Here is a 57,671-nt window from a genome sequence, read left to right on the forward strand (position 1 = left end):
TTCTGGTTTTGTAGGGGCAACTGCCTTTAACAAATACTACAATTTCCGTAAACTTCCTGATGCACTTTCTTTCTTTAACGGAAAACGATTTGTACCGTTTGTTGTTATCCTTCGTTCAGCAATCGCTGCAATTCTTCTTTCAATTTTCTGGCCACTTGTTCAAACAGGTATTAACAGCTTTGGTATCTGGATTGCCAACTCTCAAGAAACAGCTCCAGTTCTAGCACCATTCTTGTATGGTACTTTGGAACGTTTGCTCTTGCCATTCGGACTTCACCATATGTTGACTATCCCAATGAACTATACAGCTCTTGGTGGTACTTATGATGTCATGACTGGTGCAGCAAAAGGTACTCAAGTATTTGGTCAAGATCCACTTTGGCTTGCATGGGTAACTGACCTTGTAAACCTTAAAGGTACTGACGCAGCTCAATACCAACACTTGTTAGATACAGTACATCCAGCTCGTTTCAAAGTTGGACAAATGATTGGTTCGTTTGGTATCTTGATGGGTGTAATTGTGGCTATCTACCGTAACGTTGATCCAGATAAGAAACACCAATACAAAGGTATGATGATCGCAACTGCTCTTGCAACATTCTTGACAGGGGTAACTGAACCAATTGAGTACATGTTCATGTTCATCGCAACACCTCTTTACCTTGTTTACGCTCTTGTTCAAGGTGCTGCCTTTGCAATGGCTGATATTGTGAACCTTCGTGTACACTCATTCGGTTCAATCGAATTCTTGACTCGTACTCCCCTAGCTATCAACGCTGGTATTGGTATGGATATTGTTAACTTTATCTGGGTGACAGTGCTCTTTGGATTTATCATGTACTTTATCGCTAACTTCATGATTAAGAAATTCAACTATGCAACTCCAGGACGTAACGGTAACTACGAAAATGCAGATGGTTCTTCTGAATCTTCAGCTGCCGGTGAAACTAAAGTTGCAGAAGCTTCTCAAGCAGTTAACATCATCAACCTTCTTGGTGGACGTGCGAACATCGTTGATGTCGACGCATGTATGACTCGTCTTCGCGTTACTGTAAAAGATGCAGAAAAAGTTGGAACAGAAGAACAATGGAAATCTGAAGGAGCTATGGGACTTGTCATGAAAGGACAAGGTGTCCAAGCTATCTACGGACCTAAAGCTGACGTTTTGAAATCAGATATCCAAGATATCCTTGATTCTGGAGAAGTGATTCCTGAAACTCTTCCAAGTCAAATGGCAGCAGCTCAAAAAGATACTGTTGTCTACAAAGGTGTAACTGAAGAAGTTTATTCAGTTGCTGACGGTCAAGTCATTGAATTGGAACAAGTTAAGGATCCAGTCTTTTCACAAAAAATGATGGGTGATGGATTTGCAGTAGAACCAGCAAACGGAAACATTGTATCTCCAGTTTCTGGTACTGTATCAAGCGTCTTCCCAACTAAACATGCTCTTGGTCTTGTAACTGAAGCAGGTCTTGAAGTTCTTGTTCACATTGGTCTTGATACTGTAAGTCTTGAAGGAAAACCATTTGAAGTGGTAGTTTCAGAAGGTCAAACAGTAGCTGCTGGTGATCTCTTGGTCAAAGCTGACCTCGGAGCTATTCAGGCTGCTGAGCGTGAAACTACAACTGTAGTAGTCTTTACAAATGGAGATGCCATCAAGTCAGTTAAACTAGAACAAACCGGTTCTCTTGCAGCTAAAACAGCAGTTGCAAAAGTAGAATTGTAATACACTAAGGGGTTGGAAGCTGTTTTCCAACCTCTTGTTTATAGGAGAAAAACATGAAGTTTTTAACACTCAATACTCATAGTTGGATGGAAAAAAATCCTGAAGAAAAATTTCAGCTCTTGTTTCAAGATATACTTGAAAACAGTTATGATTTGATTTGTTTTCAAGAAATCAACCAAGAAATTACATCAACTCAAGTAGAGTCTGGACCACTTTACAATCCGTTACCTTCAGCAGAACCCATTCACCAAGACCACTATGTTCGTCTTTTGGTAGAAAAGTTGTCTGAAAAAGGACTGGACTATTATTGGACATGGGCTTATAATCATATCGGCTATGACCATTATCATGAGGGAGTTTCAATTCTATCTAAAACACCGATTGAGGCGCGTGAGATTTTGGTTTCAGATGTAGATGATCCAACTGATTATCACACTCGTCGAGTTGCACTAGTAGAAACAGTAGTAGAAGGTAAAGAGCTTGCAGTTGCGAGTGTGCATCTCTCTTGGTGGGATAAAGGATTCCAAGAGGAATGGGCAAGATTTGAAGCAGTTTTAAAAGAGTTGAATAAACCTCTATTACTAGCAGGAGATTTTAATAACCCTGCAGGTCAGGAAGGATATCAAGCTATCCTAGCTAGTCCGCTAGGCTTACAGGATGCCTATGAAGTTGCAAAAGAGAGAAGTGGAAGCTACACTGTTCCTCCAGAAATCGATGGTTGGAAAGGGAATTCAGAACCTCTTCGAATTGATTACGTCTTTACGACAAAAGATCTTCAGGTAGAAAAGTTACAGGTAGTTTTTGATGGCCAAGCAAGTCCGCAGGTCAGTGATCACTACGGTCTTCAAGCAGAACTTTCTTGGAAGAATTGATATAACTAGTTTACTAAATACAATAGGCTCCCTTCTAATTTAGAAGGGAGTTTCATGTGCTAAAAAGGTTAATATAGTCAAAGTTTTCAGTTGAATAACTTGTAAAATGAAATAAAATCCTTTAAAATAAAAAGTGTTGGAGGAATTTATGAATGTAAATCAAATTGTGCGTATGATCCCGACGCTAAAGATAAATAATAGAAGATTAAATGAATTGTTTTATATCCAAACCTTGGGAATGAAACCCTTGCTTGAAGAGTCGGCTTTCTTATCGCTAGGAGACCAGTCAGGCATTGAAAAATTGGTTTTAGAAGAATCGCCAAGTATGAGAAGCCGTAAGGTTGAAGGGATCAAAAAATTAGCTAGATTGATTGTAAAAGTAGCGAATCCATCCGAGGTTGAAGCACTGCTAGCTAGAATGGAAAAACTTCCTCAACTCTATAAAGGAAATAAGGGATATGCTTTTGAAATCCTTTCACCAGAAGGGGATCTTGTCCTAATCCATGCGGAAGATGACATCAAAGATTTGAGAAAGTTTGATGAAACTGTTACTTTCACAAAAGATGAGGAAGTGCAATATTTGACAGCGTTTGAAATTTCAGCAGAAATTAACTTGCCTGCTGAAACGACGAGCCTGCTTGAAAAAGAGGAAATCGAAACTAGCATAACTTTTAAACAAGCCCAAGGTAGTGATTTGCTTGTTGAAAATAATGTAACTTGGGATTTGTCTATGTTGAAATTCCAAGTAAAAGAACTTGAATTGGCTAGTCTGCGTCAACTTTTTGAAACTGCAGGTTACTTTATTCCTAAGTCTGAGAAGTTTTTCCTAACCAAGGATGCCAACAATATCGAATTGTGGTTTGAAGAAGTATGAAACAAAAAATCATTCAAAAAATAGAGCAACAAATTGAGGCAGGGATTTATCCTGGTGCCTCTTTTGCGTATTATCGGGATGGTGAATGGTCTGATTGCTACCTCGGAGAAGCAAATCCAGAAATTGGAGAGCAGACTTGTCAAGGTTTAGTCTATGATTTGGCAAGTGTGAGCAAAGTCGTCGGAGTTGGAACTGTCTTAACTTTTTTGTGGCATCAAGGGGAATTAGATATAGAAAAGTCAGTGACAGAATTTTTACCTGACTCTGATTATCTAGATATCACCATTCGTCAACTCCTCACACATTCTACGGACTTGGACCCGTTTATTATCAATAGAGACCAGTTGAGTGCAGAAGAATTAAAAGAAGCCATGTTTCATTTGAATCGACGAGAGAAGAGGGCTTTTCTATACTCGGATGTGCACTTTCTCTTACTCGGTTTTCTCCTAGAGAACTACTTTGAAAAAGACTTAGACCAGATTCTACAAGAGCAAGTTTTGGATCCATGGAAGATGAAGGAAACTCAGTTTGGACCAGTTAGAAGTGCTGTTCCTACAGTTCGGGGACAGAAAGCAGGAGTGGTGCATGATCCTAAGGCACGTTTACTAGGTAAACATGCTGGAAGTGCAGGCTTATTTTCAACTGTGAAGGATTTAAAAATCTTCCTTGAGCATTATTTACAGGATGATTTTGCTGACGGATTAAGCCAAAATTTTTCAGATTTGAGTGATAAGGAACGCTCTTTGGCCTGGAATCTTGAAGGCGATTGGCTAGACCATACAGGCTATACTGGAACCTTTATCATGTGGAATCGTAAGAAGCAGGAAGCTGCGATTTTCTTGTCCAATAGAACCTACGAAAAAGACGAGCGTGCGCAGTGGATCATAGACCGTAATCAGGTCATGGACCTAATTCGTGAAGCAGACTAGGGAGGAAGTATGTCAAAAGCTCTTAAAGGAACTCTTTTTACAGTGATTGCTGGTATTGCTTGGGGCTTGTCTGGGACCAGTGGTCAGTACCTAATGGTTCATGGGATATCGGCTCTAGTCCTAACAAATATTCGTTTAATTGTTGCAGGTTTGCTCTTAGTTCTCTTGTCCTATATAAAGTCTAAGGAACAATTTTGGGCTTTTCTAAAAGATAAATCAAGTCTGTTTTCTCTCTTACTATTTTCATTATTAGGTCTCTTTCTGAATCAATTGGCTTATTTAACGGCTATTCACGAGACAAATGCAGGTACAGCGACGGTGCTTCAGTATGTCTGTCCTGTTGGAATCTTGGCTTACACATGTATAAAGGATAAGGTAGCACCTACTATAGCCGAAATCCTTTCTATGATTTTAGCAATAGGTGGAACCTTTTTAATTGCGACTCACGGTCAAATGGATCAGCTCTCTATGACACCAGCAGGTCTCTTTTGGGGCTTGTTCTCTGCTTTAACCTATGCTCTTTATATTATTTTACCCATTAAACTCATTCAAAAATGGGGGAGCATTCTGGTTATTGGTGTCGGTATGACCATCTCTGGGTTGGTAGCAGTGCCATTTACAGGGATTATCGGTGCTAGTCTACCTATGTCTTTTGATATTTTCTTAGCATTTGCTGGAATTATTCTCATCGGGACTGTTTTTGCCTACACGGCCTTTCTTAAGGGGGCAAGTATGGTTGGACCAGTCAAATCTAGTCTCTTGGCCTCTATTGAGCCAATCTCTGCGGTATTTTTTGCCTTCATGATTATGGGAGATATCTTTTATCCTGTAGATTTTCTTGGTATGGCAATGATTTTATTGGCTGTGACTATTATTTCTTTAAAAGATTTAATGCTAGAAAAGAAACACAAGTCCATTTAAGAACAGAACAACCCTATAAAGAGGTTGTTTTTTTATGCCCTAGTATCAATTTAATTAATTTTAAGATTGAAAGTTTATAATAAAGTTACAAAAATAAGCTAAACGGAGGAAATATGAATTTTATACAAAGTATTCATCCTGCTAAACCTTTAAGATACTTAAAATGGTTCGACATCTTCATCATTACTGTTTTAATGTTTGGAGAGTTTATCATCCGTTCTACTCAACAATTTATGGAGAGTCTATCACCTTCAACTGTTGCTAGTGTTGCGGAAACTACAACAAATGTAGCAAGTGATGGCGCAGCTTATTCTAGTAATTTTACTTTTCAATTGATGATGTTAGGGATTACTTTCCTTTATCTCTTGATTCGAAATTATGATTTTAAACAACTTCCTATACGCTTTTCCTGGTCTGTTTTCATCTGGGTTCCCCTTATCTTTGCTATTGTTGGTATTTTTGGTGATATTGTAACAACCCTTAGTGGTGAGTACAATTATTTTAATCCTCAGTTGATTCCTTTTATAGACCCAATGGAAATCATTAGAAAATTCATGGCCTTAACGCCAATGGCTATTGGCTATGCGCTTTTAAATGGTTTTTACGAAGAATTTTTCTTCTTGGGATTACTGACTTCAGTAAAAGAAAAGCATCAGTGGCTGGTTCTGGTATACTCGGTAATCATACGGATTTCTTTCCATACCTACCAAGGATTACTCTGGGCCTTAGTTATTGGGTTTGTATATGGACTATTCTATTATTTCTTGTACAAGTATGTAGTCAAGAATTTACTGCCATTCTTTCTTATGCATGCTCTTGCAGATATGTTTGGTTCAAGTCTCTTGTACCTCTTGATTACTTGGAGAACTTAAGCAAAAAATCCACTCATTCGAGTGGATTTTTTTATGAATGCTTTTAGTCTTTATTTTCGTATGGCAAGATCAAGTTCAAAAGGATACCTGTCATTGCTGATAGGGCAGTACCTGAAAGTGTAACTGGACCAAGTTTAAGGATTGCTCCACCAAGTCCAAGTACCAACATTGCACTTGCAATGATAAGGTTACGCATTTGTCCAAAGTCTACACGTTCCTTGATCAAAACTTTCAAACCGTTGCTGGCGATAACCCCGTAAAGAAGGATAGACATTCCACCAAGTACGGCGCTAGGGATTGTGGAAATCAAAGCAGTGAATTTACCAAGGAAGCTAAGGGCAATTGCGATAAAGGCTGCGTTACGGATAACTGAGACAGAAGCGATACGAGTCATACCGATCACCCCTGTATTTTCACCGTAGGTAGTATTAGCAGGTCCACCAAGGAAGGCAGATACAGATGTTGCGATACCGTCACCAAGAAGGGTACGGTGAAGACCTGGTTCTTTCAAGAATTGACGGCCACAGATTTGGCTCAAGACCGTGTGGTCTCCAATGTGTTCTGAGATTGTTACGATCGCGATTGGTAAGATTGCGATTGTCTCTGGACCGAAGTAAAGGTTGTATTCTTTGAAGGCACCACCTGTGCTAAATGGTAGGTAGAAACCTGGAATTTCGAACCAGTTAGCTTGAAGAACAGGTGTGAAGTCTACTAGACCAAGAAAGACTGCAAAGATATATCCACCGATAATGGCAAACAAGAAAGGAATGATACGAAGGAATCCTTTTCCTTTTGTATTGATAAAGGCAGCGATGAGGAAGGTAACCACAGCTACAAGAGCATTTTTCCAGTTGCCATCAGCAACAAGACCAGCATTTGTTACAGCTGAACCTGCAAGACCCAGACCAATTACGATAATCATAGGTCCGATAACGATTGGTGGTAAAAGTTTATCAATCCATTTTGTACCAGCAAAGCGGATGCTAGTTGAAACAAGAACGTAGATTAAACCAGTTAAGATAACCCCTGTTTGAGCAGCAGAAACATCGCCACCCATTTCCTTCATAGCAAGTGACATTGCAGTGATGAAGGCAAAAGAAGAACCGAGATAGACCGGAACTTTAAAGCCAGTACATACCATGTAAATCAGTGTTCCGACACCTGATGCAAACAGGGCAACAGATACAGGCATTCCCAAAATCAGTGGCACCAAGATGGTAGCACCAAACATTGCAAACACGTGCTGGAAGCTGAGTAGAATTCCCTTACCAAAAGAAGGACGTTGGTCAACGTCGAGTAACAAATCAACAGTTGATTCTTGTTTCATAAATACCTCACTTTTTGGGCATCAAAAAAGAGCCCATTATTTTACAGCAATAGGCTCTCAGAGTAAGACATCTTTAAAACATGGTTATCCCAATATTTAAAAAATTTCATATATATCTGCGTCTTCGTCACCTCACGGGATGACATTAAAAACCTTTGCTTGTGATAGTATAGCAGAAAAAAATGATTTTGTAAATCATTTTTTCCCGAGCCAAGAAACAAGAGAGCGAGGCATGATTTTGTAAATCATTTTTTCCCGAGCTGAGAAATAAAGACGCGAGGTATAATCTTGTGAGTATCTATTTAAAATATCCTAAAGTGGTCGTTTATTTGGCATACCAGCCTTACGTGGGTATTTATTTGGAGTTTCTTTTTTCTTTTCTACAATGGTGATGTAGCGAGGATCTCCATTAGGAAGTGTGTAGCTGATGTTATCTTCAACCTTACTAAAGAGAAGGTTGAGAGCATTTTTGGCTTCTGTCAATTCCTCAGGAGCATTACTGGCCTTAAGTGCCAAAAGTTTTCCACCAACTTTAAGGTAAGGAATGGTTAACTCTGAGAGAACTTGCATGCGAGCAACTGCACGAGCTGTCACAATGTCGAATTGGGCACGGAAGTTCTTGTCTTGGGCAAAGTCTTCGGCTCGTCCATGGTAGAAATGAATCCCTTCTAAATCAAGCTCCTCAGCTAGAAGCTGAAGGAAGTTAATGCGCTTGTTCAGAGAATCAATGATGGTCACATCTAGCTGAGGGTAGAGAATCTTCATAGGAAGACTTGGGAATCCTGCACCAGCGCCAATATCCAGTAACTTAATTTCTTGGTTTTCTATCAACCCTTGTAGAATAGGAGCGATAGAATCATAAAAGTGCTTAAGGTAAACCTCTTCCTTTTCAGTAATGGCAGTCAGGTTGATTTTTTCGTTCCATTCAACTAAGAGTTCGAAATAGCGCTCAAATTGTGCTTTTTGCTGGTCAGTAAGATTAATATTCTGTTGGTCAAGTAGTGAGTAAAAAGTTTCTGGTTTCATAGTTATATCCTTCTTGTATATCATCTTATTTTACCACAAAAACATGGAAATTTGATATACTTGTACTAATCTAAAAGCAGAAAGGAGCTTTATGATGCAATGGATGTTTTTTGGAGTTCTTGCTCTAATTATTTTCTTGGTGATTGACTGCTATAATAAATTGGTGAGAAATCGTATGCAGACCAAGGAAGCTTGGAGTCAGATCGATGTTCAGTTGAAGCGTCGAAATGATCTCTTACCAAACTTAATTGAAACGGTTAAAGGTTATGCGAAATATGAAAGTTCTACTCTTGAAAAGGTGACTGAACTCCGTAGACAAGTAGCTGCAGCAACTACACCTGCAGAAGCCATGAAAGCTAGTGATGCACTGACTCGTCAGATATCTGGTATCTTTGCGGTTGCAGAGAACTATCCTGACTTGAAGGCTAGTGGCAACTTTGCTCACTTACAAGAAGAACTGACTAACACAGAAAACAAAATATCATATTCTCGCCAACTTTATAATAGTGTCGTTAGCAACTACAATGTTAAATTAGAAACTTTCCCAAGTAATCTAGTTGCGGCTATCTTTGGCTTCAAGGCAGCGGATTTCCTTCAGACTCCAGAAGAAGAAAAGGCTGTTCCTAGATTTGATTTTAGTGGTTTAGGTGACTAAGATGCTGTACAAACAAATCGCTAGTAATAAACGTAAAACTTGGGTTTTATTAATTGTTTTCTTTCTTTTGTTAGCCATAGTCGGATATGCGGTTGGATATCTTTTCATGAACTCAGGTATCTGGGGCGTGACCGTAGCCATGATTATCGGTTTCATCTATGCCTTGACCATGATTTTTCAATCTACAGAGATTGTCATGAGTATGAATGGTGCGCGTGAAGTTGATAGGAATGAAGAACCTGTTCTCTATCATGTTGTTGAGGATATGGCTATGGTGGCGCAAATTCCTATGCCACGAGTTTATGTAATTGATGACTCGGGTTTGAATGCTTTCGCCACAGGTTCGAATCCTCAAAATGCTGCTGTAGCAGCAACTTCAGGACTTCTAGAAATCATGAATCGTGAGGAGTTAGAAGCTGTAATCGGGCATGAAGTTAGTCATATTCGCAACTTAGATATTCGAATCTCTACCATTGCTGTTGCTCTTGCCAGTGCCATTACCCTTTTATCGAGTATGGCTGGTCGTATGATGTGGTGGGGTGGAGCATCACGTAGTAGAAGAAATAGTGACCGTGACAGTGGAGGACTTGAAGTGATTATGTTAGTCATTTCTCTCTTAGCCATAGTTCTGGCACCTCTTGCAGCAACTTTAGTGCAATTAGCTATTTCTCGCCAACGAGAATTTTTAGCGGATGCTTCAAGTGTGGAATTAACACGCAATCCGCAAGGGATGATCAATGCTTTACAAAAATTAGAAAATAGTCAACCCATGAGTCATCATGTGGATGATGCTAGTAGTGCACTTTATATCAATGATCCTCAAAAACCAGGTTTCTTGAAAAAACTATTTTACACGCATCCACCTATTTCAGAACGGATTGAGCGTTTGAAACATATGTAAAAAACATCCAGAGGTTTTTCTTTGGATGTTTTATTTCTAAAAGTTAAAGATCTTGTAAATCAACTACTTCTAAACCATGCTCTGTCAGACTATAGATACTCGTACAGACTTCTTTTAAGAAACGTCGATCATGCGAAACAGTGACCAGACCACCAGAATAATTGGCAAAGAGTTTTCTGATTTCTGGTTGAGAAGTTGGAGAAAAATTTCGTGTGGGTTCATCCAGAAGGAGAAAGTTTGGTTTTCGCAGAACTAAATTCAAAAGAAGGAGTTTCCCTTGTTGACCTCCAGATAAGGAGTGGATTTGGTGGTGCATCTCTGGATAGCTGAAATTAAGACTGGCTAAGTGAGATTGGATTTTCTGTATTTCCTCTTTGTGTCCAGTTTGGCTGAGAAATTCTACTGGGGATAGATCCAATTGCAGAGTTTCTTGGTAATCTTGTGGCATAAAACCAAGCGAAATCTCTCTTTTGCCGCTTAGTAGTTGATGTAACTTTGCTAAAAGAGTGGATTTGCCAACGCCATTGGGACCGATAATGCCGATTTTATCTTGACCACGGACAGTTAATTGTAGCCCTTGAGACAGAATTCGTTGGCCAATGGATAAAGTATCATTTTCTAGTCGAACTAAGACTTTTGAAGCCGCTAATGGCTCTATATCTGAAAAGAAAAGTTGGATTTGTTCCTCTTCAAGTGGCTTTTGGGTCATGGACTGAGCTGCTTTTTCGTAACGTTTTTCTTGAGAAAGAACATTTTTCATCTTTTTAGCTAATAGGCGACCGGCAGTACTGTCTTTGGTAGCTCGAAGTGCAGTTTCTACATTTTGCTTGACGCGACGATGCTTCTCCATGGTTTTGTCATAGGCTCTCTGGTCGTTAGCAGCTTGCTGGCTTTGTCTGGCAAAATTAGCCTTTCTCTGGTCACTATAGCTATCGTAGTCTAAATGCTCTACTAGCGTTTCCGCTTCTTTCCGGTGCTTGATCAGTCGCAAGTGGATAATGGTGTTTGCTGTTTGAGAGAGAAAGTCTTCATCATGAGAAATGAAAATAACGGTTTGCCTGGTTTTATGAATCTGTTTTTTTAGCCAATCAACCATCTCTATATCCAGGTCATTTGAAGGTTCATCTAAAAATAAAATCTCAAAGGGTTTGGCAAATTCATGGATGAGCTGAATTTTCAAAGCTTCACCACCCGAGAGACTACCAATTTCTTGATCACTTGTAAAACGACTGCTGTCAAAGTGTAATTCATCAGACAAGCGATAGAGAATGCTGTAGTCTAAATCAGCAGAATCCAAAAAGAAGTAGTCCTGTAGAGATTTTTTCTTCAGTTCTTCAGGGAGATGTTGGGGAATGTAGGCAAGGGACTGAAGGTCAGATTGGATTTCGCCCCTGATAGTGAAACCAGCTAATCTTTCTCCCATTAAGGTTCGAAGTAAGGTTGATTTTCCATTTCCTTCTTCGCCTATAATAGCGACCTTTTCTCCATCTTGGATGGTAATGTTTAAATCGGAAACAAGGTCTCTTAAATCTTTGTTTTGTGTAATGGTCAGATGATTGATTTTTATCATATTATTGCCCTTTCTAGAATGTTCATATTGCATAACAAAAAGCTCTACTTTACCTAGTAGAGCTAATCGTCTATGTCAAAAAAACTCTTTTAAAAGGGCTGAAAATCCAGCAGAAAAAGAGCACACAAAAAAGAGACAGAAACAAGATCTACTAAATAAAGGTTCCTTATTTGATAGACTTAGTTGTTCATGTCTCCCTTACCTCCGAATATTGTTGCAATCATCATACTCTTTTTGAGAAAATTTGTCAAGATTAAGCCAGAAAATCCTCTATTTTTAAAACCCAAAAACAGGTCCATAGAGTGTCAAAACGTGCTTAACTTGAGCGTAGTGGAACTTGTCATAGTTTCGCCAAGCAGTGCGGGCTTGGTCATTTAGTTTTAGACTACCAAGTCCAATAAAAAGACTAGTCCGTTGGTAAAAACTTTCCAGTTCAATTAAGATGGCGTTGTCTAGTTTGTCAGCTTTTTTAAGTGCTCTGAGAATTTCGTCTATATTTTGTTGTAAGCGTAGGTCATCTGGCAATCCCTGTTTACAACTTTGTATTGTTTGGTTTAATTTTGAAACGAGTTGATAGGCTTCTGTTAAAAGAGCTTTGTCTTCCATATGAGCGTCCTCCTTTGCTCATGTATTGATGCCTATAGTATAGCACAAAAAATAAATTTGTCATAATAAATATATCAAAAAACACAGAAAGATGTTTTAAAAGTTTAGAGGCTTTACTTGACCTCCTTTCATGGTATAATCAAGGAAGTAAATCTTTATGGAGGAAGTATGAAATTAAATATTCAAGAAGTTCGTAAGCAGCCTGAAGGCTTGCATTTTGAAGTATCCTTAGACTTAGCAGCCGACTTACGTGAGCGTAACCAAGAAATTTTAGACGTAAAAGATATTGTCGCAGTTGGGAAGGTTCAGTATGAAGACCGTATGTTTTTCCTAGATTACCAACTGTCTTATACCATCGTACTTGCTTCTAGTCGTAGTATGGAACCTGTTGAGTTAGCAGAGTCTTATCCGGTGACAGAAGTCTTTATGGAAGGTGCTACCAATCAACTGGACCAAGAAGTTCTTGATGATGACTTGGTTTTACCTATCGAAAATGGTGAAATCGACCTGGCTGAAAGTGTTTCGGATAATATCTTGCTAAACATTCCAATCAAGGTCTTAACAGCAGAAGAAGAAGCTGGTCAGGGATTTGTTTCTGGAAATGACTGGCAAATCATGACTGAGGAAGAATATCAAGCTCAACAAGCAGTCAAAAAAGAAGAAAATAGTCCTTTTGCAGGTTTACAAGGGCTGTTTGATGGAGACGAATAGATGGTTTTATCCAAGAAACGTGCCCGTCATGTCATTGAGGAAATCATAGCTCTTTTTCCAGATGCAAAACCTAGTCTAGATTTTCGCAATCATTTTGAACTCTTAGTTGCAGTTATGTTGTCTGCTCAGACGACAGATGCGGCAGTAAACAAAGCGACTCCAGCTCTTTTTGAAGCCTTCCCTACGCCTCAAGCCATGGCGGACGCAAGTGAGAGTGAAATTGCAAAACATATTTCTCGTTTAGGTCTGTATCGAAATAAAGCAAAATTTCTTAAAAAATGTGCGCAACAGTTATTAGAAGATTTTGATGGTCAAGTTCCTCAGACTAGAGAGGAATTAGAAAGTCTAGCAGGAGTTGGTCGCAAGACAGCCAATGTTGTCATGAGTGTGGGCTTTGGAATTCCAGCTTTTGCAGTGGACACTCATGTGGAGCGCATTTGCAAACACCATGATATTGTTAAAAAATCAGCTACACCATTAGAAGTTGAAAAACGTGTCATGGATGTCTTGCCACCAGAAAAGTGGTTGGCGGCGCATCAGGCCATGATTTACTTTGGTCGTGCTATCTGTCATCCGAAAAATCCAGAATGCGAACACTATCCACAATTGTATGATTTTAGTTCATTATAAGGTCAAACATTGAATGTTTTTACTTGCTTTGAACTGGGCTTTGTGATATAGTAAGAACAATAAAATATTCCTTTAAACCTGTCCCGTGAGGCAGGCAAGGAGCTCGATAAAGTAGAAGGGTAAGTCTATGCTGTTTCCAGTATGGCTCGCTTAATGATACATTCTCAAGTCTCCTTGTCTAAGGAGACTTTTCTTTTTGGAGGTTTGTCATGAAGACAAAAGAAGTTGTAGACGAATTAACCGTCAAGCGAGCAATTACGCGTATCACTTATGAAATTATCGAACGCAACAAAGATTTGAACAAAATCATTTTAGCGGGAATTAAAACACGTGGTGTCTTTATCGCTCACCGCATCCAAGAGCGCTTGGAACAATTGGAAAACATCTCTGTTCCCGTTGTAGAATTAGATACCAAACCTTACCGTGACGATGTCAAAAGTGGTGAAGATACATCCTTGATTTCTGTGGATGTGACAGACCGCGAAGTTATCTTGGTGGATGATGTTCTTTACACAGGACGTACAATTCGTGCCGCTATCGATAACATTGTCGGACATGGTCGCCCTGCCCGTGTAAGTCTTGCAGTATTAGTTGACCGTGGACACAGAGAATTGCCAATTCGTCCAGATTACGTTGGGAAAAATATTCCAACTAGTCGTTCTGAAGAAATCATCGTTGAGATGACAGAACTTGATGGCCAAGATAGAGTTTTGATTACTGAAGAAGCTTAAAAGCTAAAGGAGTAGCCATGTCAGAAAATCAACAAGCACTCAAACATGTGGTGTCCATGGAAGATCTCACTGTAGATCAGGTTATAAAATTGATTAAACGAGGGATTGAGTTTAAAAATGGAGCCCAGTTGCCCTACGAAGACCATCCCATTGTTTCCAACCTTTTCTTTGAAAATTCGACAAGAACGCATAAATCCTTCGAAGTTGCAGAGATTAAACTGGGATTGGAACGACTTGACTTTGATGTGAATACAAGCTCGGTAAACAAGGGTGAAACACTCTATGATACAATCTTGACCTTGTCTGCGCTTGGTGTAGATATCTGTGTTATTCGGCACCCAGAGGTTGATTACTACAGGGAATTGATTGCGAGCCCAACCATTACGACATCGATTATCAATGGTGGTGATGGCTCAGGGCAACATCCTAGTCAGAGTCTGCTTGATTTGATGACAATTTACGAAGAATTTGGCCGTTTTGAAGGGCTCAAGGTTGCCATTGCAGGTGACTTGGACCATTCACGTGTTGCCAAGTCCAATATGCAGATTTTGAAACGTTTAGGTGCTGAACTTTACTTTGCAGGACCTGAGGAATGGAGAAGTCAAGAATTTGCAGATTATGGTCAGTTTGTAACTATTGACGAGATTGTTGACCAGGTGGATGTTCTGATGTTGCTTCGAGTTCAACATGAACGCCACGAAAGTGGAGCAGTCTTCTCAAAAGAAGAGTATCACGCTCAACATGGCTTGAACCAAGAACGCTATAATTGCTTAAAAGAAGAAGCAATCATTATGCATCCGGCTCCTGTGAATAGGGATGTGGAAATTGCCGATCATCTTGTTGAAGCAACAAAATCACGCATTGTCCAACAAATGACCAATGGAGTATTTGTTCGAATGGCAATCTTAGAATCCGTATTGGCAAGTAGAAAAGCCAAATAAGACACAAAACGTTAAAAGACGCCAGTGAGCGTCCACGAGAGGTGAAAATATGACAAAAAGACTTCTAGTTTTAGAAGATGGCACAGTTTTTGAAGGTAAGGCCTTCGGTGCAGATATTGATGTAACAGGGGAAATAGTCTTTAACACAGGGATGACAGGATATCAAGAATCCATCACAGACCAATCTTATAATGGACAAATCTTGACCTTCACATATCCACTAGTAGGGAATTATGGAGTTAACCGTGACGACTACGAGTCTATCAGTCCTACTTGTAAGGGAGTTGTGGTTTTTGAAGAGGCTCGTAGAGCCAGCAACTGGCGTAACCAAATGACGCTGGACGAATTCTTGAAGGCTAAGAAAATTCCTGGAATTTCAGGCATTGACACTCGAGCTCTTACAAAGATTATTCGTAAACATGGTACCATGAGAGCGACTCTAACACATGCTGGCGATAGTATGGATCACATTGCAGATCAACTTCAAGCAACTGTCTTACCGACTGATAATATCAGACAAGTTTCTACAAAGACTGCTTATCCGGCTCCAGGAGTTGGCTTGAGCGTTGTTTTAGTAGACTTCGGCCTTAAACACTCTATTTTACGAGAGCTATCTAAACGTGATTGTAACGTGACTGTAGTTCCATACACAACTACGGCTGAGGAAATCTTGCATTTAAACCCTGACGGAGTTATGTTGTCAAATGGTCCTGGGAATCCAGAAGATGTACCAGAAGCTCTTGAGATGATCCGTGGTATTCTAGGGAAAATTCCAATCTTTGGTATCTGTATGGGGCACCAGCTCTTTGCGATGGCAAATGGTGCTAAGACCTATAAAATGAAGTTTGGTCACCGTGGCTTTAACCACGCAGTACGAGAAATTGCAACTGGGCGCGTGGACTTCACAAGTCAAAATCATGGTTATGCAGTTAGCCGTGAAGATTTACCAGAGCACTTAATCATCACCCACGAAGAAATCAATGACAAGTCAGTTGAAGGCGTACGTCACAGATATCTACCAGGTTTCTCTGTACAATTCCATCCAGACGCAGCTCCTGGGCCACATGATGCAAGTTATCTATTTGATGAATTCATCGAGATGATGGAAGCTTTCAAACAAGCAAACTAAAGACGAGTAAGAAATCGTCGGAGAATTTATTTAATGGCAATCAGAGAGTTGCCGAATAGAAAGGAGAAGGGTAGTTCGTATTTGCTGAACTGAATACGGGCTACGGACGGTGCTAAAAAGATAGTTATTCCTAGAACTAACAGTTCTTCGTCATAACTCCTATTTTAGCTTTGCCCGCTTGACGCCCTTAATATCTTATAAATGCCTAAACGTACTGATATTCAAAAAATTATGGTGATTGGTTCTGGTCCGATTATTATTGGTCAGGCTGCTGAGTTTGACTATGCTGGAACCCAGGCCTGCTTGTCTTTGAAAGAGGAAGGGTATGAGGTTGTCTTGGTAAACTCAAACCCTGCGACTATCATGACGGACAAGGAAATTGCAGACAAGGTTTACATTGAGCCAATCACACTTGAGTTTGTGACACGTATTCTTCGTAAGGAACGTCCAGATGCCTTGCTTCCAACACTTGGAGGTCAAACAGGGCTTAATATGGCAATGGAGTTGTCTAAAAATGGTATCTTAGATGAGCTTGGTGTTGAACTTCTCGGGACTAAATTGTCAGCCATCGACCAAGCAGAGGACCGCGATCTCTTTAAACAATTGATGGAAGAACTCAAGCAACCGATTCCAGAATCAGAAATTGTAAACACAGTTGAGGGAGCAGTTGCCTTTGCAGCAACTATTGGCTATCCAGTTATCGTCCGCCCAGCCTTTACTCTAGGTGGTACTGGTGGTGGTATGTGTGCCAATGAGGAAGAATTGCGTGAAATTGCTGAGAATGGTTTGAAGTTGTCACCTGTTACCCAGTGTTTGATTGAACGTTCCATTGCCGGTTTCAAGGAAATTGAGTATGAAGTCATGCGTGACTCAGCTGATAATGCCCTTGTTGTTTGTAACATGGAAAACTTTGACCCTGTCGGAATTCACACAGGGGACTCTATCGTATTTGCCCCTGCGCAAACCATGTCCGACTATGAAAACCAAATGCTTCGTGATGCTAGTTTGAGCATTATCCGCGCTCTCAAGATTGAAGGTGGATGTAACGTTCAGCTTGCGCTTGATCCACACAGCTTTAAGTACTATGTTATCGAAGTAAATCCTCGTGTATCTCGTTCTTCAGCTCTTGCCTCTAAGGCAACAGGTTACCCAATCGCCAAATTGGCTGCCAAGATTGCGGTAGGGTTGACCTTGGATGAAGTTATTAACCCAGTTACAGGTTCAACCTATGCTATGTTTGAACCAGCCCTTGACTATGTGGTGGCTAAGATTCCACGTTTCCCATTTGACAAGTTTGAAAAAGGGGAACGTCGTCTTGGTACCCAGATGAAGGCAACTGGAGAAGTTATGGCCATTGGTCGAAACATCGAGGAATCTCTCCTTAAAGCTTGTCGCTCTCTAGAAATTGGTGTCCATCACAATGAAATGCCAGAGCTTGCAGATGTTTCAGATGATGCCTTGATTGAAAAAGTTGTCAAGGCTCAAGATGACCGTCTCTTCTACGTATCAGAAGCTATTCGTCGTGGTTATACACCAGAAGAGATTGCTGACTTAACTAAGATTGATATCTTCTATCTTGATAAACTCTTGCATATCTTTGAGATTGAGCAAGAATTGGGCGCACATCCTCAGGATGTCGATGTCCTAAAAACAGCAAAACTCAATGGTTTCTCAGATCGTAAAATCGCAGAACTTTGGGGAACTACGGCTGATCAAGTTCGCCAACTTCGTTTAGAAAACAAGATTGTCCCAGTTTACAAGATGGTAGATACTTGTGCCGCAGAATTTGAATCAGAAACTCCGTACTTCTACTCAACATATGGATGGGAAAATGAGTCTATCAAGTCTGATAAGGAATCTGTACTTGTCCTAGGTTCTGGTCCAATCCGTATCGGTCAAGGGGTAGAGTTTGACTATGCGACAGTTCACTCTGTTAAGGCAATCCAAGCTGCTGGCTACGAAGCCATCATTATGAACTCAAACCCAGAGACAGTTTCAACAGACTTCTCTGTATCAGACAAACTTTACTTTGAACCATTGACTTTTGAAGATGTCATGAATGTCATCGATTTGGAGCAACCAAAAGGTGTTATCGTTCAATTTGGTGGTCAAACAGCTATCAACCTTGCGGAGCCATTAGCAAAAGCTGGTGTGACTATCCTTGGTACTCAAGTTGCTGACTTGGACCGTGCAGAAGACCGTGACCTCTTCGAACAAGCCCTCAAAGACTTGGATATTCCACAACCTCCTGGACAAACAGCAACCAATGAAGAAGAAGCAGTGCTTGCTGCACGTAAAATTGGTTTCCCAGTTCTCGTTCGCCCTTCATATGTTTTGGGTGGACGTGCTATGGAAATCGTTGAGAATGAAGATGATCTTCGTTCTTACATGCGTACTGCGGTTAAGGCAAGTCCAGACCACCCTGTTCTTGTTGACTCTTATATCGTCGGACAAGAGTGTGAAGTTGATGCCATTTCAGACGGACAAAATGTCCTCATCCCAGGTATCATGGAGCATATTGAACGCGCTGGTGTCCACTCAGGTGACTCCATGGCGGTTTATCCTCCTCAAACCTTGTCGCAAAAAGTTCAAGAAACGATCGCAGACTACACCAAACGTCTTGCAATTGGCCTCAACTGTCTTGGGATGATGAATATTCAGTTTGTTATCAAGGATGAGAAAGTCTACGTTATTGAAGTTAACCCTCGTGCCAGTCGGACTGTTCCATTCCTTTCTAAAGTAACCAATATCCCAATGGCTCAGGTAGCGACTAAGTTAATTCTTGGTCAAAGTCTTGAAGAACTTGGTTACCAAGATGGACTTTACCCAGAAAGCACTCGCGTTCATATCAAGGCACCAGTCTTCTCCTTTACCAAGCTAGCTAAGGTAGACAGCCTGCTTGGCCCTGAAATGAAGTCGACAGGGGAAGTCATGGGTTCTGATACCACTCTTGAAAAAGCTCTATACAAGGCCTTTGAAGCTTCTTATCTTCACTTGCCAACCTTTGGTAATGTTGTTTTCACTATCGCAGATGATGCAAAAGAAGAAGCTTTGGATTTGGCTCGTCGTTTCCAAAATATTGGCTACGGAATCCTTGCAACTGATGGAACAGCAGAGTTCTTTGCAAGTCATGGATTGCAGGCACAAGTCGTTGGAAAGATTGGTGATAATGAGCACGATATCCCAAGCTACGTCCGCAAAGGAAAAATTCAAGCTATCATCAACACAGTTGGTACCAAACGGACAGCTGATGAAGATGGTGAACAAATCAGACGTTCAGCAATTGAACATGGAGTTCCTCTCTTTACAGCTCTAGACACAGCAGATGCCATGCTAAAAGTACTAGAAAGCAGAAGTTTTGTCACAGAAGCGATTTAAATAAAAAAATGATTCTCGTAAGGGAATCATTTTTTATTTTATGAAAATGATAATATTCTTACGATTTTCATATCCATTATTATGTAATTGAGATTTTAAAAAATGTTATTTTCTTATCCTATAAAATTTAAAATATTAAACCGTTTACACTTGACAAAAATTGGTCTATACCATATAATAAAATAAAGAATATGGAGGACAAAATTATGAAAGTTATTCAAGTGGAAAATCCAATTGAGGGTGGAAAAGTTGCTTTTGATATCTTAAAAGAAAAATTAGCAAATGGTGCTAAAACACTGGGTCTTGCGACAGGAAGCAGCCCTCTCGAGTTTTATCAACAAATCGTTGAGAGTGACCTTGATTTTTCAAGCCTAACAAGTGTGAACCTAGATGAATACGTAGGGCTAGATGGAGATAACCCTCAATCTTACCGTTACTTCATGCAAGAACATCTATTTAATAAAAAGCCATTTAAGGAAAGCTTTTTACCTCGTGGTGTCAAAGATAATGCAGAAGAAGAAGTAGAACGCTATAATCAAATTCTTGCTGCTCATCCAGTTGATTTGCAAATTTTGGGAATTGGTCGAAATGGTCACATCGGCTTTAATGAACCAGGAACTCCATTTGATAGTCAAACCCATCTTGTAAATCTTGATCAGTCTACTATTGAAGCAAATGCTCGCTTCTTTGATAAGATTGAAGATGTCCCAACACAGGCTATCTCAATGGGCATTAAGAATATTTTAGACGCTAAGTCTATCCTTCTATTTGCTTATGGAGAGTCAAAAGCAGAAGCTATCGCAGGTACTGTTGAAGGTCCAGTAACTGAAAACCTTCCAGCAAGTAGTTTGCAAAACCATCCAGATGTAACTATTATTGCGGATGCTGAAGCGTTAAGCCTATTAAAAAATTAAAAGGTATCATTCTATCATTTGAGCTATTCAAACAATTAGTTTGGATGGCTTTTTTTAAATACTAGTAAGTAAAAAGAAAAAAATTATAGGACATGACAGGAAATAAAAAGTATAAATAACACAAAAACGTTTTTAGGATACAATAAATATATAAAACAATTATTTTGTAATTATATTTCAAATTATTTTATGATTAAAACTAGACTTTGATAAAAAATACTGGTATACTGAATTCGTTTACTGTTAAACAATTAAATTTAAGGAGAATATTTAAGGTGAATAAGAAAAAAATTACATTTTTTTCGTTTATGATTTTCGTATTTACTGTTATATTTTCTCTTAGCTTGAGCAAAGCTTTTGCAGAAAATACAACCAGTGGCAAGACTGTTGACACAATTACTTCACTCAATATTACGAATGAAAAAGGTGGTAATCTTGATAAAGATTTGCAGCAGTGGGTTACATTTAAGCTAAATGCAAATTATGACTTAACAGATAAAGATGTTAAAGCTGGGGACACAACTGTTGTAGATTTATCAGAATTACTTTATATAGAATCAGATAATTTCGAGATTCGTGATGAAAATACAAACGAAGTAATCGCAAATGCTAAAATTGATGAAACAAAAAAACATATCGTCTTAACCTATACTGATTATGTTGAAAAACACTCTGATACCAAAGGTTCTTTCTATGTCTATACTCGAGTAGATTTCCAAAAACACCCTGAAGAAGGAGAAATCACTGTCGAGGTAACGATTAATGGGAAAACACAAGTAGTTGGAAAAGTTAACTTCACCGGTGTTGGAGATGGAAATCCTGTGTTGTTTTCTAAAACAGGATGGGTAAGTAGTGAAGATCAAAAGACTCTTTCATATACCATTTCAATCAACCGTACTAAGGAAAGTCTTCAAAATGCTACAGTAGAAGATACATTGAAGTTTTCTAATGCAACTTATATCAAAGATAGCATTCGAGTAATCAAAGGTAAGTTTGAGTATGTCAATGGTCTTTGGGAATTTACGGATAGAACAGATGTAACAGACCAACATACTGTTACAGTAAGTGAAGATGGCCAGTCATTTGTTATTGAACTTGGTGATATCACAGAAAATGACCAATACCGCATTGAATATAATGTTCAAGCAAATTATTCACCGGCAGACGGAGAAGTATTAAATAATGATGCTGTCCTAAAAGGTAAAGGAAAGGCCGTTAAATATGTTGAGCAATCCACTGTCGTTCAAGTAGCAGGTGGTTCTGGGGTTGGATACGTATTTACGATTAATATTCATAAAGTTGATGATGAAAATCAACCAGTAGCTGGTGCTAAGTTTAAAGTCGTACGACAAGCTAATAATCAAGTTATTGGAGAGTACGTTACAGATGCTGAAGGAAAAATTACAGTAACTGGTCTTTTAAAAGATAAGTATATTCTCACAGAGGTTGAAGCGCCAAAAGGTTATGTTATGAATGCTGCAGATACAGAAGTAAATGCAACGGATTTTGGAGCAGATAAGTCAGTTACCAAAACAATTGTCAATCCAAAAGAACAAACCACAACAACTTCAACAACAACAACGACAGAAGGGCCAACGACTACTTCAACAACAACGACAGAAGAGCCAACGACTACTTCAACAACAACGACAGAAGAGCCAACGACTACTTCAACAACGACAACGACAGAAGAGCCAACGACTACTTCAACAACGACAACAACAGGAGAGCCAACGACTACTTCAACAACGACAACAACAGAAGAGCCAACGACTACTTCAACAACGACAACAACAGAAGAGCCAACGACTACTTCAACAACGACAACAACAGAAGAGTCAACAACTACTTCAACGACAACAACAACTTCAAAACCAGATGTTCCTGGTACGACTACAACAGAGGAAAAAACAAAACTTCCAAATACTGGGGAGTCTACTAGTTTAGCACTAGTTATTGCAGGTGTTGTGATGTTTGCAAGTGCTCTAGTTCTGAAAAAGAATTCTTCTAAATAATCGATTTAGAACAACAATAATTTTTAAAAGAGGGCTCTAATGTCCTCTTTTTTTATGAATAAAATGAATAGATTACACTATTTTTTCTTGACAATTTATATCATTCCATGTAAAATAGAATAGATCTTGAACTTGAAGGGAGTGAAAAAAATGTCTAAAACAGTAGTACGTAAGAATGAATCTCTTGACGATGCACTTCGTCGTTTCAAACGTGCGGTTACTAAAGCTGGTACTCTTCAAGAAACACGCAAACGTGAATTCTATGAAAAACCTTCTGTAAAACGTAAACGTAAATCAGAAGCAGCTCGTAAACGTAAAAAATTCTAATTGAAATGAAAGGCTAGGCTTGTCTAGTCTTTTTTTTGCACACTGTTTAGAGATAGGATGAACTTATGAAAGAGTATATAAAAGAATATCAAAAGATGCGCGAAAAACGCTTTAAGGATTGTGGTTATTATTCAACTCCTATAAACTGGCAGGAATTTGAAGAGTCTAATCAGAGGATTTTTCAAAAGTATTTGAAGGATTCGAAAGTATTGTCCGATGATGTTTTAAGGACAAAGTTGTACAGTAGCTTATTGCTAGATGATATCAAGTATTTTGCATACTATATAGCTTTTTTAGACGGAGATTACAAACAATTAAATAATGCTCTGTGGCAAACAGGAAGAGAAGAATTGATTAGAGGTGGTTTGCTTGCAAGTGGAACAATCTATACTGATGGTATTTTAAGGGGCTTATTTACCTCTTTTGCATGTAACGATTTTTCAGTCATTTCATCCTATATACCCAAAGACTTGCCTTTACTGAAAGGAACCTATTATCCCCAAAATGTCATCAATCTTTTGCACGCTCTTTATTATCAGGATGAAGACAGATTATCAGAGTCTATCATATTGGCACAACAGTTTCTCGAGAAGAAAAAACGAACAGGTATGGAAGAATGTTCTGTTCGTTACTTTATAAACTTGGCAAGAAAAGACGTAGCTGGGATAAGCCAAAACTTACAAAACTTATGCCTAGCTTATCAGAGACGGGGTTATCCCTTTGAGAAGATAGATAAATGCTTCGCTGATGAAGTTCATGGTCTTTATCGCTTGGTGAAATATTTTGATGATTCCATGTTTGAAGAAGTTCGTATGCCGTCTCATAAGACTTTTCTGCAGGAATTTGAAAAATGGCAAGTTCACAATCAGTTTCCACAAGGACAACAGTTCTATATCTATCCACAAGATATGGCTGATGCAAACAAAATACTAAAAAATGAACTTCCGAGAATTCACATAGAAAAATCAGGAAGGAATTTGGTAATAGATGTTGATCGATTTGCCGTTGATTTGGCTAAGGTATTGAATTGATGATTGTCTTATTTTCTAAATAAATCACTTGCTTACTAAGAAATAGATGTTCACCTACAATTATCAAATATAGATCTGTCTAAATTGATTCGTTGGTCAAAAAATTGTAGAAGTTATTCAATAATTTATTTGAAATATAAAAACAATCATGCATTTCAATTGAATTTTAAAGACAAATGTAGTAAAATTGTAATAAAATAGTGTAATTTTACACGGAGGTAAATAGGGATGAAAAACCAGAAAAGGTTTGGAAAATTATTAATCACTTTATTGTCTACAGGTGTGCTTTTGGCCGCTCTTCAAAGTCAAGAAATCATCACTGCTGAAGAAACAACGACTGCAGCACCTGCTACGACTGAACAGGTGGCAGATACTACTACTGCAGAAGCTGTAACAACTACAGAAACTCCTGCACGTGAAGCTAAAGAAGTAGCTGCAGAAGTGACTGGTACTATTAAAAACCATGATATTAAATATTATGAATACTATACAGATGTAGACCTTTCTTTTTCACTTACAGAAGATGATGTGAAAGAAGGAGACTATGTTACAGTTACATTAGAAAACGTCGCTATCTTAAATCAATTAAATGGCAAGGACGTCACTTACGAAGGTAAGACAATTGGTAAAATTTCAATTGTTTCGTTTGAAAACGTCAATAAAGCACGTCAAGGTTCAAACGATACAGCTCAAATGCGACAAGCTGAATTGGAATCAACACGCGCCACATTAAAAATTACATTTACGAAAGCTATTGAAACTGAAAAACCAGATGTATTGAAACAAGTCAAGTTCCAAATTACATCAGATAACGCTTATAATGGAGCTGTAATCGCAAATAAAGACTACACTTTAAACCAAGTGATAAAAGTGGGATCTTCTTCTGTGACAAGTACAGTAGATATTCCGAAAGTAGAACAATTTGCTACTGAGACAAATTCAATCAACTTCACACCTTCTGGAAATACGATTAAATTCAAGGCTGATGGATCATATGAAACGACTACACAATTCCAAGTTCGTGGAAGTGAAGGTATGAAAGTTGGTTCAACTGTTGAGTTAGAATTCAATGATGCTTCAGGTATCGAGTGGAAAACAAGTGGAGATGATGCAATTAAAGTGGGCGACACACACCAAGCTTACTTTATCTTACCTGTATACAGTTCATATGAAGTGAACGAATATGGAGCATATGTATTCCCAACAGGTGTAGCACCTAAGTTTAAAGTAACTTCAGTTTCAGCTAAGAAAATCACACTTGAAATGATTTCAGGAGATGTTCCAAAAGAATTAGGTGTATTCTTCGGTGTTGGTCAAAACCGTATTAATATCATTGATAAATCTAAGATTGATCTTGAAAAAATGCAATATGATGTTTCGAAAGTAGCTACGGCAACTATTGATGGGAAAAATTCAAAGGGTATCTATATTTACCGTATCATTAATGACTCTGCAGGTGCACAATTAGTTCTTGATACGCTTGTCACAGACTACAAAGATATCGATACAAAAGAAAATCTTAAACCACAGGATAAGGGTTGGAAAGATCCAGCTACTATTGATGGATATGAGTTTGTAAAAACAGAAAAAGACCGTGAAGGAAATCGTATCCACTGGTATAAAAAAGTAGAACAAACTACGACAACAACAACTAGTACTACGACTACAACTACCACGACAACAACAACTAGTACTACGACTACTTCAACAACGACAACAACAGAAGAGCCAACGACTACTTCAACAACGACAACAACAGAAGAGCCAACGACTACTTCAACAACCACAACGACAGTAGAGCCAACAACAACTACAACAACAGAAGAATCAACTACCACTACTACAACAGTTGAGACAACTCCAGGTAAATCAAGTGAAGAAACTCCTTCAGGTAAAACAACTGAAGAAACAAGACCTGAAACTACGTCTACAACATCTGAACCTAAAAAGGAATTGCCAAATACTGGTTCTAAAGAATCATTGTTTGCAACTGGTGTAGCACTCTTGGTAGCTGGTCTTGGAGTCTTGGGCTTAAAGAAACAAGATAACTAAAGTGCACTATCTATTATGAAATAATAGTCAGAAGGATTAGACAACAATTTGTTGTTTAATCCTTTTTTGTATCGTTCAAATATTATCAGATAAATTAATAGCGTAAATACGGTAAAAAATACAAACTTCTTCCTACAATCTGATATAATAGTAAGAGAACTCGATTTAAGGAGAAATATATGTCGGTTTCAGTAAAAGAAGTAATTGAGAAGCTTAGATTAGATATTGTCTATGGAGAGCCTGAATTACTTGAAAAGGAAATTAATACTGCAGATATAACGCGACCTGGTCTTGAAATGACAGGCTATTTTGATTACTATACTCCAGAGCGTATTCAATTGTTGGGGATGAAGGAATGGTCTTATCTGATCAGTATGTCTTCTCACAACCGTTATACTGTTTTGAAAAAAATGTTCCTACCAGAAACACCAGCAGTTATTGTTGCGCGTGGTCTAGTTGTTCCTGAGGAAATGTTAAAGGCAGCTAGAGAATGTAAAATCGCAATTTTAACAAGTCGCACAGCTACAAGTCGTCTTTCTGGAGAACTGTCTAGTTATCTGGACTCCCGCTTAGCGGAACGTACAAGTGTACATGGGGTCCTAATGGATATCTATGGTATGGGTGTTTTGATTCAAGGTGATAGTGGAATCGGTAAGAGTGAGACAGGTTTAGAACTAGTTAAACGTGGTCACCGTTTGGTAGCAGACGATCGGGTAGATATCTATTCTAAGGATGAAATGACTCTCTGGGGTGAACCTGCTGAAATCTTGAAACATCTGATCGAAATTCGTGGAGTAGGGATCATCGATGTCATGAGTCTATACGGTGCCAGTGCCGTTAAGGATTCTTCACAAGTTCAGCTAGCTGTTTATTTGGAAAATTATGATACAAATAAGACCTTTGATCGCTTAGGAAATAATGCTGAAGAACTAGAAGTTTCTGGAGTTACCATTCCACGTATCCGCATCCCAGTTAAAACAGGGCGCAATATTTCTGTTGTTATCGAGGCGGCAGCTATGAATTATCGTGCAAAAGACATGGGCTTTGATGCGACGCGTCTGTTTGAAGAAAGATTGACGAAATTAATTGAAAAGAACGAGGTGCAAAATGATTGATCCAGTTGCTTTTCAAATAGGTCCATTTGCCATTAGATGGTATGCACTTTGTATCGTTTCAGGCCTTATCTTAGCGGTATATTTGGCAAGTAAAGAAGCTCCTAAAAAGAAAATCTTATCAGAAGATATTCTGGACTTTATCTTAGTGGCTTTCCCTTTGTCAATCATCGGCGCGAGACTTTACTATGTTATTTTTAAATTTGACTATTATAGCCAACATTTAGGGGAGATATTTGCTGTCTGGAATGGTGGTCTTGCGATTTACGGCGGTCTAATTACCGGAGCGATTGTACTTTATATTTTCGCAGACCGTAAATTAATCAATACCTGGGATTTCTTGGATATTGCAGCTCCGAGTGTAATGATTGCTCAGAGTCTAGGACGTTGGGGGAACTTCTTTAACCAAGAAGCTTACGGAGCAGTTGTAGAAAACCTTGATTATTTACCTGGTTTTATTAAGAATCAGATGTATATTGATGGCTCATATCGACAACCAACCTTCCTGTACGAATCTATCTGGAACCTGATTGGTTTTGCTTTAATTGTTATTTTTAGACGCCGATTAAATGGCATTCGTCGTGGTCATATCACAGCCTTTTACTTAATTTGGTATGGTTTTGGACGTATGATTATTGAGGGTATGCGTACAGATAGTCTCATGTTCTTTGGACTTCGAGTATCTCAGTGGTTGTCTGTTCTATTAATTGGACTTGGTATTTATATTATCGTTTATCAAAATCGGAAAAAAGCACCATTTTATAATGTAAAAAAGGAGAATTAAAATGTTAGAAGTTGCTTATATTTTTGTGGCTATTGCCTTGATTGTATTTATTGTTTATTTGATTATTACGCTACAAAAAGTTGGACGTGTAATTGATGAAACAGAAAATACTGTTAAAACGCTAACTTCAGATGTAAATGTTACTCTACATCACACAAACGAACTTCTTGCCAAGGTCAATGTTCTTGCTGATGACATCAATATCAAAGTTGCAACCATTGATCCACTCTTTACAGCAGTTGCAGACCTTTCTGTTTCTGTCTCTGACTTAAATGAGCAGGCTCGTGTCTTGAGTAAAAAAGCATCATCTGCAGGTTCAAAAACATTAAAGACTAGTGCAGGCTTATCTGCCGTTCGTATTGCAAGTAAATTTTTTAAAAAATAAAAAGGAGATAACTCATGGGTAAATTATCATCAATCCTTTTAGGAACTGTTTCAGGTGTGGCTGTTGCCTTGTTTCTAACAAGTGAAAAAGGGAAACGTGTTACTAGTCAGGCACAAGACTTTATTGAAGATCTGAGAGAAGATCCAGAATATGCTAAGGAACAAGCTCTTGAAAAATTGACAGAAGTCAAAGAACAAACCAGAGATTTTGTTCTAAAGACAAAAGAACAAGTAGAATCAGGCGAAATTACCTTGGATTCAGTTCTTGAAAAATCTAAATCTTTAGCTCAACAAGCGACTGAAGCTTCAAAAGAGACCTTGAACAATCTCAAGGAACAATTGGAAGAAAAAGTAGTTGTTGAAGACCCAGAAGACGGTCAAGAAATCATCATCGAAATCAAAGAAGATTAAAATAGAAATCACCATTTTTGATTCCCTTAGAGTCGGAGATGGTGATTTTTTTCTTGAGGCAAGTCTTTGTGGTATAATAAATACTATGCAGAAGAAACCAACATCAGCTTACGTGCACATTCCATTTTGCACACAAATCTGTTATTATTGTGACTTTTCTAAGGTCTTTATTAAAAATCAACCGGTAGACAGCTATCTAGAACATCTACTGCAAGAATTTCGTTCTTATGACATTCAGAAGTTACGTACTCTCTATATTGGGGGAGGTACACCGACAGCCTTGTCTGCGCCACAGTTAGAGGTGCTTCTGGATGGATTGACTAAAAACTTAGATTTGTCAGTCTTAGAAGAATTAACCATTGAGGCTAATCCTGGTGATTTGGATGAGGATAAGATTGCAGTTTTAAAGAATTCAGCTGTCAATCGTGTTTCATTGGGTGTCCAAACCTTTGATGACAAAATGCTGAAAAAAATAGGTCGTAGTCATTTGGAGAGAGATATCTATGAAAATATAGATCGTCTCAAGTTAGCAGGGGTTGATAATATTTCCATTGACTTGATCTACGCTCTTCCTGGTCAGACTATGGACCAGGTCAAGGACAATGTTGCCAAGGCCATCGCTTTGGACATTCCTCACATGAGTCTCTATAGCTTGATTTTGGAAAACCATACAGTCTTTATGAATCGTATGCGTCGTGGGAAATTACCACTTCCTAAAGAAGAAGTAGAAGCTGAAATGTTCGAATATATCATTGCTGAATTAGAGCGTGCTGGTTTTGAGCATTACGAAATTTCAAATTTTTCAAAACCAGGTTTTGAAAGTCGTCACAATCTTATGTACTGGGATAATGCTGAGTATTATGGTATAGGTGCAGGTGCGTCTGGCTATGTAAACGGTGTTCGCTATAAAAACCATGGGCCTATCCGCCATTATCTAAAGGCAGTAGAAGAAGGCAATGCTCGCATCAATGAGGAACACCTGAGTCTAAGGGAACAAATGGAAGAAGAGATGTTCCTTGGCCTTCGTAAGAAGTCAGGTGTTTCCATGAAACGATTTGAAGAGAAATTTGGCACATCTTTTGACAATTTATATGGTCAAGTTGTAAGAGATTTGTGTCATCAAGGTCTTTTACAAGTAGCAGGTCAACAAATACGAATGACAAAAAAAGGTCTCTTTTTAGGAGATACAGTAGCAGAACGATTTATATTGGAGTAGAATTATGGGCTTAACTTATCAAATGAAGATGAAAATTCCTTTTGATATGGCTGATATGAATGGCCATATCAAGTTGCCAGATGTTATTTTGTTGTCCCTGCAAGTATCAGGAATGCAATCCATTAATCTAGGAGTGAGTGACAAGGATGTTTTAGAACAGTATAATCTAGTCTGGATTATCACTGATTATGATATCGATGTTGTACGTTTACCTCAATTTGCTGAGGAAATCACAATTGAAACGGAAGCCTTGACTTACAATCGTCTATTTTGCTATCGCCGATTTACTATTTATGATGAAGATGGTCAAGAAATCATTCGCATGGTAGCTACCTTTGTTCTTATGGATCGTGATAGTCGGAAGGTCCACCCTGTAGAACCAGAAATTGTCGCCCCTTATCAATCTGAGTTTTCTAAGAAACTCCTTCGCGGGCCAAAATACGCAGAGCTGGAAGAAGCGATTAGCAAAGATTACCACGTTCGTTTTTATGACTTGGATATGAATGGCCACGTCAATAACAGCAAATACCTGGACTGGGTTTTTGAAGTTATGGGGGCAGATTTCCTAACCAATCATATCCCTAAAAAAATCAACCTCAAATATGTCAAGGAAGTTCGACCAGGTGGCATGATCACTTCTAGTTACGAATTGAATCAACTAGAAAGCAATCACCAAGTCACAAGTGATGGCGATATCAATGCTCAGGCAAAGATAATTTGGCAAGAAATTAACACAGATTAGAAAGTAATATATGACTTATAAAGGCTATTTAATTGATTTAGACGGTACAATTTATAAAGGAAAAGATAGAATTCCAGCGGGAGAAGCTTTTGTTCACGAGTTACAAAAGAGAGAGATTCCCTATCTTTTTGTAACAAACAACACTACTCGTACACCTGAAAGTGTCCAAGAGATGTTGGCAAATCAGTTTAATATTGACACGCCTGTATCGACAATCTATACTGCAACCTTAGCGACCATTGATTACATGAATGACCTGGGACTTGAAAAGACCGTTTATGTGATTGGAGAAGCTGGGCTCAAGGAAGCCATTCAAGCAGCTGGTTATGTTGAAGATAAAGAAAATCCAGCCTATGTGGTTGTAGGTTTGGACTGGCAAGTTGACTATGAAAAATTTGCTACTGCAACCCTAGCTATCCATAAAGGTGCTTATTTTATCGGCACCAACCCAGATTTAAATATTCCAACAGAACGTGGACTTTTACCTGGTGCTGGTTCTCTGATTACTCTTCTTGAAGTAGCAACTCGCGTAAAACCAGTTTATATTGGAAAACCAAACGCGATTATTATGGATAAGGCTGTTGAACACCTAGGACTTGAACGCAAAGAAATTGTCATGGTGGGGGATAATTATCTTACTGATATTCGAGCTGGTATTGACAATGGGATCCCTAGCCTTTTGGTGACGACAGGATTTACAAAACCTGAAGAAGTAGCGGATTTACCAATCGCCCCAACCCATGTCCTCTCAAGTTTAGCGGAGTGGAATTTCGATGAAAACTAAATTTACTTTTGTAGGAAGTCTTCTCTTTCTCCTCTCGCTTGCTATTTTATTGACCATCTACCTGTCTTGGTTGGTCTACCCTCTGGAGATTTCTTGGTTAAATCTGACAAGTCGTGTTCATGTCCAACCTCAGACCATCCAACATAACTTTAATGTTTTGATGATTTATTTGACCAATCCATTGAGTCAAGTATTAGCAATGCCAGATTTTCCTTCGTCTGCCTCTGGAATTCACCACTTTGTGGTTGTAAAGGGACTCTTTCACCTAGCGCAAGGAGTAGCAATCGTAACGGTACCGATTTTCTACCTTTTTTGGAAGCAAGTCATTCAGAAAGGTTTTCTGTCTCTATATCGCAGAGGTCTCTTGATTATGCTATCTTTACCTTTGGTTCTTGGTTTAGTTGGTGTCTTCATTGGTTTTGAACAATTCTTTACCTTGTTTCATCAGATTCTATTTGTAGGTGATGATACCTGGCTTTTTGATCCCGCTAAAGATCCGGTCATTCTCATCCTACCAGAGGATTTTTTCCTGCATGCCTTTCTGCTATTTTTCTGCTTGTATGAACTGCTTTTTGGCTTTATTTATCTACTAAGTTGGAAAAAATTACCAAAAATATCATAAATGCATAAAAATGTTTTAAAAATTTTACGAAAAACCTATTTTTCTTTAAAAAGTAGGTTTTTTTACGGAAATAACTAGTCAAGCGCTTTATTTTTTTGTATAATAGAATTAGAAAAGTATGCAAAGTAGAGAATAGCATGATTACACTATTTTTATCACCGAGTTGTACATCATGTCGTAAGGCAAAGGCCTGGCTTGATAATCATAAAGTGCCTTTCCAAGAGCACAACATTATGACCAGTCCTTTATCAAGAAAAGAATTACAACACATTCTTTCCTTGACCGAAAACGGTACCGATGACATCATTTCAACTCGTTCAAAAATTTTCCAAAAGTTAAATATCGATGTGGAAAGTATCTCGGTGACAGAGTTGCTTAATTTAATTGAGCAATATCCTAGTCTTTTGCGTCGTCCAATCATCATTGATGATAAACGTATGCAGATTGGCTTTAATGAAGATGAGATTCGTGCATTTCTTCCTCGCAGTTATCGTAAGCAAGAATTGAAAGAAGCTACATTAAGAGCTGGTATTAATTAGATGAATAAACAGTATAGTTACCCACTAGATTTGTCGTGGAGCACTGAAGAACTTGCTTCAGTGCTTTCTTTTTTTAATGATGTTGAAGCTGCCTATGAGACACAGGTAGATGCTAAGAAATTACTAGATTCCTACAAGGTATTCAAGTCAGTTGTGCCTAGCAAGAGCGAAGAAAAACGTTTGGGACGTGAGTTTGAATCAGTTAGTGGATACTCTTTCTACCGTGCAGTCCAGTTGGCCAAAGAAAAAAGAGAAGGGAAGATTTCACTTGGAAAATAAATTTACATTTGCCAAAGAAATTGTCAGGGAAGCTGGGGAATACATTCTCCAGCATATGAAAGAAGATCTCCATGTTGAGAGAAAGTCTTCCCCTACAGATTTGGTAACTAAGTTAGATAAAGAAGTTCAAGACTTACTTATTAAAAAAATCCGTTCTCGCTATCCAGATGATCTATTTTGTGCAGAAGAAGGATGTATGCGTGCAGCAGTAGGACAAGGTTCTGTATGGATTATTGATCCTATTGATGGAACCAACAACTTCGTAGCACAAGGTGAAGATTTTGCTGTTATGCTGGCCTATTTTGAGGATGGTATTGGCAAGTTTGGTATTATTTATGATGTCATGAAAGGTGATTGTTACCATGGTGGAGGAGACTTCCCGCCTTTTCGCAATGATGAACCTTTACCACCATTTAAAAAGAAACCCTTGAGAGAATTTTTGGTAGCTGGTAATTCTGGAATGTTAGCGACTAACGAATGGGGCTTAGCAGATTTGGGAAACGCTGCACTTGGGACACGAGTTTATGGCAGCGCCGCTATTAGTTTTGCTAAGGTGCTGTCAGGTCGACTTTTAACCTATATCACCTATTTACAACCTTGGGATTATGCGGCTGCAAGTATCCTAGGTGAGAGTTTGGGTTATAAGGTTTTTACGATTGCTGGTGAGGAAGTCGATTTTCAAACACGACAGGCCGTTATGATGGTGCCAGTCGAGATGAAAGATGAGATTCAATCCTATATCTATGAAAGGAAATAAACCTACATGCAATTTCCAGATGGATTTGTAAAAAAATACGAAACAATATTGGGGGATGAGGCAAGAGCTTTTCTTGCCTCTTTTGATGATGAGGCTGTTTCTGCTTTTCGTATCAACCCTTTAAAAGAAAGACAGCTTTCTTTTTCAGATGCTATTCCCAATACACCCTGGAGCTACTATGGGAAGGTTCCAGGGAAATCACCAGAACATGTAACTGGCTTGGTCTATTCACAAGAACCTGCCGCACAAATGGTCGCTCAAGTAGCTCAGCCAAAGCCAGGTATGAAGGTCTTAGACTTGGCAGCGGCTCCTGGTGGGAAATCCACTCAACTGGCCTCCTATCTTGCAGGAGAAGGTCTTCTTGTTTCAAATGAGATTTCAAGCAAACGGTCAAAGATTTTAGTTGAAAATATGGAACGCTTTGGTGCGACTAATGTCGTTGTGACCAATGAATCAGCAGACCGTTTAGCCAAGGTTTTTAAAGGCTATTTTGACCTGATCGTTTTAGATGCACCTTGCTCAGGAGAAGGGATGTTTCGTAAACAACCTGACGCTATGGATTATTGGAGTATCGATTATCCTAGTCAGTGCGCTAGTTTACAACGTGAGATTTTATCAGATGCAGTTACTATGTTGGCTGATGGTGGTCGACTAGTCTATTCAACCTGTACCTGGGCGCCAGAAGAAAACGAAGAAATCGTCCAATGGTTACTGGATAGCTATCATTTTGAATTGATTCCAATCCAATACATCAATGGAATGGTACCTGGAATTGATTTACCTGAAACAGCTAGAATGTACCCTCATCACTTTAAGGGAGAAGGTCAGTTCGTGGCCCATCTTCAGTTTAAAGGCCAAAACAAGGCTGGGAAGTTCAAACCTTCTAAATCCAACCTATCTCGTGAACAGATTTCCTTATGGCAGGATTTTGAGAAAAAACATCTTAAAGAAAAACTGACCGGTGTCTTACAAGTTTTTGGAGAACAGCTTTATCTCTTGCCAGAAGTCCTACCCGATATAGGAAAACTCAAGATAGCTCGTAATGGACTTCATCTTGGAACCTTTAAGAAAAAACGTTTTGAACCAAGTTTTGCTCTTGGCTTAGCTTTAAAACCAAGCCAAGTCAAGCAAGGAATCGAAATTCATCAAGAAGACTTTGTCAAATATGTGGCTGGTGAAACGGTCCAATTAGCTGAAACTCTTCCAAATGGTTGGTACCAAGTTTTGGTTGGTGGAAATGGTCTAGGTTTTGCAAAGGTAACCGGAAATACCTTGAAGAATTATTTTCCCAAGGGCTTGCGATTCAGGTAAAAAACTAGTCAAAGCTAGTATTCTATGTTATAGTGGAAGTATGGATTTTCCCTGAAAACAATAGAAAATAAGGGCAAAAATTCAAGCTATTCATCATTATTTTCAAGGAGACAAATAGTGAAAAAATTTAAAAAACTCACCCTCTCTCTTGCAACTCTTTTACTTGCTGGTTCGCTAGCAGGATGTGCAAGTTGGATTGATCGTGGGGAATCTATGACAGCTGTAGGTTCAACTGCTCTTCAACCTTTAGTCGAGGCGGCAGCAGACGAATTTGCGTCCGCACACGTTGGTAAAACAGTTAATGTTCAAGGTGGTGGATCTGGTACTGGACTATCTCAAGTTCAGTCAGGTGCAGTTGATGTTGGGAACTCGGATGTGTTTGCTGAGGAAAAAGACGGAATCGATGCATCTGCCTTAGTTGACCACAAGGTAGCTGTTGCGGGGATAGCTGTTATCATCAACAAAGAAGTAGATGTTGATAATCTGACGACAGAACAACTTCGCAAAATTTTTACAGGTGAAATTACCAACTGGAAAGAAGTCGGCGGTAAGGATTTAGCTATTTCTATTATCAACCGTGCTGCGAGCTCAGGTTCTCGTGCGACTTTTGACAGTGTGATTATGAATGGTCAGTCAGCGGTACAAAGTCAGGAGCAGGATTCTAACGGTATGGTGAAGTCCATTGTTTCTCAAACCCCTGGAGCTATCTCATACCTAGCTTTCGCCTATGTTGATGATTCGGTTGGGACCATCAAACTTAACGGCTATGAACCAATTTCTGAGAATGTAACCACGAATAACTGGCCTTTGTGGTCTTATGAACATATGTATACACTTGGTGAGCCAAATGAATTAGTTGCTGAATTCCTAAACTTTGTTCTTTCGGACGAAGCGCAGAATGGAATTGTTAAAGGAATGGGTTATATTTCTGTCAAGGAAATGAAGGTTGAAAAAGATGCTGCAGGTACTGTAACAGCGCTAGAAGGGAGTCAATAATGAATCAAGAAGAATTATCAAAAAAATTGCTCTCTCCTTCAAAAAACTCTCGTCTTGAGAAATTAGGAAAAGGGCTAACCTTTGCCTGCCTATCTTTGATTGTTATCATTGTTGCAATGATTTTGATTTTCGTTGCCCAGAAAGGCTTATCGACCTTCTTTGTCAATGGTGTGAATATCTTTGATTTTCTTTTTGGTGCAACTTGGAATCCGTCAGGTAAACAATTTGGTGCCCTTCCAATGATTTTAGGTTCCTTTATTGTTACCATCCTGTCAGCTCTTATTGCAACACCATTTGCCATTGGGGCAGCAGTCTTTATGACAGAGGTGTCTCCAAAAGGAGCTAAGATTTTGCAACCTGCTATTGAACTCTTAGTTGGGATTCCTTCAGTAGTTTATGGATTTATCGGTTTGCAGGTCGTGGTACCATTTGTACGTACTGTTTTTGGTGGAACAGGTTTCGGTATTTTATCAGGAATTTTCGTTCTCTTTGTTATGATCTTGCCGACTGTAACCTTCATGACAACTGATAGCCTACGTGCGGTTCCTCGTCACTACCGTGAAGCTAGTTTGGCTATGGGAGCGACTCGTTGGCAAACCATCTGGCGTGTAACCTTGAAGGCTGCTCGTTCAGGTATTTTTACGGCAGTAGTCTTCGGAATGGCACGTGCCTTTGGTGAGGCCCTTGCGATTCAAATGGTTGTCGGTAACTCAGCAGTTATTCCAACTTCATTGACGACACCAGCAGCGACTCTGACATCTGTTTTGACCATGGGAATCGGTAATACCGTTATGGGAACTGTTGATAATAACGTTCTCTGGTCACTGGCCTTAGTATTGCTCTTGATGAGCTTGGCCTTTAACAGTGTCATTAAACTGATTACGAAAGAAAGAGGAAAGAAAAACTATGCACGCTAAGAAATTAGATAAACTTGCAACAGCTGTCCTCTACACCATCGCAGGAATCATTGTGACCATTCTAGCTTCCTTGATTCTTTATATCTTGGTTCGAGGCTTGCCTCATGTTTCTTGGTCATTCTTGACAGGAAAATCATCCTCCTATCAAGCAGGTGGTGGTATTGGGATTCAGCTCTATAATTCCTTTTTCCTTTTGGTGATTACCTTATTCATCTCTGTACCTCTATCAATGGGAGCTGGAATTTTCCTAGCAGAGTATGCTAAAAAAGGTCGGATTACAAATTTTGTCCGTACCTGTATTGAAATCTTGTCTTCTCTACCATCCGTAGTTGTGGGACTATTTGGTTACCTCATCTTTGTAGTTCAGTTCGAGTATGGATTTTCCATTATTTCTGGTGCCTTGGCTTTGACCGTCTTTAACCTACCTCAGATGACTCGTAACGTTGAAGACAGTTTGAAGCATGTTCACCATACGCAACGTGAAGCTGGTTTGGCGCTTGGACTTTCTCGTTGGGAAACAGTCCTTCATGTCGTAATTCCTGAAGCTCTTCCTGGAATTGTAACGGGGATTGTGCTTGCATCAGGTCGTATCTTTGGTGAAGCTGCAGCTCTTATCTATACTGCAGGACAATCTGCGCCAGCTCTTGACTGGTCTAACTGGAACGTTTTAAGTGTATCTAGTCCAATTTCAATCTTCCGCCAAGCAGAAACCTTGGCTGTTCATATCTGGAAAGTCAACAGTGAAGGAACTATTCCTGATGGAACACTTGTTTCAGCAGGTTCTGCTGCGGTGCTCCTAATCTTTATCTTAATCTTTAACTTTGGAGCACGTAAACTCGGAAGCTATCTACATAAGAAATTAACGGCAGCCTAAAGGAGAAGCCATGTCAAAATATAATTGGGATGAAAGGCATATCATTACTTTTCCAGAAGAAAAAGTGGCCCTCTCTACGAAGGATTTACATGTTTACTACGGTAAGAATGAATCCATCAAGGGCGTGGATATGCAATTCGAAAAAAATAAAATTACGGCCTTGATTGGTCCATCAGGATCTGGGAAATCAACCTACCTACGCAGTCTCAATCGTATGAATGATACCATTGATATTGCTAAGGTTACTGGACAAATTCTCTATCAGGGAATTGACGTTAACCGTCCTGAAATCAATGTTTATGAAATGCGTAAACATATCGGAATGGTGTTCCAACGTCCAAACCCATTTGCTAAATCAATCTACCGCAACATCACCTTTGCACATGAACGTGCAGGAGTTAAGGACAAGAAGGTTCTTGATGAAATTGTAGAAACCTCACTTCGCCAGGCTGCCCTCTGGGACCAGGTCAAAGATGACCTTCACAAGTCTGCCTTGATGCTTTCAGGTGGTCAGCAGCAACGTCTCTGTATTGCCCGTGCTATTTCAGTTAAACCAGACATTCTCTTGATGGATGAGCCAGCATCAGCCTTGGATCCGATTGCGACAGCTCAGCTTGAGGAAACTATGTTGGAGTTGAAGAAGGACTTTACTATCATTATCGTGACCCACAGTATGCAACAGGCTGCGCGTGCAAGTGACTACACTGGATTTTTCTACTTGGGTGATTTAATTGAGTACGATAAAACGTCAAACATTTTCCAAAATGCCAAGCTACAGTCTACCAATGACTATGTAACTGGACACTTTGGTTAGAAAGGAAACAGTATGATAGAACCGATTTTACAGGTCAAAGACCTGTCTGTTTATTACAACAAAAAGAAGGCCTTGAATAGTGTATCCTTATCTTTCCAACCCAAGGAAATTACAGCTCTTATAGGTCCATCAGGATCAGGAAAATCAACCCTGCTAAAGGCTATCAATCGTATGGGAGATTTAAATCCTGAAGTGACTACTACTGGTTCAGTGGTTTATAACGGTCACAATATTTATAGCCCTCGTACTGATACCGTTGAGTTACGTAAGGAAATCGGAATGGTTTTCCAACAACCCAATCCTTTCCCCATGTCCATCTATGAAAATGTTGTTTATGGACTAAGAATTAATGGAGAGAAAGACAAGCAAGTCTTGGACGAAGCTGTGGAGAAAGCTTTACAGCGTGCTTCAATCTGGGATGAAGTCAAGGATCGCTTGCATGATTCAGCAATTGGTCTATCAGGTGGACAACAACAACGTGTCTGTGTAGCCCGTGTTTTGGCAACCAGTCCAAAGATTATCCTCTTGGATGAGCCGACCTCAGCCTTAGACCCTATCTCGGCTGGAAAAATCGAAGAAACCCTATATAGTCTCAAGGACAAGTACACCATGCTATTGGTTACTCGTTCCATGCAGCAAGCATCTCGAATCTCTGATAAAACAGGCTTTTTCCTCAATGGAGATTTGATTGAATTTAACGATACCAAAGAAATGTTCCTCTATCCACAACATAAGGAAACAGAAGATTACATTTCAGGTAAATTTGGATAAGGAGAAAAAGATGTTACGATCTCAATTTGAAGAAGATTTAGAGAAATTGCATAACCAATTCTACGCTATGGGACAAGAAGTTCTTTCCCAAATCAATCGTACTGTACGTGCTTTTGTGACTCATGACCGTGACTTGGCTAAAGAAGTCATCGAGCAAGACGCAGAAGTCAATGAATACGAATTGAAACTTGAAAAGAAATCATTTGAAATCATTGCCCTTCAACAGCCAGTATCACAGGATCTACGAACAGTTCTAACAGTTCTAAAGGCTGTTTCAGACTTGGAACGTATGGGTGACCACGCTGTATCCATTGCTGAGGCAACGATTCGAATGAAGGGGGAACAACGTATCCCAGCAGTCGAAGAAGAAATCAAAAAGATGGGACGTGATGTTAAAGATTTCGTAGAAACAACCCTCGAACTTTATCTAAACGGATCAGTTGATAAGGCCTATGAAGTTGCAACCATGGATGAAAAAATCAACCATTACTTTGAAAATATTCGTGATTTGGCAACTGAAGAAATCAGAAAGAATCCAGATGCTATTGTTACAGGTCGTGATTACTTCCAAGTGATTTCATACTTGGAGCGTATCGGAGACTACGCTAAAAATATCTGTGAATGGGTTGTGTACTTTGAAACAGGTAAGATTGTAGAATTGTAAAATATTTAGAAGATAAAAATTATTGTGAAAGCTTACTTTTTAATATAGTAAGCTTTCATTGTATCGATAGTTTACTTTGTCAGAGGTGAATAATGAACTATATACAGAGTATAAGAAAAAAAGTTGGAAAAGATAAAATTATTTTAAATTTTACTTGTGGAATTTTAAGTCAATCAGGAAAAATATTATTACAAAAACGAGCAGACAAAGGAACTTGGGGTTTACCAGGTGGTGCTATTGAATTAGGTGAATCGGCTGTAGAAGCATTAGTGCGAGAGTTTTATGAAGAAACTGGAGTGAAAGTAACAGTGAAAAAACTCTTAAATGTTTATACAAAATATTCAGATAGTTATCCAAGTGGTGATGAGGCACAAGTTATTACAATGTTGTATTTAGTTACATCTGAAACTTCAATCTCTACAAATGTTTTTACGAGTGACGAAACTTTAGAATTAGGGTTGTTTGATCACAGGGATATGCAAAATATCACAATTGTAAACCAGCAACATCGAGATATGATAAATGATTTTTTTGAAAATTGTTTCCCAATAGATAGATAAACCAATCATTGAATTTGTATTTTTTATAAATATATTTTAAGGAAAATGCAAGAAAATGTTGACAAGTATTTTTGAATAAGTTATAATTATACAAAATTGACAGAGAGGTTGTTTATTTATGAAATTAAAAAAATGGATATTTGTCTTAGTAAGTTTTCTTGCAAGTTTCTTTTTAGTTGCTTGCCAATCATCTAGCTCAAGCTCACAGTCTGCAGTAGAGGCAATCAAACAAAAAGGTAAATTAGTGGTCGCAACTAGCCCAGACTATGCACCATTTGAGTTTCAAGCACTTGTGGATGGCAAGAACCAAGTCGTCGGTGCTGATATTGATATGGCACAAGCTATCGCTGATGAACTTGGAGTAAAATTGGAAGTTTCCAGCATGAGTTTTGATAATGTCTTGACCAGTCTTCAAACAGGGAAAGCAGATTTGGCCATTGCGGGAATCAGTGCAACTGAAGAAAGAAAAGAAGTCTTTGATTTCTCAATCCCTTACTATGAAAACAAGATTAGCTTCCTAATCAGAAAAACTGATCTTGAAAAATACAAAGATTTGGATTCTCTTGCTAGTGCAAATATTGCAGCTCAAAAAGGAACTGTCCCTGAATCTATGGTCAAAGAGCAACTTCCTAAAGCGCAGTTGACTTCATTGACAAATATGGGTGAAGCTGTTAATGAACTTCAATCAGGTAAGGTTGATGCTGTTCATATGGACGAGCCAGTAGCCCTCAGCTATGCTGGTAAAAACTCTGATTTGGCTGTTGCTACAGTCAGCTTGACCATGAAAGAAGGCGAAGCAAATGCTGTTGCTATCAAAAAAGGCAACTCAGATTTGAAAGAAGTAGTTGATAAGGTCATCCAAAAACTCAAAGATGACGGCACTTATCAAACTTATCTTGAAAAGGCTGCTAAGCTAACAGAAGTAGAACAATAAAAAATAACAGAGGCTGGGACAAAAGTCCTAGCCTCTCAATTGTCATTGGATTATCAAGCAAGACGCAGTGGTTGAGTGGGCTCTACTACGCTGATTTCATCAGCTTTTACAGCCTTACTCAACTGTGCGGAGGTGGGACGACGAAATCGAATTCTAACGAATTACCGATTTCTGTCCCACTCTCTGTTTTTAAGTAATTTAATGTTGTTTCAAGACTTTCTAAAGGAACCTTAGCAAATTGATAAGGGCAAGTCTCAATGTAGGACGATTCGAAAAAGTCTAGATTTAAAGAGCTATGTTTGAGCCTTGCAATCTTAGGATAGTTCCTGAGATCAAGCAAAAGTCCATCATGGAGAGGATAGTTTGGTAGGGAAAGGGGATAAGATTTTAATAGCCTATGAATGAAGTCTTGACTTTTCTCTTGCAGTGCCAATCTTGCTAATCTATTTTTTTCAAAAAGCTGACTATCGATGTAGAGTGATAAAGCCTTTTGCATAATGAGGTTGTTATCATAGTCCAGAATGTTTTTGTAGGCCACAAAAAGACTTTTAATAGGATTTGGAAGTATGAGAGCAGTGATTCGAAGTGCGGAGAAAATACTTGTTGAAAAAGACTTGATGTAGATGACCAAATCATTTTGGTCTAAATAATGAAAGGTTTGTCCCATTTTAGGATCTAGATCCCCCAGATAATCATCTTCAACAATATAAATTTCATATTTGGCTGCTAGATCAAGGATAGCACGTTTCTCCTCTTCAGAATATGAATGACCCAGCGGATAGTGGAATCGAGGAATGGTGTAGAAAAATTTAATGTTACCACTTTTAAAATGTTTCTCAAGTTCTTTCAGGTCAATGCCATCCACCCGACGTTCAATGGTTTGATAGGGAATATTTTGAGCCAGTAGAAGTTGGTTCATTCGGTGATAGGTTGGTTGTTCGACCAGTATTTCTTGGCCCTTACCTGGAAAGTCAATTTGAGAAAGAATAAACAGTGCTTGCTGGGTTCCAGTTGTCATGACTAATTGATCGGGTTTACTATAGATAGCTTGGTCAAACAGTAGTTTCTGAACAGACTTTCGTAATTCTTCTAAACCCTCTTGGTGTTCATAGTAGTTGTAGAGATAATTTTCTCGACCGATCAAGCTTTCATTGACACAAAGACGAAAATCATCATAGGCAGCAGCATGTTCGTCATTGACCGATATAACGAGGTCTTCGTGGCTAGCTTGTTGTTCTAAAACATAATAGCCACTTTGAGGTTTGGAGTATATGTATTTCTCGTATCGGAGTTCTAAAAGTGCACGCTGCACAGTATCTTTACTGCAGTGGAAGTCTTGACTGAGTTTTCGGATAGAAGGTAGACGACTTCCTGTTTGAAGTTTTCCTGATTCAATCTCTTCTTTTAGATAGTGAACAACTTGTTCGTACTTACTTTCTTGCTTCATTCCAGACCTTTCTTGATTTTGTTACATTGTACCTTTTTTTTAGACGTTTGACAATGTTATACTCTTCGAAAATCTCTTCAAACCGCGTCAATGTCGCCTTGCCGTATATATGTTACTGACTTCGTCAGTTCTATCCACAACCTCAAAACAGTGTTTTGAGCAACCTGCGGCTAGTTTCCTGGTTTGCTCTTTGATTTTCATTGAGTTTTAAACGGCAGTCTAGCGTTCAATTCTAAGAAGAAATGTGATATACTTAGAAAGTAAAATTTTCAAAGAAGAGTGAGATGATAAAGGTGCAAGAACCAGTTAAATTATTCCAATATAATACTTTGGGAGCTTTGATGGCAGGACTTTACGGCGGGACCATGACAGTTGGTGAGTTACTTGAACATGGAGATTTAGGGCTAGGAACCTTGGACTCTATTGATGGGGAGCTAATTGTCTTAGATGGTAAAGCCTATCAAGCTAAGGGTTCAGGTGAGAAGCCTGAAATCGTTGAAGTTTCACCAGACGCGCTGATTCCCTATGCAGCAGTTGTACCCCACCAGGCAGAAGTTATTTTCCGCCAGCGTTTTGAAATGTCTGATCAGGAACTTGAAAAACGTATTGAGTCCTACTATGATGGAGAAAATCTTTTCCGTTCGATTAAGATTCATGGTGATTTTAAACACATGCATGTTCGCATGATTCCAAAATCGACAAGCGAAACGAAATTTGCTGAGGTTGCGACTCATCAGCCTGAATATAGTTGCGAAAATGTCTCTGGGACTATCGTTGGATTCTGGACACCTGAAATTTTCCATGGTGTCAGTGTCGCAGGCTATCATTTGCACTTTATTTCAGATGACCTAACCTTTGGTGGTCACGTCATGGACTTTGTCATCAAGGAAGGAATCGTAGAGGTTGGAGCTGTCGATCAGTTGGATCAACGTTTCCCTGTCCAGGATCGTCAGTACCTCTTTGCTAAATTCAATGTTGATGAGATGAAAAAAGATATCGATCAGGCTGAATAAAAGGAGAAAAGTATGAAAATTCATGTAATAATCACAATGATAGCTTTATTTGTATTTCTCATAGCTGCCATTTGGTTCTCAAAAAAGAAGTACAAGATTAACCTTTCAGTTTTAGGACTTGGGGCAGTTGCATTTTTTGTCTCATCTCAGGTCTTAGAGAAAATCGTTCATCTCTTGGTTCTTCATCCACAAAAGGATGGGACAGTTCCACTCATGACGGAAAATCCCCTTCTCTATGTGATTTACGGGGTCTGTATGGCTGCTTTGTTTGAAGAAACAGCTAGACTTGTCTTCTTTAAATGGTTAGAGAAGAAGAGAGCTTTGGAAGATTCGGATGCCCTCGCCTATGGACTTGGTCATGGTGGCTTGGAATTGCTCTACCTCGGAATGGGAAGCTTGATTAGTCTTTTGATCCTCTTTTCCTTATTAGAGTCTTCAAATCCAGATTTGGCAAATCTCCTTCCCAAAAATACACTTGAAACAGTACAATCTCTATCTGGATGGCAGGTTTATTTACTCGGTGTTGAGCGTGTGCTTGCTCTTGTTATGCAAATCGGTCTCTCTTTCTGGGTTTATCAAGCAGTCCGTCAAAAGAATTGGATTTATCTAGTAACTGCTTATGGTTTACATGCCTTCTTTGATCTGGCTCCGAGTCTATCTCAGGTTGGTTGGATTTCAAATCCGCTTCTTGTTGAAGGATTGTTAGCAGTGGAAGTTGTTCTATTTGTATACTTTACAAAAACTATCTTGTATAAAAAATAATCATGCAAAAGAGGTCTGACCTCTTTTTTATTTGTGTGAATAAAAAAGCTTTTCAAATCGTCGAAAAAAATCGCTAAAAATGGTATAATGGAATGAATTTTATAAAAGGATAAGAAAGATGACTGTATTAGAAAAATTAAAAGAAACATTAGAAGGAATTGATATTCGATTCGATGAGCCATTGAAAACTTATACCTATACCAAAGTAGGAGGGAAAGCAGATTACTTAGCTTTTCCTCGTAATCATTATGAGATGGCCCGTGTGGTTAAGTTCGCTAATCAAGAAAATATCCCATGGATGGTTCTTGGAAATGCCAGTAATATTATCGTCCGAGAAGGTGGAGTCCGTGGCTTTGTAATCATGTGTGACAAACTCAATAATGTTTCGGTCGATGGTTACACGATTGAAGCAGAAGCGGGAGCTAACTTGATTGAGACCACTCGCATTGCTCTACGCCATAGCTTGACTGGTTTTGAGTTTGCCTGTGGAATTCCAGGAAGCGTCGGTGGAGCTGTCTTTATGAATGCTGGAGCCTATGGAGGTGAGATTTCTAATATTTTGCAGTCTTGCAAAGTATTGACCAAGGATGGGGAAATCGAGACTTTATCAGCCAAGGACTTAGCCTTTGGTTATCGTCATTCAGCTATTCAAGATTCTGGAGCAGTAGTCTTATCAGCTAAATTTGCACTATCTCCAGGAAATTATGAGACTATTAATCAAGAAATGGAACGTTTGACCCACCTTCGAGAACTCAAACAACCATTGGAATATCCATCATGTGGTTCTGTCTTTAAACGTCCACTTGGGCATTTTGCAGGACAATTGATTTCAGAAGCTGGTTTGAAGGGCTGCCGTATCGGTGGTGTCGAAGTCTCAGAAAAACATGCAGGCTTTATGATTAATGTAGCCGATGGGACTGCTCGAGATTATGAAGACTTAATTGAGTCTGTTATTGACAAAGTTAAAGAACATTCAGGTGTTACCCTTGAGCGAGAAGTTCGTATCTTGGGTGAACACGAATAGCATTATTATTAAACATTATACAAAGATTGGGATTTTATCGCTAGATATGGTTTGGGTCAATTCCTTACAGTTATTGCTAGCATTTAACAAGGTCCCAATCTGTTAATTTACGAAGAAAAAGGAATTTAGAGGAATTGAAAAAACCAATTATTGAATTCAGAAACGTTTCTAAAGTTTTTGAAGATAGTGACACTAAGGTTCTCAAGGATATTAACTTTGAGTTGGAAGAAGGAAAGTTTTATACACTGCTAGGAGCTTCTGGTTCAGGAAAATCAACCATTCTCAATATTATCGCGGGCTTGCTAGACGCAACGACTGGTGATATTTTGCTAGACGGTGTTCGTATCAATGACATCCCGACCAATAAGCGCGATGTTCACACGGTCTTCCAATCTTACGCCTTGTTCCCGCACATGAATGTCTTTGAAAATGTTGCCTTTCCATTGCGATTGCGAAAGGTCGATAAAAAAGAAATCGAAAAACGTGTTTTAGAAGTTCTCAAGATGGTACAGCTTGAAGGCTATGAAAAACGTTCTATCCGTAGGCTATCTGGAGGACAACGTCAGCGTGTAGCTATTGCGCGTGCGATTATCAACCAGCCACGTGTGGTACTCTTGGATGAGCCTTTGTCAGCACTGGACTTGAAGTTGCGGACAGACATGCAGTACGAACTACGTGAACTGCAACAACGCTTGGGTATCACCTTTGTCTTTGTTACTCACGATCAGGAAGAAGCCTTGGCCATGAGTGACTGGATTTTCGTTATGAATGACGGTGAGATTGTTCAGTCTGGTACACCAGTTGATATCTATGATGAGCCCATTAACCACTTTGTTGCCACCTTTATCGGTGAATCAAATATCTTGCCAGGGACTATGATTGAGGACTACTTGGTCGAGTTCAATGGCAAACGATTTGAAGCGGTTGACGGTGGGATGAAGCCAAATGAACCAGTCGAAGTCGTCATTCGTCCAGAGGACTTGCGTATTACTCTGCCAGAAGAAGGAAAACTTCAAGTGAAGGTCGATACGCAGCTCTTCCGTGGGGTTCACTATGAGATTATCGCCTATGACGAACTTGGTAATGAATGGATGATCCACTCAACTCGTAAGGCCATCGTTGGTGAGGAAATTGGTCTGGACTTTGAACCAGAGGACATTCACATCATGCGTCTCAATGAAACAGAAGAAGAGTTCGATGCTCGTATCGAAGAGTACGTAGAAATCGAAGAGCATGAAGCAGGTTTGATTAACGCTATTGAGGAGGAAAGAGATGAAGAAAACAACCTCTAAACTCTTTGTAGTGCCCTACATGCTTTGGATTGCCCTCTTTGTATTGGCACCCTTGGTCTTGATTTTTGGACAATCCTTTTTCAACATCGAAGGTCAGTTTAGTTTAGAAAACTATAAATCCTATTTTGCGTCGCAAAACTTAACCTATCTCAAAATGAGCTTCAACTCTGTTCTCTATGCAGGGATTGTAACTTTAGTGACACTCTTGATTAGCTATCCAACAGCCCTCTTTTTGACTCGTCTCAAACACCGTCAACTCTGGCTCATGCTGATTATCTTGCCAACCTGGATCAACCTTCTCCTTAAGGCTTATGCTTTTATCGGGATTTTTGGTCAAAATGGCTCTATTAACCAATTCCTAGAATTTATCGGAATTGGTTCTCAGCAGTTGCTCTTTACGGATTTCTCATTTATCTTTGTTGCAAGCTACATCGAGCTTCCATTTATGATTTTGCCCATCTTCAATGTCTTGGATGATATGGATAACAATCTCATCAATGCCAGCTATGACCTCGGTGCAACCAAGTGGGAAACCTTCCGTCATGTCATCTTCCCTCTTTCTATGAACGGGGTGCGAAGTGGAGTTCAATCTGTCTTTATCCCAAGTTTGAGTCTCTTCATGTTGACCCGTTTGATTGGGGGGAACCGAGTGATTACCTTGGGAACTGCCATCGAGCAGAACTTCTTGACCAATGACAACTATGGTATGGGTTCAACTATCGGTGTTGTTCTTATCCTGACCATGTTTATCACTATGTGGGTGACTAAGGAAAGGAGAGAACGATGAAAAAATTATCGAATCTTTACCTAGCCTTTGTCTTCATCGTCCTCTATCTGCCAATCTTCTACTTGATTGGTTATGCCTTCAATGCTGGGGATGATATGAATAGCTTTACAGGCTTTAGTTTGTCTCACTTTGAAACCATGTTTGGTGATGGAAGACTCATGCTGATTTTGGTTCAGACCTTTTTACTTGCCTTCCTATCAGCCTTGATTGCGACTGTCATTGGTACCTTTGGTGCCATCTACATCTACCAATCACGTAAAAAGTACCAAGAAGCCTTTCTATCTCTCAATAATATCCTCATGGTTGCACCCGACGTTATGATTGGTGCCAGCTTCTTGATTCTCTTTACCCAACTCAAGTTTTCACTTGGTTTTCTGACAGTGTTATCCAGTCACGTGGCCTTCTCGATTCCTATCGTAGTGCTCATGGTCTTGCCTCGATTGAAAGAGATGAATGGGGATATGATCCATGCGGCCTATGACCTTGGAGCTAGCCAGTTCCAGATGTTTAAGGAAATTATGCTTCCTTACTTAACGCCGTCTATCATCGCAGGCTACTTCATGGCTTTCACCTATTCCTTAGATGACTTTGCCGTGACCTTCTTTGTAACGGGGAATGGATTTTCAACCCTCTCAGTCGAGATATACTCTCGGGCTCGTAAGGGAATTTCCTTAGAAATCAATGCTCTTTCAGCCTTGGTCTTTCTCTTTAGTATTATCCTGGTTGTAGGGTATTACTTCATTTCACGTGAGAAGGAGGAACAAGCATGAAACGACTCTATTCATTTTTAGCAGGAATTTTAGCGATTATTCTTGTCTTGTGGGGGATTTCCTATCATCTTGATAGTAAAATCAATAGTCGTGATAGTCAAAAATTGGTTATCTACAACTGGGGAGATTATATCGATCCTGAGCTTCTGGAGAAATTTACAGAAGAAACAGGAATCCAAGTCCAGTACGAAACCTTTGACTCTAACGAAGCCATGTACACGAAAATCAAGCAGGGTGGGACAACCTACGATATTGCCATCCCAAGTGAGTACATGATTAACAAGATGAAGGACGAAGATCTTCTAGTTCCGCTAGATTATAGCAAGATTGAGGGCATTGAGAATATCGGTTCTGAGTTTCTCAACCAGTCCTTTGATCCAAACAATGAATATTCTATCCCATATTTCTGGGGAACATTGGGAATTGTCTACAATGAAACCATGGTGGAAGAAGCACCTGAGCATTGGGACGACCTCTGGAAACCAGAATACAAGGATTCGATCATGCTCTTTGATGGGGCACGTGAAGTGCTTGGTTTAGGTCTTAACTCACTAGGCTATAGCCTTAACTCAAAAGATCCTCAACAACTATCACAAACGGTTGATAAACTGTATGAGTTAACTCCTAATATCAAGGCTATTGTAGCCGATGAGATGAAGGGTTACATGATTCAGAACAATGCTGCTATCGGTGTGACTTTCTCAGGGGAAGCTAGCCAGATGTTGGAAAAGAATCCTAACCTCAAATATGTTGTGCCTACAGAAGCAAGTAACCTCTGGTTTGACAACATGGTTATTCCTAAAACTGTCAAGAACCAGGATGCGGCCTATGCCTTTATTAACTTTATGTTGAAGCCTGAAAATGCTCTCAAAAACGCTGAGTATGTTGGCTACTCAACACCAAACAATGCCGCTAAGGAAATGCTCCCAGAGGAGACAAAAGAGGACAAGTCCTTCTATCCCGATGCAGATACAATGAAACACCTAGAAGTTTATGAAAAATTTGACCATAAATGGACAGGAATCTACAGTGACCTCTTCCTACAATTTAAGATGTATCGGAAGTAGGAGTAAATAAACTAAAAACGAATCAGTCAAGCTGGTTCGTTTTTTATCTTAAAAAATTTATATTTGGGCTTGACAAAAGGAATTTTAATGATAAAATAGTATCCTTTATACATTTAGGAGGAAAAAAATATGTGATTTATTTGGTATTCAGAAATGAAAACTCTTACACAGTATGATATACTAGTAGTAGTTTTAAATAGGTTATATCTAGTGCTTGTTATAGGTTTATATATAAGATATGGGTATAGCTCCCTATCTACCTCGAGAGGGGCCGGAAACTCTTATCCCCTGAAGGCAAAGTAACACCTAGTTCTTTTGTATAGATACCTATCTACCTCGTTAGGGGCCGGAAACCCAGGGCAGTTGCAAGAGCCGTCAAAAGCCCAATCATCTGTATAGCTACCTATCTACCTCGCGAGGGGCCGGAAACTCGACTGGTATTGCTTAAAAGCAAGGTCATAAGCGGTATATCTCCCTATCTACCTCGAGAGGGGCCGGAAACCATAATTCATCAAGCGTGATCGCACGTTCTAGTTTGTATAGCTCCCTATCTACCTCGAGAGGGGCCGGAAACACGTTGAGAAGGTGTCATGGAGATATTGAGACGAACATTGTATATCTCCCTATCTACCTCGAGAGTGGGCGGAAACAGATACCGCTTCTCTTTCTCGACCTCGTAACCGTGAAGTATAGATATCTATCTACCTCGCGAGGGGCCGGAAACGTTCTAACACCTTCATCGATAAAAGCCATTTCGTCAAAGTATATCTCCCTATCTACCTCGGGAGGGGCCGGAAACGGTACACCGTCGAGGTTCTCAGCGTTGTCCTTACCTTGTGTATATCTCCCTATCTACCTCGGGAGGGGCCGGAAGCACTACAGAATCAGTACCTACTTTCTTGTAAATTTTTCTCGTATAGCTACCTATCTACCTCGAGAGGGGCCGGAAACTCGACCACACGAGTTTCTGTTACAAGATCAGAAACTGTGTATAGATACCTATCTACCTCGCGAGGGGCCGGAAACTGATTTGCTTTTGAGTAACGTTTTCAAGAACTCTGTATAGATACCTATCAACCTCGAGAGGGGCCGGAAATGCTTGTGATTTTGAACCGTATTCTAGTTTCATATTTCCGTATAGCTACCTATCTACCTCGAAAGGGGCCGGAAACTGTTTAGATAGTTTAGGTGCATTTTCCCCTACTTTGGTATAGATACCTATCTACCTCGAGAGGGGACGGAAACTCTTTCTCGACCTTTAGCCGTCAAGCCAAGCACGAGTATCAAATTCTGTTTAACTCTAAAGGGACCGGAAACAATTTTTTCTTATAAAAGTAACCCACTGCTGTCAATAACGTGTATAGATACCTATCTACCTCGCGAGGGGACGGAAACAAATACCAGTCAGTCTTTTGGCAGATAGGGCAAGGTTTAGCTCTCTGTCTACCTCGCGAGGGGCCGGAAACTAGCTTTCTTCAAGCACAGCATATAGCGCCAAAGTGCGTATAGATACCTATCTACCTCGCGAGGGGCCGGAAACCATCACTCCACCTCCTCAATCTCAAACAATGGACTATTAAACACTGTATAGCTACCTATCTACCTCAAGAGGGGCCGGAAACTCTAAACCACTCTGAAAGACAGCGCTCATGTCACGTATAGATACCTATCTACCTCGCGAGGGGCCGGAAACTGTCGTCTGTATGGTGCCAGACCTGCCTGCCTTTCTTGTATAGATACTTATCTACCTCGCGAGGGGCCGGAAACGCAGCAACGTGACCATAGAGAGTTACGCTGTTGAAGTTGGAGAGTATAGTTACCTATCAACCTCGCGAGGGGCCGGAAACTTGTATTCTGGAAGAACCATTCCATTCATTGCATACCGAAGTATAGTTACCTATCTTCCTCGGGAGGAGCCGGAAACATAGTCCCAACTTGCCATGTTTGCCCAAAATCCACCATTGGTATAGATACCTATCTACCTCGTCAGGGGCCGGAAACAAATAACTTTGTTATACATATGTTTTCCTCCGAACGCTGTATATCTACCTATTTACCTCGAAAGAGGCCGGAAACGCGTACCTGGTTAAGTTTTTTAATCTTCATGGTTTTCCGTATAGATACCTATCTACCTCGAGAGGGGACAGTTTCATAAGGTTAAAGAATTCCAAAAGTAAAAGAAAAAAGCGCTCATGAGAAACCAAAAGCGCAGTTGTATTAATAAAGGAGGCATATGAAACGCATCGAAATATCATTTAAGCGAATTGACCAATCACCGAGCGACCTATCGACAAAATTCCAAGGTTTTCTCATGGAAAACCTAGAACCAGACTATGTGACTTGGCTACATGAGCAGGAGACCAACCCCTACTCACTAAAAATCATCCATCAAAAGGAAAAGACCCTATGGTCCCTTCATCTCCTGACGGATGAGGCTGTCAAGCAGATTTTGCCTGTTCTCTTGGAGCTCAAGAAAGTAGAACTTCATGATTTACCGACTCTCATGGTTGAGTCTTTGTCCATGCAAGATCTCAGTTCGGAGCAACTCTTTGGGTTCTTTAATGAAAACCAAGATCGGTCACTCTATACCATTCATTTTCAAACTCCGACAGGATTTCGCTCCCAGGGAGAGTATGTGCTCTTTCCGACCATGCGTCTTATCTTTCAGAGTTTGATGATGAAGTATGCACGTCTGGTCGAGAATCGTCAGGACATCGAAGAGGAAACCCTGGACTATTTGGTCAAGCATAGTAGGATTACCAGCTATCGATTGGAGTCCAGCTATTTTAAAGTCCATGGCAAAAAAATTCCTGGTTTCAGGGGGAAATTGACCCTTAAAATTACAGGTCCAGATACCTTGAAAGCATACGCCAATATGCTTCTGAAATTTGGGGAGTACTCAGGTCTCGGTATGAAAACTAGCTTAGGGATGGGAGGTTTAGAACTTGAAGAAAGAAAAGATTGATTTAGTTTATGGATCGCTTTTGCACGCTATCGGCAAGGTGATTCAAGGTTCCAGGTATGTTGAGAAAGACCTGGGTACCATTGGGGCCGAATGGTTTAGACGCTTTTCGGATAATGAAAAAATAGCCCAGCAGATAGCCAAGGCGACTTCTAGTGATTTGCCGACGGATTTAGCTCCTGATAGTTTGATCTATATCACGTCAGCTGCTGCAAAGATTGCTTCAGGCCTAAAAGGAGCAGCAAGAATTCATCAAGGAAAAGAAGATTTCCTAAGCAAACAATCGGATATCTTCAATGTATTTTCAGATAGCCCTAGTCAGCGTTATCTCGATCCACGACCATTAGAGCTTGACGGGGAACCAAACTATGCTAAGGAATCGAGTGAGTCGTCTGACCAGTCAGCTTATGATTTGGTAGTAGAGACCTTAGAAAAAGAGTTTGAGAGATTGGACTTTAGCCAGTCTGAGATAGATGCCCTTTTGAATCTCCTTGAGTCTACTCTTTCCTATGTGCCTGTTTCGACAAGGACCAAGGAATTATCGGATATTTCTCTAGCAACCTACAGTCGTCTGACAGCTGGCTTTGCCCTAGCCATAGAAGACTATTTAGCAGACAAGAATTGCCGTGACTATGAGAAGGTACTGGGACAAGATTTAGAAGCTTTTTATAGCGAAAAGGCCTTTTTACTAGCAAGTTTTGACTTGTCAGGGATTCAGGATTTTATCTACAATATCGCAACAGCTGGTGCAGCTAAGCAACTAAAAGCACGTTCCTTGTATCTAGATTTCATGGGAGAACATATTGCTGACAGCTTACTGGAAAGGTTAGAGCTTACAAGGGCTAATCTCCTCTACGTCGGTGGAGGGCATGCCTACTTTATCCTTCCAAACACCGAAAAAACTAGAGAAACCTTGGCTAGCTTTGAAGCAGAATTCAATCAGTTTCTGGTCGAGCATTTCCAGACAGGTCTGTACGTAGCATTTGGTTGGAGTCCGTTTTCTGCCAATGATATGACAACGACACTGGCCGACTATCGAAAAGTCTATCAAACAACCAGTCGGATGATTTCCCATAAGAAAATTTCTCGTTATGATGCCAAAACTCTCCTTGAACTCAACCAAGGAGGAAAAAGTTCTCAGAGAGAATGTGCTATTTGCCACTCAGTCGAAAAGCTTACCAAGTATAAAGATCAAGAGGTCTGCCATATCTGTGCTGGAATGTACCGCTTTGCTAAGGAGATACAAGAAAACTACTATATTGTCACAAAAGAAAAAGGCCTCCCGATAGGTCCGGGAGCCTATATTAGAGGTATTTCCAAAGCCGACCTTGCTAAAGAAGAGTGGGACCGTGTTTATGTCAAGAATAGCTATAGCACGGATATCCTAAAAGCAACCCATGTCTTTGTCGGAGATTACAAATATGCTGAGATTTACGAGTATGCTAAACTATCTCAGGATAGTGAAACTGGACAAGGAATCAAGCGTCTGGCAGTTGTTCGACTAGATGTGGATGATCTAGGAGCCGCCTTTATGGCTGGGTTCTCTTACCAAGATAGTGGCAAGTATAATACTCTGGCACGGTCAGCGACCTTCTCTAGAAGTATGAGTCTCTTCTTTAAGGTCTATATCAACCAGTTTGCCAAAGAGAAAAAACTATCGATTATCTATGCCGGTGGAGATGATGTATTTGCGATCGGTTCCTGGCAGGATATTATTGAGTTCACTATTTGTCTCCGACAAAACTTTATCAAGTGGACAAATGGTAAACTCACCCTATCAGCAGGGATCGGCCTCTTTCCAGATAAAACTCCAGTTAGCCTCATGGCTGAAGAAACTGGTAAGCTAGAAGGATCGGCCAAAGATAACGACAAGGATAGTATCTCACTTTTTGAAAATAATTATACCTTGAAGTTCGACCAATTTATTGACAATGTCTATAATGGAAAACTGAAGAGCATTCGTTACTACTTTAATATTCAAGATGAGCGAGGAAAGAGTTTTGTATATAGACTTATTGAGCTCCTTCGGAACTACGATCGTATGAATATTGCTCGATTAGCCTATTATTTAACCCGATTAGAAGATCAGACTTCTAAGGATAAAAAAGAAGAGTTTAAAGAGTTTAAATATTTATTCTTTTCTTGGTATACAGGTAGCGATAATGAACGTAAGGAAGCAGAGATAGCTTTACTTCTATATATTTATGAGATTAGAAAGGATTCATAGATGGCAATTTTAACAGATGATAATTACGTAGATAAGGCAGAGAATGTTATTAAATCACTGAATCGAAACACTAGAGATTCTAGGAACCCTGAAGCATTCCTTTTAACAACTAGCAAAATTAGAAACCTACTAAGCTTGACGAGTACTCTCTTTGATGAAAGTAAGGTTAGAGAGTATAAGGATTTAGCTGACAAAATTGCTTATTTGAGAGTGCAGTTTGTTTATCAATCGGGCCGAGAAACTGCGGTTAAAGACTTAGTGAAAAAGGCTGAAATTCTAGACATTCTAAAAGAAATAAACAATAAGGAAAGTCTCCAACGTTTTTGCCGCTATATGGAAGCACTAGTAGCTTATTTCAAATTTTACGGAGGAAAAGATTAATGGCATTTGCAAAAATTCAAGTAACAGCACAAATTCGTCTAGAAACAGGACTTCATATTGGAACCAGCAATGCTTTTGCGGCAATTGGGGCTACTGATTCTCCTGTAATCAAGGATCCTATTACTAACTTACCCATTATTCCTGGTTCAAGTATCAAAGGGAAGATGCGTAGTCTTCTTTCAAAAGTTCATAATGAACGACTAGCTAAGAAACCAGGAGAAGATGGCGAACTTCTAAGTCGACTCTTTGGGAACAGTTCAGATAATCGCTATAAAATGGGGCGACTCATTTTTAGAGATGCTTTCTTAATCAATAAGGACGAGTTAGATTCATTAGGGGTCAAGAGTTATACTGAAGTTAAGTTTGAAAATACTATTGACCGTATCACTGCTGAAGCGAATCCGAGACAAATTGAACGTGCCATCCGTAAGAGTGCTTTTGCATTTGAATTAATCTATGAAATCACAGATGACAGTGAAGAACAAGTGGAAGAAGATTTTAAAGTAATTCTTGATGGATTAAAACTCCTGGAACTTGATTATTTAGGTGGATCAGGCTCTCGTGGATATGGTAAAGTTGTTTTTGAGGATCTTAAAGCAAATACAGTTTTTGGAAACTATGATGTTAGTAGATTGAATGAACTTTTAACTACGGAGGTCTAGTATGACCTATAAGATGTATATTATGAACTTTCAGTCTGCTCACTTTGGAGCAGGTACGCTCGATAGTTCTAAAATGACTTTTGCAGCTGACCGATTATTTTCTGCCTTAGCTATTGAGGCAAAGAAAATGGGTAAAATGGAGGAATTTGTATCATTAGCAGGTCAAGATGAATTCGTTTTGACAGATGCATTCCCATATAAGTCAGGCCCATTTTTGCCTAAACCGATAGGATTTCCAAAGTTTGATCAGCCGGACTTAACAACGGATGTCAAAGAAGTAAGACGTCAAGCGAAAATGGCGAAGAAACTTCAGTTTATCCCTTTGGATAAATTTGATTCTTATGTAAATGGAACGCTTTTTGAAGACGCAGAACATGCAGTAACAAACATCATCACTAAAAACCAACCTCATGTGGATGGAAATCTTTTCCAAGTGTCTACCGTTCGATTTGCAGATCAGTCTGCTCTCTATGTGATTGCGACTGAATCAAACCTCTTGAATGAACTCATGACAAGCTTGCAGTATACAGGAATTGGTGGCAAACGTTCCAGCGGTTATGGACGGTTTGATTTAACCATTACAGACATACCTGATGCTCTTAAAAATCGTCTTACTAAGGTCCATCAAGGACCTGTCATGACCTTGGCGACTTCTCTACCAGTCGAAAAGGAACTTGAATATGCTATGGAAACTGGATCTTATTTACTAAGTAAATCAAGTGGTTTTGCTTTTAGTACAGAAACTAATGAAAATTACCGTAAGCAGGATTTATATAAGTTTGCTTCTGGATCTACTTTCTCTGAAACCTTTACAGGACAGATTGTAGATGTAAGACCTCTTGATTTCCCGCATGAAGTATTAAACTATGCTAAGCCATTATTTTTCAAGATGGAGGAAGAAAGATGAAAACAGAATATAGAACCTTTCAATTTACCCTCCTAGCCATGGCTCCTATCCATATTGGGAATGGTGAAAAATATACTTCTCGAGAATTTATCTATGAAAATGGATACTTTTATTTCCCTGATATGGGTAAGTTTTATAATCGCATGGTGGAGAAAGGATTCGATCAGAAGTTTGAGCGTTTTTTACAGGAAACAAAGCCCAACGCCAGAAATAATCGCTTGATTTCCTTCTTGGATGATAACCGGATATCTAATCGTGATTTCGGTGGTTACCGGATTGTTGAGACTGGTTTGGAAATTGAAAAAAATAATCGCGATTCCAAATTAGGTACGATAAATGAAGTGGCAAAATTTATTAGAGACCCTTTTGGGAGTCCGTATATTCCAGGTAGTTCCTTAAAGGGAGCTATTCGGACCATTTTAATGAATACAAATCCTGACTGGAACAATAAGAATGCAGTCGATTTTCGTGGTAGAAGTCCTAAAGAAAACAAAAAGATGATTCCTTGGGGTGCCAAAAAGGGTCAAGAATTTAATGACTTGTTTAATGCTATTCGTGTTAGTGATAGTAAGCCATTTAATAATGAGCAGATTATTCTAGTTCAAAAATGGGATTATTCAGCCAAGTCCTTAACTGCCAAGCCTCTTCCTTTATACAGAGAAGCAATCGTACCCTTAACTAGAATCAATTTCACCATTACTACAACCACTAAGGAAGCTGGAATCCTAATTGAGGAATTAGGACAGAGAGCGCAAGCCTTT

57 protein-coding genes (2 of these 57 running past the window's edge) are annotated in these 57,671 nt (G+C 39.4%); 52 read left to right on the forward strand and 5 right to left on the reverse strand.

The window, feature by feature from the left end; translation table 11 throughout:
• The 6 genes from O3643_RS00550 to O3643_RS00575 form a co-directional block, all read left to right on the forward strand.
• Window positions 1-1,726, forward strand: the 3' portion of a protein-coding gene (locus tag O3643_RS00550) for a PTS transporter subunit IIBC (RefSeq protein ID WP_371499086.1). The gene continues 461 nt to the left of window position 1, outside the view; the window shows 1,726 of its 2,187 coding nt (coding positions 462-2,187); its start codon lies beyond the left edge, outside the window; it ends in the stop codon at window positions 1,724-1,726.
• 53 nt (window positions 1,727-1,779) lie between these two features.
• The gene (locus O3643_RS00555) at window positions 1,780-2,598 is read left to right on the forward strand and encodes an endonuclease/exonuclease/phosphatase family protein (protein WP_371499088.1); all 819 of its coding nucleotides are present in this window, start codon (window positions 1,780-1,782) and stop codon (window positions 2,596-2,598) included.
• Between the two features lie 148 nt (window positions 2,599-2,746).
• Window positions 2,747-3,472 carry a CppA N-terminal domain-containing protein gene (locus O3643_RS00560; protein ID WP_371499090.1) on the forward strand — a complete coding sequence of 242 codons (726 nt, stop codon included), beginning with the start codon at window positions 2,747-2,749 and terminating at the stop codon, window positions 3,470-3,472.
• Window positions 3,469-4,401 (forward strand): serine hydrolase domain-containing protein, encoded by a 933-nt coding sequence (locus O3643_RS00565; protein ID WP_371499092.1) that lies wholly within the window; start codon window positions 3,469-3,471, stop codon window positions 4,399-4,401. The genes O3643_RS00560 and O3643_RS00565 overlap by 4 nt, the downstream gene beginning before the upstream one ends.
• A gap of 9 nt (window positions 4,402-4,410) precedes the next feature.
• Window positions 4,411-5,322 carry a DMT family transporter gene (locus O3643_RS00570; protein ID WP_371499094.1) on the forward strand — a complete coding sequence of 304 codons (912 nt, stop codon included), beginning with the start codon at window positions 4,411-4,413 and terminating at the stop codon, window positions 5,320-5,322.
• 113 nt (window positions 5,323-5,435) lie between these two features.
• A complete protein-coding gene (locus O3643_RS00575; protein ID WP_371499096.1) occupies window positions 5,436-6,194 on the forward strand; it encodes a CPBP family intramembrane glutamic endopeptidase in 759 nt (252 codons plus the stop codon).
• A 43-nt stretch (window positions 6,195-6,237) separates the two neighbouring features.
• Here O3643_RS00575 and O3643_RS00580 read toward each other — a convergent pair whose 3' ends face one another.
• The gene (locus O3643_RS00580) at window positions 6,238-7,521 is read right to left on the reverse strand and encodes a uracil-xanthine permease family protein (RefSeq protein WP_036753427.1); all 1,284 of its coding nucleotides are present in this window, start codon (window positions 7,519-7,521) and stop codon (window positions 6,238-6,240) included.
• A 312-nt stretch (window positions 7,522-7,833) separates the two neighbouring features.
• On the reverse strand, window positions 7,834-8,547 hold the full coding sequence (gene rsmG / locus O3643_RS00585) for a 16S rRNA (guanine(527)-N(7))-methyltransferase RsmG (protein WP_371499098.1): 714 nt from the start codon (window positions 8,545-8,547) through the stop codon (window positions 7,834-7,836).
• A 94-nt stretch (window positions 8,548-8,641) separates the two neighbouring features.
• On the opposite strand from rsmG, the gene O3643_RS00590 reads away from it, so the two are divergent.
• On the forward strand, window positions 8,642-9,202 hold the full coding sequence (locus tag O3643_RS00590) for a LemA family protein (protein ID WP_371499694.1): 561 nt from the start codon (window positions 8,642-8,644) through the stop codon (window positions 9,200-9,202).
• Window position 9,203: 1 nt separating this feature from the next.
• The gene (htpX, locus tag O3643_RS00595; RefSeq protein ID WP_371499100.1) at window positions 9,204-10,103 is read left to right on the forward strand and encodes a zinc metalloprotease HtpX; all 900 of its coding nucleotides are present in this window, start codon (window positions 9,204-9,206) and stop codon (window positions 10,101-10,103) included.
• A 43-nt stretch (window positions 10,104-10,146) separates the two neighbouring features.
• Here htpX and O3643_RS00600 read toward each other — a convergent pair whose 3' ends face one another.
• On the reverse strand, window positions 10,147-11,706 hold the full coding sequence (locus O3643_RS00600; RefSeq protein WP_371499102.1) for an ATP-binding cassette domain-containing protein: 1,560 nt from the start codon (window positions 11,704-11,706) through the stop codon (window positions 10,147-10,149).
• A gap of 243 nt (window positions 11,707-11,949) precedes the next feature.
• Complete coding sequence (locus O3643_RS00605; protein WP_371499104.1) at window positions 11,950-12,279, reverse strand: helicase BlpT; 330 nt, start codon at window positions 12,277-12,279, stop codon at window positions 11,950-11,952.
• 168 nt (window positions 12,280-12,447) lie between these two features.
• Between O3643_RS00605 and O3643_RS00610 the strand changes: the two genes are divergently transcribed.
• The 31 genes from O3643_RS00610 (at window position 12,448) to O3643_RS00760 (ending at window position 41,609) form a co-directional block, all read left to right on the forward strand.
• Window positions 12,448-12,990, forward strand: a complete 543-nt coding sequence (locus O3643_RS00610; protein ID WP_281137966.1) for a DUF177 domain-containing protein — start codon at window positions 12,448-12,450, stop codon at window positions 12,988-12,990.
• Complete coding sequence (nth, locus tag O3643_RS00615; protein WP_254724336.1) at window positions 12,991-13,620, forward strand: endonuclease III; 630 nt, start codon at window positions 12,991-12,993, stop codon at window positions 13,618-13,620.
• A 209-nt stretch (window positions 13,621-13,829) separates the two neighbouring features.
• Window positions 13,830-14,351, forward strand: a complete 522-nt coding sequence (gene pyrR, locus O3643_RS00620) for a bifunctional pyr operon transcriptional regulator/uracil phosphoribosyltransferase PyrR (protein ID WP_004252509.1) — start codon at window positions 13,830-13,832, stop codon at window positions 14,349-14,351.
• Between the two features lie 17 nt (window positions 14,352-14,368).
• The gene (locus tag O3643_RS00625; RefSeq protein ID WP_371499107.1) at window positions 14,369-15,292 is read left to right on the forward strand and encodes an aspartate carbamoyltransferase catalytic subunit; all 924 of its coding nucleotides are present in this window, start codon (window positions 14,369-14,371) and stop codon (window positions 15,290-15,292) included.
• Window positions 15,293-15,341: 49 nt separating this feature from the next.
• Window positions 15,342-16,421: a carbamoyl phosphate synthase small subunit gene (locus O3643_RS00630; protein ID WP_006151564.1), complete on the forward strand. Its 1,080-nt coding sequence runs from the start codon at window positions 15,342-15,344 to the stop codon at window positions 16,419-16,421.
• Between the two features lie 201 nt (window positions 16,422-16,622).
• On the forward strand, window positions 16,623-19,799 hold the full coding sequence (carB, locus tag O3643_RS00635) for a carbamoyl-phosphate synthase large subunit (RefSeq protein WP_371499109.1): 3,177 nt from the start codon (window positions 16,623-16,625) through the stop codon (window positions 19,797-19,799).
• A gap of 206 nt (window positions 19,800-20,005) precedes the next feature.
• A complete protein-coding gene (locus tag O3643_RS00640; RefSeq protein ID WP_371499111.1) occupies window positions 20,006-20,713 on the forward strand; it encodes a glucosamine-6-phosphate deaminase in 708 nt (235 codons plus the stop codon).
• A 308-nt stretch (window positions 20,714-21,021) separates the two neighbouring features.
• Window positions 21,022-22,728 carry an Ig-like domain-containing protein gene (locus O3643_RS00645; RefSeq protein WP_371499696.1) on the forward strand — a complete coding sequence of 569 codons (1,707 nt, stop codon included), beginning with the start codon at window positions 21,022-21,024 and terminating at the stop codon, window positions 22,726-22,728.
• Between the two features lie 150 nt (window positions 22,729-22,878).
• Window positions 22,879-23,055, forward strand: a complete 177-nt coding sequence (rpsU, locus tag O3643_RS00650) for a 30S ribosomal protein S21 (protein WP_000048054.1) — start codon at window positions 22,879-22,881, stop codon at window positions 23,053-23,055.
• 65 nt (window positions 23,056-23,120) lie between these two features.
• Window positions 23,121-24,086: a hypothetical protein gene (locus O3643_RS00655; RefSeq protein ID WP_281137059.1), complete on the forward strand. Its 966-nt coding sequence runs from the start codon at window positions 23,121-23,123 to the stop codon at window positions 24,084-24,086.
• Between the two features lie 228 nt (window positions 24,087-24,314).
• Entirely contained in the window at window positions 24,315-26,138 is a 1,824-nt protein-coding gene (locus O3643_RS00660; RefSeq protein WP_371499113.1) for an LPXTG cell wall anchor domain-containing protein, read from the forward strand.
• Window positions 26,139-26,317: 179 nt separating this feature from the next.
• Window positions 26,318-27,253: an HPr(Ser) kinase/phosphatase gene (hprK, locus tag O3643_RS00665; RefSeq protein WP_074324899.1), complete on the forward strand. Its 936-nt coding sequence runs from the start codon at window positions 26,318-26,320 to the stop codon at window positions 27,251-27,253.
• Window positions 27,246-28,034, forward strand: coding sequence for a prolipoprotein diacylglyceryl transferase (lgt, locus tag O3643_RS00670; RefSeq protein ID WP_074324898.1), 789 nt, complete (start codon window positions 27,246-27,248; stop codon window positions 28,032-28,034). Before hprK ends, lgt begins: the two co-directional genes overlap by 8 nt.
• A gap of 1 nt (window position 28,035) precedes the next feature.
• Window positions 28,036-28,419, forward strand: a complete 384-nt coding sequence (locus tag O3643_RS00675; RefSeq protein WP_004252531.1) for a DUF948 domain-containing protein — start codon at window positions 28,036-28,038, stop codon at window positions 28,417-28,419.
• 14 nt (window positions 28,420-28,433) lie between these two features.
• Window positions 28,434-28,829: a YtxH domain-containing protein gene (locus O3643_RS00680; RefSeq protein ID WP_371499116.1), complete on the forward strand. Its 396-nt coding sequence runs from the start codon at window positions 28,434-28,436 to the stop codon at window positions 28,827-28,829.
• 85 nt (window positions 28,830-28,914) lie between these two features.
• Window positions 28,915-30,045, forward strand: coding sequence for a radical SAM family heme chaperone HemW (gene hemW, locus O3643_RS00685; RefSeq protein WP_371499118.1), 1,131 nt, complete (start codon window positions 28,915-28,917; stop codon window positions 30,043-30,045).
• A gap of 4 nt (window positions 30,046-30,049) precedes the next feature.
• Window positions 30,050-30,787 (forward strand): acyl-[acyl-carrier-protein] thioesterase, encoded by a 738-nt coding sequence (locus O3643_RS00690; RefSeq protein ID WP_036753842.1) that lies wholly within the window; start codon window positions 30,050-30,052, stop codon window positions 30,785-30,787.
• Window positions 30,788-30,797: 10 nt separating this feature from the next.
• Window positions 30,798-31,571 carry a TIGR01457 family HAD-type hydrolase gene (locus O3643_RS00695; RefSeq protein WP_371499120.1) on the forward strand — a complete coding sequence of 258 codons (774 nt, stop codon included), beginning with the start codon at window positions 30,798-30,800 and terminating at the stop codon, window positions 31,569-31,571.
• Entirely contained in the window at window positions 31,561-32,193 is a 633-nt protein-coding gene (locus tag O3643_RS00700; RefSeq protein ID WP_371499122.1) for a TIGR01906 family membrane protein, read from the forward strand. The genes O3643_RS00695 and O3643_RS00700 overlap by 11 nt, the downstream gene beginning before the upstream one ends.
• A gap of 137 nt (window positions 32,194-32,330) precedes the next feature.
• Entirely contained in the window at window positions 32,331-32,732 is a 402-nt protein-coding gene (locus tag O3643_RS00705; RefSeq protein ID WP_006148218.1) for a Spx/MgsR family RNA polymerase-binding regulatory protein, read from the forward strand.
• Window positions 32,733-33,011 carry a UPF0223 family protein gene (locus tag O3643_RS00710; protein WP_371499124.1) on the forward strand — a complete coding sequence of 93 codons (279 nt, stop codon included), beginning with the start codon at window positions 32,733-32,735 and terminating at the stop codon, window positions 33,009-33,011.
• Entirely contained in the window at window positions 33,001-33,768 is a 768-nt protein-coding gene (locus O3643_RS00715) for an inositol monophosphatase family protein (RefSeq protein WP_371499126.1), read from the forward strand. Before O3643_RS00710 ends, O3643_RS00715 begins: the two co-directional genes overlap by 11 nt.
• A gap of 6 nt (window positions 33,769-33,774) precedes the next feature.
• Window positions 33,775-35,079: an RsmF rRNA methyltransferase first C-terminal domain-containing protein gene (locus O3643_RS00720; protein ID WP_371499128.1), complete on the forward strand. Its 1,305-nt coding sequence runs from the start codon at window positions 33,775-33,777 to the stop codon at window positions 35,077-35,079.
• A 117-nt stretch (window positions 35,080-35,196) separates the two neighbouring features.
• A complete protein-coding gene (locus O3643_RS00725) occupies window positions 35,197-36,075 on the forward strand; it encodes a phosphate ABC transporter substrate-binding protein PstS (RefSeq protein ID WP_371499130.1) in 879 nt (292 codons plus the stop codon).
• Window positions 36,075-36,992, forward strand: coding sequence for a phosphate ABC transporter permease subunit PstC (gene pstC, locus O3643_RS00730; RefSeq protein WP_142557702.1), 918 nt, complete (start codon window positions 36,075-36,077; stop codon window positions 36,990-36,992). The genes O3643_RS00725 and pstC overlap by 1 nt, the downstream gene beginning before the upstream one ends.
• Window positions 36,982-37,866, forward strand: coding sequence for a phosphate ABC transporter permease PstA (pstA, locus tag O3643_RS00735; protein WP_004252556.1), 885 nt, complete (start codon window positions 36,982-36,984; stop codon window positions 37,864-37,866). The genes pstC and pstA overlap by 11 nt, the downstream gene beginning before the upstream one ends.
• Window positions 37,867-37,876: 10 nt before the next feature.
• Window positions 37,877-38,680 carry a phosphate ABC transporter ATP-binding protein PstB gene (gene pstB, locus O3643_RS00740; RefSeq protein WP_004252558.1) on the forward strand — a complete coding sequence of 268 codons (804 nt, stop codon included), beginning with the start codon at window positions 37,877-37,879 and terminating at the stop codon, window positions 38,678-38,680.
• Between the two features lie 12 nt (window positions 38,681-38,692).
• Window positions 38,693-39,451 (forward strand): phosphate ABC transporter ATP-binding protein PstB, encoded by a 759-nt coding sequence (pstB, locus tag O3643_RS00745; RefSeq protein ID WP_371499132.1) that lies wholly within the window; start codon window positions 38,693-38,695, stop codon window positions 39,449-39,451.
• Window positions 39,452-39,461: 10 nt separating this feature from the next.
• Window positions 39,462-40,115: a phosphate signaling complex protein PhoU gene (gene phoU / locus O3643_RS00750; protein WP_004252561.1), complete on the forward strand. Its 654-nt coding sequence runs from the start codon at window positions 39,462-39,464 to the stop codon at window positions 40,113-40,115.
• 92 nt (window positions 40,116-40,207) lie between these two features.
• A complete protein-coding gene (locus O3643_RS00755) occupies window positions 40,208-40,675 on the forward strand; it encodes an NUDIX hydrolase (RefSeq protein ID WP_049495481.1) in 468 nt (155 codons plus the stop codon).
• 118 nt (window positions 40,676-40,793) lie between these two features.
• Window positions 40,794-41,609: an ABC transporter substrate-binding protein gene (locus O3643_RS00760; RefSeq protein ID WP_371499135.1), complete on the forward strand. Its 816-nt coding sequence runs from the start codon at window positions 40,794-40,796 to the stop codon at window positions 41,607-41,609.
• 118 nt (window positions 41,610-41,727) lie between these two features.
• Here the strand turns inward: O3643_RS00760 and O3643_RS00765 are convergent, their stop codons facing one another.
• A complete protein-coding gene (locus tag O3643_RS00765) occupies window positions 41,728-43,056 on the reverse strand; it encodes a PLP-dependent aminotransferase family protein (RefSeq protein WP_371499137.1) in 1,329 nt (442 codons plus the stop codon).
• Between the two features lie 284 nt (window positions 43,057-43,340).
• Between O3643_RS00765 and budA the strand changes: the two genes are divergently transcribed.
• The 13 genes from budA to csm5 form a co-directional block, all read left to right on the forward strand.
• On the forward strand, window positions 43,341-44,069 hold the full coding sequence (gene budA / locus O3643_RS00770) for an acetolactate decarboxylase (RefSeq protein ID WP_371499139.1): 729 nt from the start codon (window positions 43,341-43,343) through the stop codon (window positions 44,067-44,069).
• Window positions 44,070-44,081: 12 nt separating this feature from the next.
• Window positions 44,082-44,831: a YhfC family glutamic-type intramembrane protease gene (locus O3643_RS00775; protein ID WP_320693558.1), complete on the forward strand. Its 750-nt coding sequence runs from the start codon at window positions 44,082-44,084 to the stop codon at window positions 44,829-44,831.
• Between the two features lie 118 nt (window positions 44,832-44,949).
• Window positions 44,950-45,855, forward strand: coding sequence for a UDP-N-acetylmuramate dehydrogenase (murB, locus tag O3643_RS00780; RefSeq protein WP_371499142.1), 906 nt, complete (start codon window positions 44,950-44,952; stop codon window positions 45,853-45,855).
• A 134-nt stretch (window positions 45,856-45,989) separates the two neighbouring features.
• Window positions 45,990-47,147, forward strand: a complete 1,158-nt coding sequence (locus tag O3643_RS00785; RefSeq protein ID WP_036754586.1) for an ABC transporter ATP-binding protein — start codon at window positions 45,990-45,992, stop codon at window positions 47,145-47,147.
• Entirely contained in the window at window positions 47,128-47,934 is an 807-nt protein-coding gene (locus tag O3643_RS00790) for an ABC transporter permease (protein ID WP_000754116.1), read from the forward strand. Before O3643_RS00785 ends, O3643_RS00790 begins: the two co-directional genes overlap by 20 nt.
• On the forward strand, window positions 47,931-48,704 hold the full coding sequence (locus tag O3643_RS00795) for an ABC transporter permease (protein WP_045763347.1): 774 nt from the start codon (window positions 47,931-47,933) through the stop codon (window positions 48,702-48,704). Before O3643_RS00790 ends, O3643_RS00795 begins: the two co-directional genes overlap by 4 nt.
• Window positions 48,701-49,771 (forward strand): ABC transporter substrate-binding protein, encoded by a 1,071-nt coding sequence (locus tag O3643_RS00800; protein ID WP_254804350.1) that lies wholly within the window; start codon window positions 48,701-48,703, stop codon window positions 49,769-49,771. Before O3643_RS00795 ends, O3643_RS00800 begins: the two co-directional genes overlap by 4 nt.
• A 2,233-nt stretch (window positions 49,772-52,004) precedes the next feature.
• The gene (cas6, locus tag O3643_RS00805) at window positions 52,005-52,736 is read left to right on the forward strand and encodes a CRISPR-associated endoribonuclease Cas6 (protein WP_371499145.1); all 732 of its coding nucleotides are present in this window, start codon (window positions 52,005-52,007) and stop codon (window positions 52,734-52,736) included.
• Window positions 52,717-54,960, forward strand: a complete 2,244-nt coding sequence (gene cas10 / locus O3643_RS00810; protein ID WP_371499147.1) for a type III-A CRISPR-associated protein Cas10/Csm1 — start codon at window positions 52,717-52,719, stop codon at window positions 54,958-54,960. Before cas6 ends, cas10 begins: the two co-directional genes overlap by 20 nt.
• Window positions 54,961-55,341: a type III-A CRISPR-associated protein Csm2 gene (gene csm2 / locus O3643_RS00815; RefSeq protein WP_006148241.1), complete on the forward strand. Its 381-nt coding sequence runs from the start codon at window positions 54,961-54,963 to the stop codon at window positions 55,339-55,341.
• A complete protein-coding gene (gene csm3 / locus O3643_RS00820) occupies window positions 55,341-56,003 on the forward strand; it encodes a type III-A CRISPR-associated RAMP protein Csm3 (RefSeq protein ID WP_371499149.1) in 663 nt (220 codons plus the stop codon). The genes csm2 and csm3 overlap by 1 nt, the downstream gene beginning before the upstream one ends.
• Window position 56,004: 1 nt before the next feature.
• The gene (gene csm4 / locus O3643_RS00825) at window positions 56,005-56,910 is read left to right on the forward strand and encodes a type III-A CRISPR-associated RAMP protein Csm4 (RefSeq protein ID WP_371499151.1); all 906 of its coding nucleotides are present in this window, start codon (window positions 56,005-56,007) and stop codon (window positions 56,908-56,910) included.
• A protein-coding gene (csm5, locus tag O3643_RS00830; protein ID WP_371499153.1) for a type III-A CRISPR-associated RAMP protein Csm5 crosses the window boundary here: on the forward strand, window positions 56,907-57,671 show its 5' portion. It continues 315 nt past the right edge of the window; only the first 765 of its 1,080 coding nucleotides appear in the window; it begins with the start codon at window positions 56,907-56,909; its stop codon lies off the right edge, out of view. Before csm4 ends, csm5 begins: the two co-directional genes overlap by 4 nt.

This window comes from Streptococcus sp. 20925_1_44, from assembly GCF_041432435.1.
GTDB classification, from domain to species: Bacteria; Bacillota; Bacilli; order Lactobacillales; family Streptococcaceae; genus Streptococcus; species Streptococcus infantis.

Excerpts from the sequence above, each read along its gene's own strand:
- O3643_RS00555 (WP_371499088.1), top strand. The coding sequence starts at position 1,780 with ATGAAGTTTTTAACACTCAATACTCATAGTTGGATGGAAAAAAATCCT.
- O3643_RS00560 (WP_371499090.1), top strand. The coding sequence starts at position 2,747 with ATGAATGTAAATCAAATTGTGCGTATGATCCCGACGCTAAAGATAAAT.
- O3643_RS00565 (WP_371499092.1), top strand. The coding sequence starts at position 3,469 with ATGAAACAAAAAATCATTCAAAAAATAGAGCAACAAATTGAGGCAGGG.
- O3643_RS00570 (WP_371499094.1), top strand. The coding sequence starts at position 4,411 with ATGTCAAAAGCTCTTAAAGGAACTCTTTTTACAGTGATTGCTGGTATT.
- O3643_RS00575 (WP_371499096.1), top strand. The coding sequence starts at position 5,436 with ATGAATTTTATACAAAGTATTCATCCTGCTAAACCTTTAAGATACTTA.
- O3643_RS00580 (WP_036753427.1), bottom strand. The coding sequence starts at position 7,521 with ATGAAACAAGAATCAACTGTTGATTTGTTACTCGACGTTGACCAACGT.
- rsmG (WP_371499098.1), bottom strand. The coding sequence starts at position 8,547 with ATGAAACCAGAAACTTTTTACTCACTACTTGACCAACAGAATATTAAT.
- O3643_RS00590 (WP_371499694.1), top strand. The coding sequence starts at position 8,642 with ATGCAATGGATGTTTTTTGGAGTTCTTGCTCTAATTATTTTCTTGGTG.
- htpX (WP_371499100.1), top strand. The coding sequence starts at position 9,204 with ATGCTGTACAAACAAATCGCTAGTAATAAACGTAAAACTTGGGTTTTA.
- O3643_RS00600 (WP_371499102.1), bottom strand. The coding sequence starts at position 11,706 with ATGCAATATGAACATTCTAGAAAGGGCAATAATATGATAAAAATCAAT.
- O3643_RS00605 (WP_371499104.1), bottom strand. The coding sequence starts at position 12,279 with ATGGAAGACAAAGCTCTTTTAACAGAAGCCTATCAACTCGTTTCAAAA.
- O3643_RS00610 (WP_281137966.1), top strand. The coding sequence starts at position 12,448 with ATGAAATTAAATATTCAAGAAGTTCGTAAGCAGCCTGAAGGCTTGCAT.
- nth (WP_254724336.1), top strand. The coding sequence starts at position 12,991 with ATGGTTTTATCCAAGAAACGTGCCCGTCATGTCATTGAGGAAATCATA.
- pyrR (WP_004252509.1), top strand. The coding sequence starts at position 13,830 with ATGAAGACAAAAGAAGTTGTAGACGAATTAACCGTCAAGCGAGCAATT.
- O3643_RS00625 (WP_371499107.1), top strand. The coding sequence starts at position 14,369 with ATGTCAGAAAATCAACAAGCACTCAAACATGTGGTGTCCATGGAAGAT.
- O3643_RS00630 (WP_006151564.1), top strand. The coding sequence starts at position 15,342 with ATGACAAAAAGACTTCTAGTTTTAGAAGATGGCACAGTTTTTGAAGGT.
- carB (WP_371499109.1), top strand. The coding sequence starts at position 16,623 with ATGCCTAAACGTACTGATATTCAAAAAATTATGGTGATTGGTTCTGGT.
- O3643_RS00640 (WP_371499111.1), top strand. The coding sequence starts at position 20,006 with ATGAAAGTTATTCAAGTGGAAAATCCAATTGAGGGTGGAAAAGTTGCT.
- O3643_RS00645 (WP_371499696.1), top strand. The coding sequence starts at position 21,022 with ATGATTTTCGTATTTACTGTTATATTTTCTCTTAGCTTGAGCAAAGCT.
- rpsU (WP_000048054.1), top strand. The coding sequence starts at position 22,879 with ATGTCTAAAACAGTAGTACGTAAGAATGAATCTCTTGACGATGCACTT.
- O3643_RS00655 (WP_281137059.1), top strand. The coding sequence starts at position 23,121 with ATGAAAGAGTATATAAAAGAATATCAAAAGATGCGCGAAAAACGCTTT.
- O3643_RS00660 (WP_371499113.1), top strand. The coding sequence starts at position 24,315 with ATGAAAAACCAGAAAAGGTTTGGAAAATTATTAATCACTTTATTGTCT.
- hprK (WP_074324899.1), top strand. The coding sequence starts at position 26,318 with ATGTCGGTTTCAGTAAAAGAAGTAATTGAGAAGCTTAGATTAGATATT.
- lgt (WP_074324898.1), top strand. The coding sequence starts at position 27,246 with ATGATTGATCCAGTTGCTTTTCAAATAGGTCCATTTGCCATTAGATGG.
- O3643_RS00675 (WP_004252531.1), top strand. The coding sequence starts at position 28,036 with ATGTTAGAAGTTGCTTATATTTTTGTGGCTATTGCCTTGATTGTATTT.
- O3643_RS00680 (WP_371499116.1), top strand. The coding sequence starts at position 28,434 with ATGGGTAAATTATCATCAATCCTTTTAGGAACTGTTTCAGGTGTGGCT.
- hemW (WP_371499118.1), top strand. The coding sequence starts at position 28,915 with ATGCAGAAGAAACCAACATCAGCTTACGTGCACATTCCATTTTGCACA.
- O3643_RS00690 (WP_036753842.1), top strand. The coding sequence starts at position 30,050 with ATGGGCTTAACTTATCAAATGAAGATGAAAATTCCTTTTGATATGGCT.
- O3643_RS00695 (WP_371499120.1), top strand. The coding sequence starts at position 30,798 with ATGACTTATAAAGGCTATTTAATTGATTTAGACGGTACAATTTATAAA.
- O3643_RS00700 (WP_371499122.1), top strand. The coding sequence starts at position 31,561 with ATGAAAACTAAATTTACTTTTGTAGGAAGTCTTCTCTTTCTCCTCTCG.
- O3643_RS00705 (WP_006148218.1), top strand. The coding sequence starts at position 32,331 with ATGATTACACTATTTTTATCACCGAGTTGTACATCATGTCGTAAGGCA.
- O3643_RS00710 (WP_371499124.1), top strand. The coding sequence starts at position 32,733 with ATGAATAAACAGTATAGTTACCCACTAGATTTGTCGTGGAGCACTGAA.
- O3643_RS00720 (WP_371499128.1), top strand. The coding sequence starts at position 33,775 with ATGCAATTTCCAGATGGATTTGTAAAAAAATACGAAACAATATTGGGG.
- pstC (WP_142557702.1), top strand. The coding sequence starts at position 36,075 with ATGAATCAAGAAGAATTATCAAAAAAATTGCTCTCTCCTTCAAAAAAC.
- pstA (WP_004252556.1), top strand. The coding sequence starts at position 36,982 with ATGCACGCTAAGAAATTAGATAAACTTGCAACAGCTGTCCTCTACACC.
- pstB (WP_004252558.1), top strand. The coding sequence starts at position 37,877 with ATGTCAAAATATAATTGGGATGAAAGGCATATCATTACTTTTCCAGAA.
- pstB (WP_371499132.1), top strand. The coding sequence starts at position 38,693 with ATGATAGAACCGATTTTACAGGTCAAAGACCTGTCTGTTTATTACAAC.
- phoU (WP_004252561.1), top strand. The coding sequence starts at position 39,462 with ATGTTACGATCTCAATTTGAAGAAGATTTAGAGAAATTGCATAACCAA.
- O3643_RS00755 (WP_049495481.1), top strand. The coding sequence starts at position 40,208 with ATGAACTATATACAGAGTATAAGAAAAAAAGTTGGAAAAGATAAAATT.
- O3643_RS00760 (WP_371499135.1), top strand. The coding sequence starts at position 40,794 with ATGAAATTAAAAAAATGGATATTTGTCTTAGTAAGTTTTCTTGCAAGT.
- O3643_RS00765 (WP_371499137.1), bottom strand. The coding sequence starts at position 43,056 with ATGAAGCAAGAAAGTAAGTACGAACAAGTTGTTCACTATCTAAAAGAA.
- budA (WP_371499139.1), top strand. The coding sequence starts at position 43,341 with ATGATAAAGGTGCAAGAACCAGTTAAATTATTCCAATATAATACTTTG.
- O3643_RS00775 (WP_320693558.1), top strand. The coding sequence starts at position 44,082 with ATGAAAATTCATGTAATAATCACAATGATAGCTTTATTTGTATTTCTC.
- murB (WP_371499142.1), top strand. The coding sequence starts at position 44,950 with ATGACTGTATTAGAAAAATTAAAAGAAACATTAGAAGGAATTGATATT.
- O3643_RS00790 (WP_000754116.1), top strand. The coding sequence starts at position 47,128 with ATGAAGAAAACAACCTCTAAACTCTTTGTAGTGCCCTACATGCTTTGG.
- O3643_RS00795 (WP_045763347.1), top strand. The coding sequence starts at position 47,931 with ATGAAAAAATTATCGAATCTTTACCTAGCCTTTGTCTTCATCGTCCTC.
- O3643_RS00800 (WP_254804350.1), top strand. The coding sequence starts at position 48,701 with ATGAAACGACTCTATTCATTTTTAGCAGGAATTTTAGCGATTATTCTT.
- cas6 (WP_371499145.1), top strand. The coding sequence starts at position 52,005 with ATGAAACGCATCGAAATATCATTTAAGCGAATTGACCAATCACCGAGC.
- csm2 (WP_006148241.1), top strand. The coding sequence starts at position 54,961 with ATGGCAATTTTAACAGATGATAATTACGTAGATAAGGCAGAGAATGTT.
- csm3 (WP_371499149.1), top strand. The coding sequence starts at position 55,341 with ATGGCATTTGCAAAAATTCAAGTAACAGCACAAATTCGTCTAGAAACA.
- csm4 (WP_371499151.1), top strand. The coding sequence starts at position 56,005 with ATGACCTATAAGATGTATATTATGAACTTTCAGTCTGCTCACTTTGGA.